The organism is Arthrobacter zhaoxinii, from assembly GCF_025244925.1.
Taxonomy (GTDB): Bacteria; Actinomycetota; Actinomycetes; order Actinomycetales; family Micrococcaceae; genus Arthrobacter_B; species Arthrobacter_B zhaoxinii.
In genome coordinates, this window is record NZ_CP104275.1 from 3,301,986 (window position 1) to 3,357,233 (window position 55,248).

A 55,248-nucleotide genomic window follows, 5' to 3' on the forward strand; every position below is an offset into this window, starting at 1 on the left:
GAGACCGTCGAAACGAAAATGGATCCGACTGCCATTCCCACCAGCGCGGCGCTGAGCAGGTAGCCCAACTGCGCTCCCGTCAGGCCCCATTCCTCGACGACATGGCTGGCGCTGAAGGCCATCACCAGGACGTCGAAGCCGTCGATCATATAAAGGGCGGTGCAGATGGCGATGATCGCCACCTGCCGCGGGCTCATCCGTGAATCTTCTATCCGGTCCTTGATTTGCACCAAACAAAGCTAGCTGAGAAATACGTCACAGAACATTCCGTGTCGCAGAATGGCGGCATCATGACGGACCGGCCGGTCGGTTTAACCGCGTGGGGCGCCCTCCGATTCCGTTTGTTCCGCGGGGAAACGCCGCACTAGGATAACCATTGGTCAAGACGGGGCCGCTTACCCAGCCGCACCTTCTTAACATTTCGAGGAACCTGTGCCGTCTTGCCACGTCTGCGACAGCGACACCTTGTCTCATACCAGCGCCCAGGGGATCCCGGTCCTGCTCCGTGCCCGCGCTGCCGGAGCATCCGCGTGATTCCGGAACAGGAAGAAACACCTCCGGTTCCACCCGCCGCCTCCGAACCCGCGTCCGCACCCGGATACCTTCCGCGCCTGCTTTCCGCGGCCGCCTATGTGTCGCTGCTTGCCTCCGACAGGGCACTGGAGCGGTTCGGCCTGAACCGGAACAGCTTCGGAGTGCTGGAGCGCCTTGCCTCGGAGGCAGCCACGGAAGGCGTGCTGGCCGAGGCGACCCGCCTGGCGCCGGCAGCCGTTCAGCGGAACCTGGCGGATCTGCGGTCCTCCGGATATGCACTGCGGGGCGAATCGGGGACGTGGTCGGTGACCGATGCCGGCCTCAGGGCCATTGAATGCGCCCATCTGGCCTCTGCGGAAGCGTCCCTGGATGCGGAAGACAGCCGGGAGCTGCGGCAGGCACTGCATTCCCTCATCGCCTCACTTCGACTCGAGCAGCCGGACGGTGAGTCCCGGCCCTGAGCTCAGGGACTCCCGTACCGGGTCACCGCATCCACAAGGTCTTCCCAGCCCTTCTCCAGTCGGTGCAGGCTCATTCCTTCTTCGCCGTGCAGGTGGAGAAGCAGGCCGGCGTCAAGGAAGGCCGTCAGCTGATAGGCGGCGAGTTCCGGATCCGGTACCGGTCCGGACAGCCGGAGCAGCCCTGCAAGGTGCCGGCGTGCGAGGCTCCGGGACGGGTGCTGATAGCGCGTCCCGGGGTCGACGTCGGCCGCCCGGGCCAGCTCGCCGGTGACCTTCAGCGCCACCAGCCGGGCCAGGCCGAAGGCATGAAGACGGTCCCTGGCCGGAGCCCCAGGTCCCAGCGGCGGCGGACCGAGCAGGAAAGCAGTCTGGAAACCTTGCTCGGCATGGTCCAGGAGCGCCTGCATGAGGCCCGCGCGGGAGCCGAAGCGGCGGAATACCGTCCCCTTGCCCACGCGGGCACGGCTGGCAAGATCATCCATCGTCAAGGCGTCGGCACCGTCGGCTGCAACGAGTTCCAACGCGGCTTCGAGCAGGCGGTTGCGGTTCCGGGCGGCATCCACCCGGATACCCGCCTGTGATGGTCCTCTCCCGCCCATGCGGGCCAGTGTAGTGCCCTCGGGAATAAAATCGGACTGTAGTCCGCTTAAGCCATGAAGAAGAATCCGTGCTCGTGTCCGTAACCCGGCACGGCCAAGACAGGAGTTCCAATTTTGAGCACCACCATCCTGACCCTCGTCGGCAGCCTTCGCGCCGGTTCCATCAACCGCCAGCTCGCTGAAGCCGCTGCCGCCGGCGCTCCGGAGGGCGTCGAGGTGAAGCTCTTCGAGGGGCTGGGCGAGATTCCGTTCTATAACGAGGATATTGATGTGGAAGGGTTCGTCCCCGAAGCCGCCCAGGCCCTGCGGAACGCAGCTGCTGCGTCCGACGGTCTGCTGCTGATCAGCCCCGAATACAACGGCACCATGCCGGCTGTCCTGAAGAACGCCATCGACTGGCTGTCCCGTCCCTTCGGCGCCGGTGCCATCTCCGGCATGCCAACTGCCGTCATCGGCTCTGCCTTCGGCCAGTACGGCGGTGTCTGGGCCCAGGACGACGCACGTAAGTCGGTCGGTATTGCCGGGGCCCGCGTCGTCGAGGAAGTGCGCCTGGCCATCGGAGGCTCCGTGACGCGCTACGACGGAATCCATCCGCAGGATGACCCGGATACCGTGGCCCAGCTTGGTGAGGCAGTCCGCGTTCTCGCGGATGCATCCGTCTCCGCAGCCTAGGCACGCACAGACATAAAGAGAGGGACGGACCGTCAGCGGTCCGTCCCTCTCCTTTGCAGCGGGTCGCCTAGAACCAGACCTCGTCGGCCCACGCCGCATCCCGGAGATATTCCCGGGCCGGGCCGACGTTCCACGCTTCTCCGTTGGACGCCAGGACCCCGCTGTTTTTCAGGTCGGCAAGGACGTCCTCCGAGCAGCCGAGGACCGACCCCAGCTCCTGGGAGTCCGCCACCACTACTTCTTCATGATCGGCCACCGGATGGGCCCCCTTCCCGTTTATGCGCGGTCAGCGCTTATCAAGCAGAACCGACTCGCGTTCCGGACTCCATGTGCGTGCGTACAGTCCCATGGCCGCTTCTTCGCGCAGGCTCAGGCCAAGGCGGTTCAGAAGCATGTGGGCCTGGTAGACCGTTAAGTGCTGGGCGCTTCGGCTCAGCCGGGCCTTGTCCGCCCGGTACAGGTACGTGTCGATTCCGCGGAACCAGCGGCGGCGCCAGTTCTCGACGGCGGATTCGGCTGCCGTCGCTGCCATGAGGCGGTGCGTCGGCATGACCTTTGCGCCAATCTGGACCGTCATGGCCTGCCGGACGCCGGCTGCACGAGGACCGAACCCTGCGGTGCAGCTGCGCAGGTGGCTGTCCCAGTAATAGTCCCAGGAGAGCCGGCGGCGGTCCGGCCAGGCTGACGCCCGCGGACCCTTCATCATGCTCCGGGCTGCGTCAAACAGCAGAAGCGAACCGAGTGCCCAGCGGTTCTGGACTTTGGGGAAGCGTGCGGTGGCCCAGCTGGCCAGATCCGAGGAGAGTTCAAAAACCTCCTCCGCGAGGGAGAGACCCTCCACACCGCCGTATTTGGCGAGGTCTGCTTCAACACGGGGGTCCTGCGGCTCGCTGCCCCCGGGGCTGAGCCTGTCCGTGGCCGGCTCGCTGAACTGTTGGCTTGTTTCCAGGTGGCCGATGACGCCGCTGGACTGTTCCTGCAGTGCAACCAGCAACGACTGCAGCCGGTCGAGGGTGTTCATATTGGCCAGTATGCGGAGCTTTACGTGTGCGTGGGCCGGTTCCGAGCAGCGGGTGAAATACCAGCGCTGCGCTCCAAGGACCTGGGCCTGAGCCGCCAGCGGGGTAACCAGTTCTCCGATGACGCCGTCCGCTACATCAAAGCCCCCGGTATGAATGGAGAGTGACCACCAATGAGTGCCGGGTTGCGTCCGTGAGGCTGGTCGAACTGCAGCTAGCTGGCTCATATGTGTCTTTCCCCTCGGGGTCTGGTTACCGCCGGCTGGCGGCCTGGAATTGTTCCAGTTACGGGTGGTTTGCCCTGTACGGGCCTTCGGTTAGAACCAGTCCCAGCTCTTCATGATCGCTATCCCCCTTGGGTCTTAGGCTGTTGCTCAGCCGGCGCCTTGATTGACTCCGAAAGCTTCCCCCGCCGTTGCACGGCCTGTAAATACCCTCCGCTGCCCGGTTCCTGACATGTCCGGATGTGGACCCGCAAAGTGTCACGTCCGGGCCGCAGGAGGCGCAGGGCGCAGGCTTTCGGCGACAGGCGCATCGGATTGCCGCCGATGTCATTAACCGGCCATGTCCTGCATTTCAAAGTGTGTTGCAGTCATAAAACACTTTCGCCACACCCGGACCGCAATCCGCGCCCACTGGGTAGGGTAGCTGTGGGGGCTCCTGCTAACGCTGTCGAGAAAGGATTCGCCGTGCTGTCTCAGGTTTCGCTCGACGTCTACCGCTTTGCCGTAAGCCGCCCGGGATGGACGGCCGAGGAGGCTTCCGAAGCCCTGGGGTACACCAGCCGGGCGATCGACACTGCCATCACCGAGCTGACGGCACGCTGCCTCCTGCTGAAGCAGGCCGCCGACTGCCCCAGCTACACGGCCGTGTCCCCCGACGTGGCCCTCGCCGAACTGGTTGATCCGGACGAACGGACCCTGTTGGAACTGCGCGGCAGGATCAATGCCCGCCGCAGGGAGATGGCCTCGCTGACGCCCGCCTACGTTGAGGCACGCAAGCGCCTTGCCGCCGATTCATCGGTCGAGGTGGTTGAGGATCAGGAGAAAGTCCAGCGGGTTCTGATTGAGTACGGCCGCAGCGCCACCGACCGAGTCCTGATTGCCCGTCCCGGGCAGGGCGCCAATGCCGACATTCATGAAGAAAGCGTGGAGAAGGACCTGGACCTGCTGCGCAGCGGAGTACAGCGGCAGACGCTCTACCACGCCAGCACCCGGGACCATGTGCCTACCCGCAAGGCGGTGGAAATCATTACCGAAGCCGGTGGGCAGTTCCGCACCCTTCCCTACATGCCCCTGCGGACGCTCATTTTCGATGACAAAGTGGCAGTGGTGGCCCGCGACCTGCATCCCGGCGATGTTGCCGGGCTGGTGGTGCGGGATCCCAATCTGATCCGGATTTTCGGCCTGCTCTTCGAGTTCGCGTGGGGACTGGCGGAACCGTTCCTGACGGACAATCCGGGCCGGGAGGACCTCACCAGCACGCAGCGGGCGGTATTCACGGCGCTGGCGTCCGGGTATTCGGATGAGGCCATTGCCCGCCGGGTGGGGATCAGCGTGCGCACCTGCCGCCGCCACATCGCCTGGATGCTGGAAGAGCTGGGTGCGGAGAGCCGCTTCCAGGCCGGGATCAAGGCGCACAAGGCCGGCTGGATCTAGGCCCCACGGCAACCCTGTGTACTAAACAGCCGTTGCCTGACGGTCAACAGACCGGGTTAGCATGGGAGGCATGACCCGCGAGGACTTCTCCGATGCCGTAGAACTGCCCGTCGACACCATGGCCGCCCTGGAGCGTGCCGCCGGCTCCCACCGCCACGAGGTGCTGTTCTCCAACCGCGCCTTCCACATCAAGCAGTCGGCCGTGCGCGATGTCTTCGACATTTCCATCCGCCCCGGCCTGATCTCCCTGGCCGGCGGCAGCCCCTACCTGCGCTCCCTCCCCCTGGAAGAGCTGGGCCGGACCGCCCAGCGGATCATTGCCGACCACGGGCTGGAGGCACTGCAGTACGGCGGCGGACAGGGCATGGAAGAACTGCGTAGGCAGGCCTGCGAGGTGATGGCGGCAGAGGGGATTCTCGACGCCGATCCGGCGGACATCGTCATCACCACCGGCTCACAGTCCGCACAGGACGTCGCGGCCAAGGTTTTCTGCGATCCCGGGGACGTTATCCTCTGCGAGGACCCCACCTACGTAGGGGCACTGAATGCCTTCGAAGCCTACGAGGTTGATGTACGCACCGTGCCGATGGACGACGCCGGCCTCGTTCCGGACGCGCTGGAGCAGCGGATCCGCGAGCTGCGGGCCGAGGGGAAGACCATCAAGCTGCTCTACACCATTCCCAGTTTCAACAACCCCAGCGGTGTCACCCTGACCGCCGAGCGCCGGCAGGCCGTAGTGGAGATCTGTCGGCGGAACAACATCCTGATCCTCGAGGACAATCCGTACGGCCTCCTCCGGTTCGACGGCGAACCGCTGGCTCCGATGCGCGCCGGAAACCCCCAGGACGTCCTGTATCTGGGCTCCTTCTCCAAGATTTTCGCTCCCGGGGTCCGGCTCGGCTGGGCTCTGGTCCCCCGCCACCTCTACCGGCGTTTCTACCTCGCCTGCGAGGCCGTTGTCCTCTGCCCCTCCCCCTTGACCCAGATGCTGGTCTCGGCGTACCTGCGGGAATACGACTGGATGGGCCACGTGCGCAGTTCCCGCAGCCTCTACGCCGAGCGCTGCTCCTCGATGCTGGCTGCGCTGGAGGAACAGATGCCCGAGGGTGTTTCGTGGACCCGTCCGGACGGCGGGTTCTTCATCTGGGTGACGCTGCCCGAGGGCGTGGACACCTATCCCCTGCTGTATGAAGCCATCGACGCCGGGACGGTCTTCATTCCCGGCGCGGCCTTCACACCCGGCGAGGGGCCCTCGAACAAGCTGCGCCTGGCCTTCAGCGCAGTTTCCACCGAGGACATTACCGAAGGCGTACGCCGCCTGGCGCCGATCCTGAGGGCCGCCGTCGACGCAGCAAAGGTCCGCTGAGGTTCCTTAGCCCAGCAGCAGTGCGGGTTCTTCCAGGATTGCGGCAACGTCGGCCATAAAGCGGGCCGAGAGGTCGCCGTCGACCACGCGGTGGTCGAAGGAGCCGCCCAGGGTGGTGATCCAGCGCGGCACCACCTCACCATCGACCACCCAGGGCTTCTGCTTGATGGTTCCGAACGCCACAATGGCCACTTCCCCCGGGTTGATGATCGGGGTGCCCGTATCGATGCCGAGGGACCCGATGTTGGTGACGGTCAGGGTGCCGCCCCGCATGTCGGCCGGCGGTGTCCTGCCTTCCCGGGCCGTTGCCGCAAGGGTGTTGAGCGCAATCGCGAGTTCCTTCAATGAAAGCTCCTGCGCCTCCTTGATATTGGGCACCATCAGCCCGCGCGGCGTGGCTGCTGCAATACCGAGGTTCATGAAGTGCTTGACCAGGATCTCGTCGCCCGCCCAGGTGGCGTTCACGGACGGGTTGCGTGCGGCAGCCCAGATGACGGCTTTCGCCAGGATCAGCAGCGGCGAGACCCGGATGCCCTCAAAGTCCTTCGACGCCTTCAACCGCCGAACGAACTCCATGGTCCGGGACGCATCCACGTCCACGAAGATGCTGACATGGGGTGCGCTGAACGCGCTTTCCACCATTGCCTTTGCCGTGGCACGCCGTACTCCCTTGACAGGAATGCGTTCAATCCGTGAGTCATCCGCGCCGGGACCCGGTGACCAGAACTCGCCGGCCGACTCCCGCTCTGCCTCACGCTGGGCCTGATAACTGATCAGGTCCTGTTTGGTGACCTCACCGCTGGCGCCCGTGGCGGTGACGTCCGCCAGATTGATGCCCAGGTCCTTTGCGGCCTTGCGAACCGGCGGCTTGGCCAGCACGCGCTGGATCAGCCGGTTGACCCGGTCCTGGACTGCTGCGGTGCCGGACGGCGTGGCTGTTTCGGACGGGGCGGGGATATGGGCCTTGGGTGCTGCCGGAGCAGCGGGGGCGGGGGCTGGATCCGCTGCCGGAACCGGCATGGCCTCCGTCGGAGCATCGGGCGTAGGCGTACCGGAAGCCGAGGGTCGGCGGGGGCGCCGGCGCACCGCGTCGGGCTTCGGGCCGGTACCCGTCAGGGAGGCACGCGGAGCTTCTGCCGCAGGCGCGGCGGCCTCGGCTGCAGGGGCGGGTGCCTGCGGTGCCGCCGGAACGGCTTCCGGTGCGGCTGCTTCGGTAGTTGTTTCCGGCGTCGTCGGCGTCGTGGATCCGGCACCGCTGTCGACCGTCACGCTGATGATGGGCGTGCCGACGTCGACCGTTTCGCCTTCCGCAACCATGAGGGAAGAAACCGTGCCGGCGTACGGTGAGGGCAGCTCCACCAGGGACTTGGCGGTTTCGATCTCCACAATCACGTCGTTGACGGCAACCGTGTCCCCCGGGGAGACCTTCCACTGCACGATATCGGCTTCGGTCAGGCCTTCACCCACGTCCGGCAGGCGGAATGTCTTTTCAGTCATGGCAACTCGTTCTCGATTATCGGCTGTGGGCGGGCGGACAGGCTCATTAGTACGCGAAGGACCGGTCCAGCGCCTCAAGGAGGCGGTCGATGTCCGGCAGGTAGTGCTCTTCGACCTTCGCCACCGGATACGGCATGTGGAATCCGCCGACGCGCAGTACCGGGGCTTCAAGGGACAGGAAGGCGCGTTCGGCCACCCGGGCGGCAATTTCGCCGCCGATTCCACCGAAGGTCGGTGCCTCGTGGGTGACGATCAGCCGTCCGGTTTTGCGCACGGACTCGGTCACCGTGTCGAAGTCGATGGGGGAAATGGACCGCAGATCCACCACCTCGACGGACCGTCCGTCTTCCTCCGCTGCGGCGGCGGCCGCCAGAGCGACGGGGACCAGCGGCCCGTACGCCACGATGGTGGCGTCGGTTCCTTCGCGGACAATGTGCGCCGAGAACGGGTCCGACGTGGGTGCGGCGGTGTCGACGTCGCCCTTGAGCCAGTAGCGGCGCTTGGGTTCAAAGACGATAACCGGGTCCTTGCAGGCCACGGCCTGCTGGATCATCCAGTACGCGTCCTGCGGGTTCGACGGCGTGATGATGCGCAGCCCTGCGGTATGGGCGAAGAGTGCTTCGGGTGATTCCGAGTGGTGCTCAATGGAGCCGATGCCGCCGCCGTAGGGGATGCGGATGACCACGGGTGCGCTGAGCGCACCTTCGCTGCGGGAGTGCATTTTCGCCAGCTGGGTGGTGATCTGGTTGAAGCCCGGGAAGACGAACCCGTCGAACTGGATTTCGCAGACGGGCAGGTAGCCGCGCAGGGCCAGGCCGATGGCCGTGCCGATAATTCCGGATTCGGCCAGCGGGGTGTCCATAACGCGGTCTGCACCGAAGTCCGCTTTCAGGCCTTCGGTGACGCGGTAGACGCCGCCGAGGGAACCGATGTCCTCGCCCATCAGCAGCGAGTTGGGGTGCGATTCGAGGGCTGCGCGCAGACCGGCGTTGATGGCCTTGGCCATGGTCATGGTGGTGCTCATGCGTTGTGCTCCCGGGAGGCGGGGTCGGTGGTGGCGGGGTTGGCGTCGTCGTCGGCGCCGGCAAATCCGGCTTCGTACCGGCGGTGCTCATCCAGTTCCTCGCGGATCAGCGGGTGGGCCTCGGCGTACACATCGGCGAAGGCGTCCTCGAAGCCCGGGGCTTCCATCTGCTGGACGTTTTCCCGGAGCCGGACCGCCATGGTGCGGCCTTCCTCGCGGAGCTCTTCGAAGAACGCGTCGTCGGCCAGCCCCTGGCTGCGCAGGTACTTTTCCATCCGCAGCAGCGGGTCCCGGTCCAGCCAGGCTTCCTCATCAGCGCTGAGGCGGTACTTGGTGGGGTCGTCCGCCGTCGTATGCGCGCTCATCCGGTAGGTGAAGGCCTCGATGAGGACAGGACCTCCGCCCGAGCGGGCGTGCTCCAGCGCCCAGCGGGTGACCGCATGGACGGCCAGGACGTCGTTGCCGTCCACCCGGACCCCGGGGAAGCCGTAGCCCTGCGCCCTGTTGGCCAGCGGGATCCGCGACTGGACTTCGGTCGGAACGGAAATGGCCCAGTGGTTGTTTTGGCAGAAGAAGACCACCGGTGCGTTGTAGGACGCGGCAAAGACCATGCCCTCGTGCACGTCGCCTTCGGAGCTCGCGCCGTCGCCGAAGTACGCGACCGTGGCGGCTTCGGGCAGCATGGGATCCACCAGCCGGTCGCGGGCCATTCCCATGGCGTAACCGACGGCGTGCGGCACCTGTGCAGCCAGTACAAGCGTGTAGAGGTGGAAGTTTGCCTCCCGGGGATCCCAGCCGCCGTGGGAGATGCCGCGGAAGCGCCGAAGCAGGTGGGCAAGTTCCAGGCCGCGGGTGTACGCGACGCCATGCTCCCGGTAGGTGGGGAAAACGTAGTCCTGAGGCATCAGGGCACGGCCGGAACCGATCTGCGCGCCTTCCTGGCCGGTGAGCGGAACCCACATCACGAGTTCGCCCTGCCGCTGAAGCGCAGTGGCCTCTTCGTCGAACCGGCGGACCAGGAACATGTCCCGGTAGAACCCGCGGAGTTCGTCGGGGGTCAGGTCCTGGACGTAGCTGCTGTAGGTGTCGTCCTGCAGGAGCTCCCCGTCGATGGTTAGCAGCTGAACCATATCCGGGACAGGGTTCTCCTCGGGAGCACCCATGAGGGATTGCTCGAGTCCGGCCGAGTCGAACTCACTGGCCGGCAAGTGTCCTACGTCCATGCCTACTCCTCGCCTGGACAGCCGAAAGCCGCACCGCGCTAGAAATATACCTCTCCGAGAATATATTCCCGGTGTTGCATATAAGTGGAAGTTACCTTCCAAAGCCTAACGACGGCGCGGCTTCAGCCCCTACCTAAGACACGCTAGGAAACGCGCGGGCCTTTTGTATAGGTCGCACATAAGGCGAGGAACCGCGTGTTTGCGTCTTCTTCGCCAATGGTCACTCTCACACCCTCATTGCCGAAGGCCCGCACAGCCAGGGCCTGCTGCTCCGCCAGAGCTGCAAATTCGGGGGTATTCCCGCCCAGGTCCAGCCAGACAAAGTTGCCCTGTGCCGACGGAATGGACCAGCCCAGGGCCTTCAGCCCTTCCACCACGCGGGTCCGTTCAGCAACCAGTCCTTGTATTCTTTCCACAACTTGGTCGTGGTGCCGCAGGGAGGCTACGGCAGCCTGTTCGGCAATCGTGGACACGGCGAACGGCACGGCTGCTACGCGGAGATGCTGGGTGATGGGAGCGTGCGACACGGAGTAGCCCACGCGCAGTCCGGCCAATCCTGCACCCTTGGAAAACGTCCGCAGCACCACCACGTTGGGGTGGCTGCGGTACATATCGATGCCGTTGACCGCGTCGTCGTCCCGCACGAAGTCCTCGTACGCTTCGTCGATCACCACGATCACGTTGGACGGAACCCGGCGGAGGAAATCCTCCACCTGGGCCGTGGTCAGTACCGGGCCGGTCGGGTTGTTGGGGGTGCACAGCAGAATCACCTTGGTCCGCTCGGTGACGGCTTCGGCCATGGCGTCCAGGTTGTGGGTGCCGTCGGCGTTCAGCGGCACCTGGACGCTTTCAGCACCGGCCAGGCCCACGCTGATGGGGTACGCCTCAAAGGAGCGCCATGGGTAGATGACCTCGTCTGCCGTGCCGTCCGGGTTTTGTCCGGCAAAGGTGGCGAGCAGCTGGTTCAGCGCTCCCAGGCTGCCGCCGCCCGTCACGATGTCTTCTGCGGGAACGTCCAGGAACGCGGAGAGCTCGTTGCGCAGCGCCGTAGAGAGCGGGTCGGGATAGCGGTTCACGGTTGCGGCGGTGCTTATCGCTTCCAGCACGGCGGGGAGCGGCGGGTACGGGTTCTCGTTGGAGGACAGCTTGTAGCTCTGGAGTCCTTCAACAGCCACCGGCGGCTTGCCTGCCGTGTATTGCGGCAGCTTCCCGATAACGGGCCGTGGGGTGATGCCGGGTACGGGAATTTCAGCTGCGTCGGTGTCATTCTCGGTAGTGGTCATGGCGTTAACAGTAATGGTCTCTTTTCTGCCAGCATGGGGGGCATGCTCTCTCTGTTGCTGCGGATTGTCCTGAACGCCGTTGCCCTCTGGGTGGCCGGGTGGCTTTTGCCAGGCCTGACGGTGAGTGCGCCCGCGGGGAGCATAAGCGGGGATCCGGCGATCGACACGGTGCTTGCGTATCTGTTTGTCGGCCTGATTTTCGGCGTGGTCAACGCTCTCGTCCGCCCTATAGCCCAGGGACTGACGCTGCCGTTGGCCATTCTGACGCTGGGGTTGTTCCGAGTGGTCATCAATGCCGCCATGCTTGAGCTCACCGCATGGCTCAGCAGCTACACCCCCATCCGGTTCGAGGTTGATTCCTTCTTCTGGACCGCCATTGCCGGTGCAGTTGTCATCAGCGTTGTGTCGCTGGTGTTGGATACGGTGACCGGGAGCCGCCGGCGGGAGCGGAACCGGAGCTAGCACCGTCGCGGCCCGGATGCGGAAGGCGTCTTACCTTCCAGCCCCCACGGGCGGGCGGTAGTCATCCTCTTGTTCCCGCACCGGCCCCGGCTGTACAACCCGCACAGGACGCTGCTGCCGCTCCGGGCGCTCCGGCAGTTTCTCCCGGGAGAGGCGGTAGAGGTGCCTCGTGGCCACGCTTCCGGCCGCAATAGCTGCGCCCAATGATTCCAAGGAGGCCTTCAGGGAGGCGTCGTCGCTGGCATCTGCGCGTGCGGCACCCTCCCGGTAATTGTCCAGCCGGTGCGCGGGCCCCAGACCGGCGTCCTCGCCCTCGGGTGTGGCCACGGGGTTGGTCAGTGTCATGGTGACCCGGTCCGGCGTATCGGGGTTCTGTCTTCCGTCGATTGCGGATACCCAGTCCTGCACATGCTCCAGGTGCAGTGCCGGCACTCCGGGAGGGAGATCGGTAGCGCCGGTCGGGCTGCCGGCCGTCAGCAGGAACGCCACGTCGTAGTCACTTTCGGCCGCCAGATTCCCGGCTACATGAGTGGCGTGGTCCCCGCCCTGGCTGTAGCCGGACAGAATGACCGCATCCCCCGCTTCGGCCCCGGCCCGCCGCAGCGCCTCCGCCACTCCTGCTGTGACATATCGGCTGTCTTCGACGGTGGGTTCCAGAACACCCAGGAAATCGAACACGTTCTCGCTTCCCTCCGAAATGCCGACACCCTGGGTCCCCGGGAGCGTGACAACGAACGCCGGCTTTCCGTCTGTCCCCACAGCCTCGATCACTTCAATTACTCCCGGGTCGTTTTCCCGCTTCAACACTTCCGACCGTCCGAGGACCCAGGCGGCGGTTCCTTCCACCTGAAGCTTTTCCGGCTCTCCGGGAAGGGTCGTTACCTCTACCGGGCGCAGCTTGCCCAAACCCGCCGCGGTTATCAGGCCCAGTACGGAGCGCATTGCTATCTCGGAGGTCGGATAGGCAAGGCCCTCTTCGGCCTGGCGGCGAGTAGGAAATCCTTCTGCCCGGGGGTACGGTCCGGGTGCAATCCAAGGATTCACGGGATAGGGGCCAACGGGAGGAAGCCGTGCCTCAACGCGCCCTTCGACTTCCGCGTAGGCTCGGGCGCTCCCGCGCACCCCGTCCGCAATTTCATCGACGGCGGCAGCCAACGTCCTGAGGATGTGCCCCGCTTCCATGATCCGCGACCTGATCCGGTCAGCCGACGCCGAACCGCCGCCGAACGCACCAACGGCCAGCCAAAGCTCCGTCACCCTCTCCTCGAGTTGCCGCACACGGCCCGTTGTCGATTCCAGCCTGCCCGCGACCCGGACCAGGTCCTCGTACTGGACCAGGAGCCCGGCGGCCCCTCCCCTCACCTCGTACATCCCCCGGTCTCCGGCCCCCTGCTCCGTCATGGTCAGCTCCCCGCCGCCAACATGAGCGGATCCTGCTGCAGCTCAACGGCAGCTGACCGCAGCTGCGACGAGACATCGAAAAACCGCTCCGCTGCAGTCAGGACTTTGCGCCGGAAAGCATTGGCGGCGCGTGACTCCCATTGGATCATTGCTGCCTCTGCGACCTCCCGTTCCAGCTCGTCGGTTTCTGCTGCAAACGCCAGAAGCAACCGTTCCGTCTCTTGCGCATACGCTGCCGCTGCCATTTGGTCCACCACTACCTCCCGTGGGTGACGAATCATCTACGCTGTGCTTCCCGGTCCTGTCCCCGCCCGGAGTAGGCCACGATCAGGAACCCCGGCGAACCGCCGGTGGGGACCGGATCAAGAACGATGCCGTGGCGTCAAGGTTCCCGGACGGCCGGCCGAAGGACGGGCATCACCTCCCCGCCGGTGGACACAGCCCGCACCCGCACCGCCCGAAGCTTGCCTGTGGAGGAAAACCCTGCTCCCGGGAGAACGCGGCGGAACAGCAGGACCTGCAAAACAGCCAGCCGGAAAGTCACACAGCGGCAGCACCCCGGCGGCATGAAAGAATTACTGCATGGCCGAATCCGAACCCCGTGTCTCCCTTGCCTCCGTGACTCCCGCTATCGCCCTGGGCCCGTTGGACGGCCGCTACCGCAGCGCCACCGCGCCGCTGGTGGACTACCTGTCCGAAGCCGCCCTGAACCGGGACCGGACGCATGTGGAGGTGGAATGGCTGATTCACCTGACCTCCAACGCCGTCCTGCCCGGCACTGCTCCGCTTACGGAAGACCAGCAGCACCAGCTGCGGGCCATCGTCTCGGGCTTCGACGGCGACTCCGTGGCCGAGCTGGGCGAAATTGAAAAGCGCACCGTGCACGACGTCAAGGCCGTCGAGTACTACATTGCCGATCGGCTTCCGGCCCTCGGTCTCGAGAACCTGAAGAGCCTCGTGCACTTCGGCTGCACGTCCGAAGACATCAACAACCTCTCCTACGCACTGGGCATCAAGGGCGCCGTCGAAAACGTCTGGCTGCCCGCCGCGCAGAAGCTGGTGGACCAGATCGCCGCCATGGCCGAGGACACCCGTGCTGTGCCCATGCTGTCCCGGACGCACGGCCAGCCCGCCACCCCCACCACGCTCGGCAAGGAACTGGCCGTCACCGTCCACCGGCTCTCGCGCCAGCTGCGCCGCATCCGCAGCACGGAGTTCCTCGGCAAGATCAACGGCGCCACCGGCACCTACGCAGCCCACTACGCAGCCGCCCCGCAAGCAGACTGGCAGCAGGTGGCGCGCAGCTTTGTCGAAGGCCTCGGCCTGGCCTGGAACCCGCTGACCACGCAGATTGAATCGCACGACTGGCAGGCCGAGCTTTACGCCGACATCGCCCGCTTCAACCGCATCCTGCACAACTTCTGCACGGATGTGTGGAGCTACATCTCCATTGGCTACTTCGCGCAGGTCCCGGTGGAGGGTGCCACCGGCTCCTCAACCATGCCGCACAAGGTCAACCCGATCCGCTTCGAGAATGCCGAAGCGAACCTGGAGATCTCCAACGGCCTGCTGGACACGCTGGCTTCCACTTTGGTCACCTCCCGCTGGCAGCGCGACCTCACCGACTCCTCCTCGCAGCGCAACATCGGCGTGGCCTTCGGACACTCGGTCCTCGCCATTTCCAACGTGGCCAAGGGACTCGAGCGCCTGCACGTGGCCGAGCAGGTCCTCGAGCAGGATCTGGATGCCAACTGGGAGGTGCTCGGTGAAGCCATCCAGATGGTGATGCGCGCCGAAGCCGTCGCCGGAACCGAAGGCATGGAAAACCCCTACGAACGGCTGAAGGACCTCACCCGCGGCCACCGCGTGGACGCCGAACGGATGAAGGAATTCATTGCCGGCCTCGGCCTTCCGGCAGACGCGGCAGCCCGTCTGCAGGCTCTCACCCCGGCGAAGTACACCGGCATCGCGGACACCCTGGTGGACCACCTCAAGTACGCTGCCGCTTAAAACCAAACGACGACGGCGGGAGCCGGGCATGCAGCCCGGCCTCCCGCCGTCGTCGTCTTCGCCTTGGTGCTGCCCGCCGAAGCGGACGCGGGACCGCTAGTCCGCTGCGGCGAGCTGGCCGCAGGCGCCGTCGATCTCCTTGCCGCGGGTGTCGCGGATGGTGGTGGGGATGCCGGCGTCGATCAGGTGGTTGATGAACTCCTGCATGACCTCCGGCTCCGGCGACGTCCAGATGGAACCGGGCGTGGGGTTCAGCGGAATGGGGTTCACGTGCACCCAGCCGCGGCCGCGGGCATTGAGCTTCTTGGCGAGCAGGTCCGCACGCCAGGCGTGGTCGTTCATGTCCTTGATCAGCGCGTACTCGATGGAGACGCGGCGGCCGGTGACGCGGTAGTAGTTGTACGCGGCGTCCAGCGCCTCGTCCACCTTCCACCGGCTGTTGACCGGGATCAGCTCGTCACGAAGTTCGTCGTCCGGGGCGTGCAGGCTCAGGGCGAAGGTGACCGGGATGTTTTCCTCGGCCAGCTTCTTGATGGCCGGCACCAGGCCCACGGTGGAAACGGTGATGTTGCGGGCGCTCATGCCCAGGCCTTCGGGAACCTCGGCGGCCATCCGGTGAACGGCATTCATCACGCGCTTGTAGTTGGCCAGCGGCTCGCCCATGCCCATAAAGACAATGTTGGTGACACGCTCGGCGTCGTGGCCGCCGTCGCGCCGCTTGCCGCCGAGGCCGCCCTCCTTGATCACCCGGTTGGCCTGGACAATCTGGTCCAGGATTTCCGCGGTGGACATGTTGCGGGTCAGGCCGGCCTGACCGGTGGCGCAGAACGGGCAGTTCATGCCGCAGCCGCACTGGCTGGACACGCACAGGGTGATCCGGCCGGGGTAGCGCATCAGCACGGACTCCACGAGGGAGCCGTCGAACAGCCGCCACAGGAACTTGATCGTGTCGCCATTGTCTGTGGTCAGGCGTTTGATCTCGGTGAGCAGCGTCGGGAACATCTCGCCCACAAGCTCGTCGCGGCGCTCCTTGGGGAGGTCGCTCATGGCTTCCGGATCGGTGGTGTAGTGCTGGAAGTAGTGCACCGACAGCTGCTTCGCGCGGAACGCGGGCAGGCCCATGGACTTGAGCTTCTCCTGGCGTTCGGCCAGCGACATATCGGCCAGATGGGCCGGCGGCTGGGACACGCGCGGCGACTTGAACTGCAGCAGCGGGCGGCCGTCGGGCTCCTTGGCCTGTTCCCAACCCTCCGTGGCGGGGCGGACCTGCGGTCCGGTGGCGGTGGGAACCGAGCGGACACGGCGCTGCTCGGACTTTTTGGCGGGGGAAGAATCGACAGTTGACATCGCTACTATTCTCGCACGATTCGCATATCCGGAACATTCCTTTTGCCGGGACGGCACACTGCCGAAACACGGGCGAAACCCCGCACTCCTAGCGTGGAAGCACCACCCCTGGCCGCTGGAGGCAGCATGTCGGATTTGCGACCCTTTTCCGGATTCCGTCCCTACTCAACCCCGCACCTGCGCATCCGCGAAGTGCCCTGGAGCAACCCCGTAGGCGCCGACCTGCGCGAAGCCCAGCAGGCCGAACTGGATGCCCGGTACGGCACCGCGGAACATGATCCCAACCCGCCGCGCGCCGCCGATGCGGCGGTCTTCCTCATCGCTTACGAGCGCAGCACCGGCCAGCCGCTGGGCTGCGGCGGGCTGCGGCGGCTGGATACGACGACGGCGGAGATCAAGCGCGTGTATGTCCTGCCCTATGCGCGCGGGTCAGGAGTGGCGACGGCGGTCCTCGGGGCGTTGGAGGCACGTGCGAAGCAGATGGGATTCGCTGCCCTGATGGCCGAAGCGGGCTCGGCCCAGCCGGACGGACACCGGTTCTACGAAAATGCCGGCTACCGGGTGGTGCCGAACTTCGGCCCCTACATCATGGCCGACGGGTCCACGTGCTACTCCAAAACCATCGGAGCTGCACTGGAGCACCGGCTTTAGCAGCCCGCCGGAAGCGGGCTGCTAAAGCCGGCGGACTGCCGCCTAGTAGTTAATCCGCGTGGCAGCCGCGGTCCAGGCATTGAACGGAGTCAGCGCGGGAGTGCCGTCAACGGTCTGCTGGGTGACCTGCATGGAGCGCTGCTCCAACGGTGTCTCGAAGTACTCGTAGAAGGCGGCGTCGTCGAACCCCGCGCTGGCGGCGTCGTGCCGGTCGGCAGCGAAGACCACCCGCTCCACACGCGCCCACAGCGAGGACGCCAGACACATGGGGCACGGTTCGCAGCTGGTGTAGAGGACGGCACCCGAGAGGTCGAAGGTGCCCAGGGCTGCGCAGGCGTTGCGGATGGCGGTGACTTCGGCGTGCGCGGTCGGATCGTTGTTCGCGGTCACGCGGTTCACGCCCTCAAATACGGCACCTTCCGCCGTGACGACGACGGCGCCGAACGGGCCGCCGTCCATGGCCACGTTCTCGGTGGCCAGGCGGATGGCCTGGGCCAGGTAAACATCGTCCGAAGTACTGCTCATTGGCTTCTCCCTTGGTGTGGTGCCAGGTAGATAACCGGAAGTGTCCGGCCCGCCTTCGCAGCTGTGAGATTAGCAGTTATTGCCGGGCGGACGCATAGAGGCAGGACACATTCCGCGGCGCTGCAGACACAGGCCGCAACCTTCCCGCTACCCGTTGTCAGCGGCGGCGGGCAGTGGGAACGTGAAGAAACAGTCCGATACCTACCCGTACGCATATTCCCCGCGGGCCCTCCGCCACGATGCGCGCCCGCGGACCTCCTGGAAGGACCCGTCATGGAACGCATGATTTTCCCCAACCTCCCCGTGGCCGACCTGCCCGCCGCGGAAAACTTCTACCTGGGTCTCGGTTTCACCAAGAACCCGCAGTTCAGCGACGATCGCACCACCGCCATTGTCGTCTCGGACAGCATTGTGGTGATGCTGCTCCAGCAGGACTATTACCAGGAGTTCCTGCCCAAGGGAGACACTCCGCACCTTGCTTCCGCCGGCAAGGAAGTGCTGAACGGCATCAGCTGCGACAGCAGGGAGGAAGTGGACCGTTTCCTGGCTGCCTGCACCTCCGGCGGCGGTGCCCTCTACGCTCCGGCAGAGGAACGTATGCCCGGAATGTACAGCGGCTCGGCCACCGACCCGGACGGACACGTCTGGGAGTTCATGTGGATGGATCCCGCGAATGTTGAGCCGCCCGAGCGGACCTTCGAGGTGTCCTCCAACGCCACGGTCCAGGAGCAGAACTCAGCGCTGTGACCGGGCCCCGGCGCGGCCAGGCCCGGCCACAGCGTGGCCCGCTTACTTGACTGCGCCCATGGACAGGCCGCGGACCAGTTGCTTTTGCGCCACCCAGCCCGCGATGACGACCGGCAGCGACGCCAGCACCGACGCCGCGGAGAGCTGCGCCAGGAACAGGCCTTCGCTGGTCATCTGCGACACCAGGAAGACCGGAACCGTAGCCGATTGGCCGGCGGTGAGGATCAGGGCGAAGAAGAACTCGTTCCAGGCGAAGATCACGCAGATCAAGGCGGTCGCTGCCAGCCCGGGAGCCACCATGGGCATCAGGACCCGCCACAGGGTCTTCATCAACCCGGCACCGTCCATCTGCGCCGCTTCCAGCACCTCCCCGGGCACCTCGAGGAAGAACGAGCGCATCATCCACACAGCGATGGGCAGGTTCATGGAGGTATAGAGGACCACCAGCGTCCACACATTGTCCAGTACCTTCAGCTGCCCGGCAATGACGTAAATCGGCATAATCACAGCCACGACAGGCAGCATGCGGGTGGAGATGAAGAAGAACAGCACGTCGGAGGTTTTCTTCACCGGGCGGATGCTCAGGGCATAGGAAGCCGGCACCGCAAGAAGAATCACCAGGATGGTGGAGACGCCGGTGGCTATCGCCGAATTGGCGAAGTAGCTTCCGGCACCGCTGCCCAGCACCGCACGGTATTGGTCCAGCGTGGGCGCGAAGAAGAACACCGGCGGATCGGATGCCGCGGCGGACTCCTGCTTAAAGGAGGTCAGCACCATCCAGAGCACCGGCGAGAAGAAGATCAGCGCCAATACCCAGGTGACCGTGGTGAGGATGGGCCCGGAGTTAAACCTTCGATCCGGTTTCCGGATGGTCTTTGGGGTCGAGGGAGTCTTCTTCCCGGCGGGAGTAGGTGCAGCAGTCTGGGTAGCCACGTCGTCAGTCCTTTACGTCGAAGCTCTTGAAGATCAGTCGCAGGGCCAGGGTGGCCACAATGATGGTGGCGATGACCACCACCACGCCCATCGCGGCTGCCTGGCCGATATCGAAGCCGAGGAAGGCCCGCTGATAGATGTAGAACGGGAGGTTGGCACTGGCCGTCCCGGGCCCGCCGGCGGTCATCAGGTAGATCTGGTCGAAGGTATTTACGACGTAGATGGCTCCGAGCAGGATCCCGAGCTCTATGTAGCGGCGCAGCTGCGGCAGCGTCACCGAGATAAAGGTCCGCCACCACCCCGCTCCGTCCACCTGGGCCGCTTCCAGCACGTCCTTGGACTGCGCCTGCAGTCCGGACAGGACCAGCAGCATCATGAACGGGGTCCATTGCCACACCAGCGCCATGAGGATGGACACGATGGGGTGCTGCGAGGTCCAGTCCACCGGAGGGATCCCCACCAGTCCGATGACCCAGTTCAACAGGCCGTAACTGGGGTTGAGGATGGAGATGGACCACAGCAGGGAGCTGGCCACGGGCATGATCAGGAACGGGGTGATCAGCAGGGTCCGCACCACTCCCCTGCCGGCGAAACTGCGGTCCAGCAGCAGGGCGAAAATGATGCCCAGCAGCATCGCGAAGAACACACAGGCCAGGGTGAACAGAACACTGTTCAGCGCCGCCCCGCGGAAGGTCGAGTCGGAAAAGATATCAACATAGTTTCCGAGCCCGACGAACTGGTTGCCCTCCGGCCGCAGCAGGTTCCAGTTCTGCAGCGAGTACCAGATGGTAAAGAGGAAAGGCACCTGCGTCACGATCAGAGTGAAGATCAGGGCCGGCAGCAGCGGCAGCCGCCGTCGCCAGCCCTCGGCAGAGGACATCCCCCCGCCCTGCCTTTCCGTAGCGGCCTTCCTGGCGCGGACCTGCTGCCGTTCTACCAAGGTGGACATTAACCGCCTCCGTCCTGGTAGCTTTCCGCCACCGTTTCGGCGTACCCCTGCGATTGCTCGAGGGCTTCCTGTACCGTCTGCTGCCCGGCGATGGCCGCCGAGATCTGCTGCGCCACACGGGTGCCCAGATCCTGGAACTCCGGGATGCCGACAAATTGGAGCCCGGTGTAGGGCACACCGTTCACCATGCTGCTTTCCTGGGACGCGCCGGCCATGGCATCCAGGGTCGGCTCGGCATAGGCCTCGGCAACCTCGGCGTATTCCGGGATCTCGTAGGTGGAAAGCCGACTGCCCGGCGGCACCCGTTCCCAGCCGATCTCCTCGCCCACCAGCTGGATGTATTCCTTATTGGTCATCCAGGAAACAAAGTCCCAGGCGGCGTCTTTAGACTCGCTGGTAGAGGGGATGGCCAGGGACCAGCTGTAGAGCCAGCCGGAGGACTCGGTTTCCTGGATGGGTGCCGGCGCGTACCCGCTTTTCCCGACGACGAGCGACGACGCCGGGTCCTCAATGGCGGAGACCATGGCCGTGGCGTCGTACCACATGGCCGTGTTGCCCTGGCTGTAAAGGGTCAGGCAGTCCCCGTAGCCGCTGGTGGCGGCGCCGGCCTGCCCGTAGTTCTGTACCAGGTCCACATAGTCGGTGACCGCCGCTTCCACTTCGGGTGCATCCAAGGTGGCATTCCAGTCCTCGTCGAACCAGCGGCCGCCGTAGGTATTGATCATGGTGCCCAGCGGTGCCATGACCTCGCCCCAGCCGGCCAGTCCGCGCAGGCAGACACCGGACATGTTGTTCTCCGGGTCATTGAGTGCTTCGGCGAATCCGCGGATGTCCTCCCAGGTGGGGTTTTCCGGCATGGTCAGACCGGCCTCGTCGAAGAGGTCCTGCCGGTAAACCAGGAAGGAGGATTCCCCGTAGAACGGAACGGAGTAAAGGTCCCCCTCGTAGCTCAGCGCCTCGCGGATGGTGGGGACGAAATCCTCGGGGTCATATCCCTCGGTGGAATCTGCGTATTCCTGAAGGTTGGTGATCCAGCCGTTTTCCGCCCACATCGGCGTTTCGTAATTGGAGATCATCACGACGTCGAATTCCCCGCCCTGGGTGGCGACGGAGGCCGTGATCTTGGCGCGGGCCTCGTTTTCGGGCAGTGATACAAAACTGACGTCCACGTCCGGATACTGGGCTTTGAATTCCTCCTGGAGAGTGATCGCGTCCTGCATCTGCGGATTGGAGACAATTGCTACGACAATTTCCTCTTTACCCTCCGCCTCCGTGCCTCCGCAGCCGGTCAGAACAAGGGCCGCGGCAGCCGCTGACGCCAAACCGGCATGTAGCCGCGATTGGCCAGGGCGGCGAGTCCGTCTGCTGTGTCGGAATCCCATCTGGTCACCTTTGCTCATTTGAGATACTGGTACCTCTCAGGTGAGCGTGAGACTACTTCTATCCACCGGTGCGGACAAGAAGTACCGCTGCGATACCTCTGGAAAACAGGTAAGCGGTCTATCAAAGGGCATTGTTGCCTGATTTCCCGGGATTTACAGCTGGAAGATACGCCGCCGGGGCTTCCTCAAAATCGGTAGGGGTTATTGCCCATCGGAGAACGTGCAGCGGGTTTCCATGACCACTTCCGCAGCTCCCTCGCCGGGTTCGGCGCTTATCCGGACCCCAATCGCGGAAACAGCCGCCAGTGAGGTGAGATGGGTGCCGCCGCAGGGAATGCTGACCGTGCCGTCCGGCAGCTCGCAGACCCACCGGCGCATGCCGGTAAGGAGTCCGGATTCCCGCTCGATGCGCACCTCGGCCCCGGATGCCACCCACTTGGCCAGTGTTGCGTTCACCCCTGCTTCCACGGCTGCCGGGTCCGCGAGCAGAGCATCCGGAAGGAAGCCCTTGCGGCGCAGGGACTTGCCCAACCGGTAAACATCCCGGGAGCCTCCGGGAAGGATGGTTGTCGTTTCAATCGCCAGGGCATCGAAATTCGGGCTGCCCGCGGCGTCGGCCTGCACGTCCTTTTTCCAGGCATCGGCCAGCTGCCGGTTCAGGGCCAGCGAGGCCAGATGGCAAGCGGTGTGCCCGGCCGAAAGCGCGGCCCGGTACTCACCGTCCACGCGGACCTCCACCCGCTCCCCGTCCGCAATGCCGGCGTCCCCGGGCACCACATGGACCACCAGGAACACCCAGCCCTCGGTGCCCTTGCGGACCGGAATTTCCGGGCCGAGGAACAGCGCGTCCCCGTCCGTGGCTCCTACTACGCAGTCGAGCACGGTCACCTTGCGGCCAGCCGCCGTCGTCAGTGTTGCCCGGTCCGGCCCCTGGTCCGGCCAACCGGCATCCACGGGATGCACGGGCGTGGCATCCAGCAGTACCGCCAACCGCCCGTCCGGGAGGGTTTCGACGTGCTGTACGGTTCCCGTTCCGGTCAACGCCCCGGCCGGATAAGTGACTGTGGTATCAGTTTTCGGCATGCTCACGCGGTCCAGCGTAGCGAATTCCGCCGCACTGAATGTGAGCACCGCCACTGGATTACACTGTGCGGCAGATCTGCGGTAAAGTCATAACCACGCCGCGGGGTGGAGCAGTTCGGTAGCTCGCTGGGCTCATAACCCAGAGGTCGCAAGTTCAAATCTTGCCCCCGCAACCAATAAGAAGATCCCGATCCGGAAACGGATCGGGATCTTTTTTGTCTTCCCGCCCTTAGCGCAGCAGCGGAACCTCAATCGCCAGTGGTTCAGCGGCGAAGAGTCCCGGTTGACGGCATCAATGGTTGTCTCCGCCACATCTGCTCCGGTAGGTTGCGAGAACAAACCGCGAGGGAGAGGTGTCCCACATCTCATGGAAGCCCGAATAACCCTGCAGGTGGACGGCGAGCCGCGCACCCTGACGGTGGATACCCGCACCACGGTCCTGGACGCGCTGCGCGACCGGTTGGACGTCACGAGTCCCAAGAAGGGCTGCGACCACGGCCAATGCGGTGCCTGCACAGTCCTCCTGGACGGGCGCCGCGCCAATTCCTGCCTCACCCTTGCCGTGGCCCACGACGGAGCCGAGGTCATCACGTCCGAGGGACTGGCCGGCGGCACGCCAGACGGCGAACTGCACCCGGTCCAGCGCGCCTTCCTGGAGCAGGACGCGTTCCAATGCGGTTACTGCACTCCCGGACAGATCTGTTCCGCCGCCGGCATCATCGAGGAAGCCGCCGCCGGGCACCCTTCCACGGCCACGGAAGATCTGCAGGCCGAGGGCGGCATAGACCTCAGCGATGCTGAAATCCGCGAGCGCATGAGCGGAAACCTGTGCCGCTGCGGGGCTTACGTAAATATTGTTGCCGCCGTCCGGCAGGCCGCCGAAGCAGCCGCGGCACGGCGGGGCGGAACGCCCGACCCGGAGGTTCCGGTAGTGGCGGACTCCCCCACCGCGGAATCCATGCCCGAGCACCCGGAGGAACGCGCATGATCCCGTTCGACTATCACCGCGCCGAGGACGTCGCGTCGGCTGTCGCCTTGGTGAGCAGCAACCCTGAGGCCGCTTTCCTGGCCGGGGGCACCAACCTGGTGGATCGGATGAAGCTCGGCGTCGCCCAACCCACCCTGCTGGTGGACATCTCCCGGCTGCCGCTGGACACGGTGGATGTGCAGGAGGACGGGCGGGTTCGGATCGGTACGAATGTGCGCAACGCGGACCTGGCGGCCAACACGGTCATCCGCAGCCGCTACCCCGCCCTGTCCCAGGCGCTGCTGGCCGGAGCCTCGGGCCAGTTGCGGAACCTGGCCACCACCGGCGGAAACCTGCTCCAGCGCACCCGCTGCGTGTACTTCCAGAACCCCACCACGCCCTGCAACAAGCGGGAGCCCGGCACCGGCTGCTCCGCCCTGGAGGGCTACACGCGGTACCACGCCATCCTCGGCGCCTCCGAGGACTGCGTCGCCACCCATCCGTCGGATATGGCGGTGGCGCTGGCCGCCCTGGATGCCGCCGTCGTCGTTAAGGGCCCCGCAGGCGAACGCGTACTCCCCGTGTCTGATTTGCACCGGCTGCCCGGTAACGAGCCGCAGAAGGACACGGTGCTTGACCACGGTGAGCTGATTACCGCCGTTGAACTCCCGCCGGCCCCGGCCCGGTCCGCGTACCGCAAGGTCCGCGACCGTGCGTCCTACGCTTTCGCCCTGGTTTCCGTGGCGGCGGCACTGGAGCTGGACGATGACGACACCGCCGTCCCGGTGATCCGGGATGTACGGATAGCGCTGGGCGGAGTGGCCCATAAACCCTGGCGGGCCCTCCAGGCCGAAGCGGTGCTCCGCGGGGCCGTAGCCACCGAGGCCAACTTCCGGGCCGCCGCGGATGCCGAGCTATTGCACGCCGAGACGCTCAACGGGAACGGTTTCAAGGTGCCCATGGTCCGGAACACCCTGGCCGCAGTGCTGCGGGACCTGACCGGCACCGCCGGGCCGGACGCCAGCGCGCCGGGGACAGACCATCCGGAAGGGCCCGCCGGCCCGGAGGACGCAGGCTGGGAGGACGTGAACTCATGAGCAAGCTGATGCCCGCGTCCGCCATCGGTACTCCGTTTGAACGGCTCGACGGCGAACTCAAGGTCCGGGGCACCGCCCCGTATGCCTACGAACAGCCGGTGGAGAACCCCGTCCACCTCTACCCCGTGCTTTCCACCGTTGCCCGCGGCCGGGTGGAGCGGGTGGAAACCGCGGAAGCGGAGGCCATCGACGGGGTGCTGACCATCCTTACGGCGGAGACCGCTCCCCGGCTGGCAGACAGCTCGGACCGGGAACTGGCGGTCCTGCAGGACGCCAGCGTGGGCTACCGGGGGCAGATAGTGGCCGCAGTACTGGCCGAAACGCCGGAAACCGCCCGGGAGGCAGCCGCTGCCGTGCAGGTGACTTACACGGAGGAGCCGTTCACCGCCCAGCTGCGCGCTGATGATCCTGCACTGTATGCCCCCGAGGAGCTGAACGCCGGCATCCCGACGGACAGCAGCCAGGGCGATTTTGACGGCGCCTTTGACACGGCCGCGCTGCGGATCAACGCGACGTATTCCACTCCGCCCGAACACAACAATCCGCTGGAGCCGCACGTCACGGTGGCGCAGTGGAACGGGACCGTCCTGACCCTCTGGGACTCGACGCAGGGGGTCCACGCGGTCAGGGACACGGTAGCGCAGGTGCTGGGCCTGGAAGAGGAGCAGGTCCGCGTCATCGCCCCGCACGTGGGCGGCGGCTTCGGGTCCAAAGGCATGCCGCACGTGCAGGTGGTGATGGCGGCCCTGGCCGCGCAGGTCACGGACGGACGGCCGGTGAAGTTCCCGGTCAGCCGGCAGCAGATGTACACGCTGACCAGCCACCGAACCCCTACCATCCAGCATGTCCGGCTGGGTGCGGCCGACGACGGCCGGCTCAGTGCCATGTCGCTGGACATCCTGGAACACACTTCCCGGATCAAGGAGTTCGCCGAGCAGACTCCGGCACCGTTCCGGATGATGTACGCCTCCCCTAACCGGCGGACCACCACGAGGCTGGCACCGCTGGATATTCCGGTGCCGTCCTGGATGCGTGCTCCCGGGGAATGCCCGGGCATGTTCGGACCCGAGGTGGCCATGGACGAGCTGGCGGCGGCGGCCGGCCTGGATCCGATCGAGCTGCGCCGGCGCAACGAACCGGAGGTTGACCCGGAAACCGGCAATCCGTTCTCCAGCCGGCATTTGCTGGAATGCTTCGACCTCGGTGCGGAGCGGTTTGGCTGGCAGAACCGGGTGGCCCGCCCACGCTCCGTTCAGGAGGACGGCTGGCTGGTGGGGATGGGAACCGCCAGCGCCGTGTATCCCTTTATGCGCCAGCCCGCGAACACGGCGCGGATCCGGTACGAGCAGGACGGCGTCTACTCGGTGCAGATCGGTGCCGCCGACATCGGCACGGGCAGCTGGACCGCCCTGACGCAGATCGCCGCCGATGCCCTGCGGGTGCCGGTGAACCGGATCCGGCTGGGCATCGGTGACACCCGGTTCCCGAAAGCCAGTGTGGCCGGCGGTTCCTCGGGGACGGCCAGCTGGGGCGGCACCATCATTGCCGCCGCCCGCGCCTTCCGGGAGGATCACGGCGAGCACCCCTCCCCCGGCGCCCAGACGGAAGCGCAGCCACCGGAAGACCCGGAGGCTGCGGACCTTGCCCTGTACTCCTTCGGTGCACACTTCGCCGAGGTCCGGATCCACGCGGACACCGGGGAGATCCGGGTCCCCCGGATGCTCGGGGTGTTTTCCGCGGGCCGGATCATCAACCCGCGCACGGCCCGGTCCCAGTTCCTCGGCGCCATGACCATGGGCCTGGGCATGGCACTGCACGAGCAGGGGGTGCTGGATCCGCGGTTCGGGATCTTCGTGAACTCCGACCTTGCGGAGTACCACATCCCCACCAACGCGGACGTGCTTGACATGGAGGCACTGTGGATCGAGGACCATGACGAGCATGCCGGACCGCTGGGCGCCCGCGGCATCGGAGAAATAGGGATTGTGGGCAGCGCCGCAGCCATTGCCAATGCCGCCTACAACGCCTCCGGCACCCGGATCCGGGACCTGCCGCTGACGGCGGACAAGTTCCTCACCTGACCCGGCGGCCCGCCTTAGCAAACTGACGCCTGCCGGGCCGGGAGCCGCAGGTAACGGCACAGGTATGTCAGACTGGCGCCATGGTGTTGCGCCCTCTCCCGAGCGTCCTGAACGGAAGGTTTGTCCGGCTTGAGCCGTTGACCGCGGACCTGCTCCCCGACCTGCACCGGGCCATCGCCGTACCCGAGGTGTTTGCCGGCGGATACGGCGGCGGACCGGCAGGACTCCACACGGACCTGGACGGTTTCACTGCGTGGGCACAGAAGTACTACCCGTGGACGGAGCTGCCGTTCGCTGTGCGGCTGTTGGACGGGAACAAGCCGGGCGCCGTGGTGGGGACCAGCAGCCTCGCGGATCTGGACCTTTCCGGCGAAGCGGCCCAGCTCGGCTGGACTGCGTATAGCCCTGCGGTGTGGGGCACCGCGGTCAACGCGGAAACGAAGCTACTCCTGCTCGGCTCCGCCTTCGGAGCCGGGTTCGGGCGGATCAGCATCCAGGCCGGCGCGCGTAACGAACGTTCGCGTGCTGCAATTAGCGGAATCGGTGCAGTTTTCGAGGGCATCCGGCGCCGGGACAAACGCCGCGCGGACGGCAGTTGGCGGGACACTGCGGTCTACTCGATCCTGTCCGGGGAATGGCCTGCCGTCCGTACCGGACTGGAACAGCGGCTGGCCCGGTGTGGCGCGGGTCGGCCGCAGATACCCCGGAGGTCGCTTCCAGGTTGACATGTGGCAGCACACCGTGTGCCTGCCCCCCATGCAGTGCCAGGACAAACTGCACCAGCAGGTCCTCGGCAAACAAAAGATCCTGATCCGGGACACCGGGTCGGGATCTTTCGTTATATGGACACCTATGCTGTCGGCATGGGACAGCAGAAAACCGGGCCCGGGTATTGGCGGGCTGCGCCGGGCAGGCTCGAGCTCTTTCTCCGGAATCCCGAGTTGCCCGCAGAGCCGTTCCGTCCCGGTGTCCTGTTGCCGGTGATCTGGGTATTCCTGCTGTTACTGGGCGGACTGGTCACCTACATTGCGCTTGCTGCGTGGATAGTCGGGGAACCCGTCCGACTCCACCGTAATGGCGTCAGCCAGGAGGTACCTGCAGTTTTTTTGTATATCCCCGGGGTCCTGACCCTGCTTGTGCCGTTCTGGCACCTGCGACGGGAACGAAAGGACTGGCAGCACCAGAGGGCATACATCACCGCCACCCCTTTGCGGGTGGAGTTTTTCGGACAAGGAAAAAAACTCTCGCTTCCGTGGGACGCGGTCCGGGGGTTCCGGGTGGTCGCCTCTGAGGGAAAGGACGTACTGCAGGCGGACCTTCTCCCCTGGCACCTGGACCAGGAGCCCGAGCTAGCTTTCCTCACCGGCACCTTGGCAATCACCGATGTGCCGTGTGTCGAGCCGCACAGCTCCGCCTACGCCCTCAACCACCTGCTGGGCACTCCGTCGCTGAGGCAGCAGTTGGGATCGCCCCGCTCGGAAGCCGACATCAACTCACTCCTGGCCGCCGCCCCCGGGTCAAAGAAACCCGCCTAAATCGGATCCCGGACTCCCGCCCTACCCGTCCTTGTCATGACGCAACGGTGATCTACCAGGTGGACCGGTGGCCGCTGTGGCGCGTAACGGTACGACGGAAGGAACAACAGCGCGGGTCGGCCGGGTGATCCGCACCCGCAGGGGTAGCATTCCGGGCAAAGCGGAAATCCGGCACAGCGGCCGGCAGGAAAAGGTGGAACCTCCATGGGCATGAACTACGGCGATTATCAGCTTGGCATCTACATGAACGGCGCCCGGGGTGTCCTGCCGGACCTGCCGATGGACTCCGCAGCCATGGAGGAACTGGCCAAAAGCCGGATGGACCCCCGAATCCTGGGGTACGTGGCAGGCGGTGCGGGCAACGAGTACACCCAGCGGGCCAACGTCGCCGCCTTTGAACGGCTGGGCATCATGCCGCGCATGCTGGTGGGAGCCGCGCAGCGCAGCATGGGCATCAACCTGTTCGGACACGCGCTGCCTTCTCCCCTGTTCTTCGCACCGGTGGGGGTGCTCGGCGCAGTGACCGACGACGGCGACCTGGCCACCGCTGCCTCGTCCGCGGAGCTGGGCATGCCGATGGTGGCATCCACCCTCTCGCAGGCTCCGCTGGAACAAGTCCGGACGGCAGCCGGTGAAACGCCGGGCTTCTTCCAGCTCTACCCGCCGGCGGACCGGGAGCTCGCCGAGTCCCTGGTGCACCGCGCGGAAGCGGCCGGCTACTCCGGCATCGTCATCACCTTGGACACCTGGGTGAACGGCTGGCGGCCCCGGGACCTCAGCGCCGCCTACCTGCCGATGCTCACCGGACAGTGCCTCGCCAATTACCTGTCCGACGACCGCTTCCGCAAGCTCCTCGCCGAGCAGGGCTCAACCGACCCTGCGGCTGCGGTGATGCTCTGGGCCTCGCTGTTCGGCAACCCCACCATGACCTGGGAGGACCTGGAGTGGTTCCGTTCGCTGACCTCCCTGCCGATTGTGCTCAAGGGAATCTGCTCCCCGGAGGACACGCGGCGGGCGCTCGACGGCGGCATGGACGGAATCTACTGCTCCAACCACGGCGGGCGGCAGGCGAACGGCGGAATCCCTGCGATCGACTGCCTGCCCGGCGTGGTCGAAGCCGCCGGCGGCGCACCCGTGCTCTTCGACTCGGGCGTGCGGTCCGGGGTGGATGCGCTGCGGGCGCTGGCACTGGGCGCGACGGCCGTGGGCATCGGCCGGCCCTATGTCTACGGTCTGGCGGCGGGCGGGCAGGCGGGAATCACCCATGTCATGCGCAGCCTGCTCGCGGAAGCGGACCTGACCATGGCGGTCAACGGCTACCCCGACCTGGATTCGCTGCGGGGCAGCCTGCACCGCCTCTAGGCGGCTGCCCGCTGGAGAGACTTAGCGGCGGGGCCCTACGCCTCGGGGAAGCCGTCCCTCGGCCACCAGCACGGGAGCAGGTAACGCAGCGAGGCCAGCCGGGCCTCGACGTCGTCGTCGTCGCTGGCCACCCACTGCTCGAACCAGGAGGCGTAGGCGCCGGCGAGGAAAGCGGCGGTCGCCTCCAGGTCCAGGGCCGGCGGCACCTTGTGCGCCTGCCAGACATGCAGTGCCAGGAGAATCCGCGCGTTTAGCTGGTCGGCAAGGATCGCGAGGAAGGTCTCGGTGTGGAACAGCGCCCGGTAGACCCGCTGTTCCGCCTTGATGTGCTGCAGGATCTGCCGGATGGACTCGACGTACAGATCCCCGATCTCCGCGATCGTCCGGCCAGTGCCGCGCTGGTCCAGTTCGATCGTGCCCAACCGGTCCACGACACCCGCGTACACGGACCCGGCGAAATCGAAAATGTTCCGGTGGTGGCCGTAGAAGGTGGTGCGGTGCACTCCGGCCTGCCGGCAGAGCGCGGCAACACTGATATCCGCCAATTCGTGGTCCCGCAGCAGTTCCCACAGGCCCGCCTCCAATGCGTCCCGGGTACGGGTCATCCTCGGCTCGTCGGAGGATGGGCGCCGTGGCGGCTTGGGGTGGTGCAGACCGGGCATGGAACTTATCTTCTCAGATACACGGAAGGGCCCCGCCGAAGCGAAGCCCTTCCGTGCCGCGACGCTGGGGGACGCCGCAAGCTTTTAGTTGTCGCAGGCCTGGTGGTTGGCCAGGCCGGCGGTCTCGCCGCCGTCGACGATGAATTCCGTACCGTTGGAGAAGCTGCAGCTCTCTCCAACAGGTTCGTTTCTATCCTGCCTTATTCAACACCTGTAGAAGAACTTTCCATTCCCAAAAGTTTCGAATGTGACCGAGCAGACAGTTACGCCCCCTCCCGTCCGTCCTAGTGCTTCCGACCCAGTCGAGGGGGAAGCGGAATGATCGGTGAGGTCCGACGCCGGTACCCGGCGTAATCGGGGTAGCGCGCCTGGGAAATGCTCTCGGTAAAGGCGGTGGAACCGGCGAAGAGCAGCGTCACCAGGACCGGCCCGGCGAGCGTCCAATGCAGCCAGGCACCCGAGGCGGTAACGGCGAACCCGTAGAAGAGCCACCACTGCGCCTGTTCAAAAAAGAAGTTCGGATGGCGCGAGTACCGGAACAACCCGGTCTGCAGGAAATCGACGGCGGGGGTCCGGCCGGCAGTCCGGAGGGCCTTTTTCCATTGCTGAAAATTCCACTGCTGCTGGTCCGCGAGCGTTTCCCCGGCCAACGCAGCCAGGAACAGGAGCGCCAGCAGCCAGTCCCAGCCGGTGAGCGGCCCGGGATGGTGATAGGCGGTCAGCACCGGAAGAGTCATCACCCAGATAATGAAGTTCTGGTAGACGCTGATGAACAGCAGGTTGAAGGCCTGGAACTGCCAGGACTTCAATCGGCGCCGGAGGATGCCCCAGCGGTAATCCTCGCCGCCGGGGGCGTACCCGCCCTTGCGGGCAAAGTTAAACGTCAGCCGGGCACCCCAGAGGGTGACCAGGACCGCCATCAGGGTTACCCGGGGGTCGCCGTCGGACGCCGCTGCGAAGACCCACAGGTAGGCCACGGGAGTTACGGACCAAATGCGGTCCGTCCAGGAGTATTCACGGGTGGCCAGCGACAGCACCCAGGTGCCGGCGCAGGTGGCGGCAAATATCTCCAAGCAGACGCGGACCGGGTCCATGCTTGGAGGATACGGTTGGTTTCCTGCCGGCGGGACCCCCGCAGAGCAGGAGGCGGTGTTGCGCCGCAGGTTGATCGGGGCCCTGCACCTGTCTATGGCTCGGGGCAATGCCCGGGCGCCGTTCCCCGCAGGCTTATGGTTGCAAAGGTACGCACACAGCATCCATGCACCCGAAAGGACGCCATGAGCGAGGAACGCCGCAGCGAAATCGGAGAATCCTCAGCACCGGTGGAGGATGAACTGAAGGAATCCTTCGACAACACGGTGACGGAAGGCGCAGAACGGCTGCACCGCACTTTCCGGACCATCCTGGTGACCGGGTTGTTCGGCGGCATGGAGGTTGGCCTGGGCGTGATGGCCTATCTGGCCGTGATGCATCAAACCGGGGACCATCTGCTGGCCGGCCTGGCCTTCAGCGTCGGCCTGATTGCCCTGTTCCTGGCCCACAGCGAACTGTTCACGGAGAACTTCCTGATGCCGGTTGCCGCCGTCGCCGCCAAGGAGGGAAGCGTTAAGTCGCTGGCCAAGCTGTGGGGCGGAACCCTGCTGGCCAACCTGGCAGGCGGCTGGATCTTCATGTGGATTGTGATGCAGGCCTTTCCGCAGTGGGCGCCCACCGTCGCCACATCGGCGTCGCACTTCACCGAGGCGCCCTTTTCGCTCCAGACCGTTGCACTGGCCGTCCTGGGCGGCAGCACCATCACTCTGATGAGCCGCATGCAGCAGGGAACCTCCTCGGACCCGGCCAAGATCGTGGCGACCGTAATCGGCGGTTTCCTGCTCGCCGGGCTGCAGCTCTTCCACTCGATCCTGGATTCCCTGCTGATCTTTGGCGCCATTGTTTCCGGCGCGGAAATCACGTACCTGGAATGGCTGGGCTGGTTCGGCTACACCCTGCTCTTCAATATGCTCGGCGGGCTGGTGCTTGTCACGGCACTGCGGCTGGTGCGCACCAAGGAACTGGTGGCACAGCGGCGCCGGGAGGCACCCGAGGACCCCGACGCCGCCCGCAGGGACGCCTGAGACGGACCCGATGCCGGTGGGATTGACCACCGCTGAGCGGTGCTGAGAAGGGGTACTTGCGCAGGGAGGATAAACTGGCTGAACAGCGCGGGACCGGAGGCCGGACAGTCATTGACGAATCCGTCAACCTCCTGAGCACTATCCGCTCCCCTCGCCTGGAAATTGACTCCTTCTCTATTGCCCGCCCGCCCGGCCGTCACCCTTCGCTCGTGACCGGCATGGACAGGTCCAAGCGGTCTTGGGAGCCCGCTTCTAAAAGCATGCTCGGAACCATTGAACAGAGGGACGTCATTTTGATTTTCACCGTCGGACAGACCCTGGTGTATCCGCACCACGGCGCCGTTACCGTGACAGATATTTCACCCATGACCGTCAAGGGGGTGGAGCGGGAAACCCTGACCTTCCGCGTCCATGCCACTGAGCTGACGATCAAGCTCCCGGCAGACAACGCCGAAGACGTGGGGGTACGCGCCGTCATCAACGACGACGGCGTCCAGGCCGTGTTTGCCGTGCTGCGCGGGCCGGTGGGGATGGAACCCGACAACTGGTCCCGCCGTTTCAAAGCCAACGAAGGCAAGATGTCCACCGGCGAGCTGCACCTGATTGCCGAAGTTGTCCGTGACCTGTGGTGCCGCGAGCGGACCCACCCGCTGTCCACCGGAGAGAAGCGGATGCTGCTGAAGGCCCGCCAGCTGCTCGTTTCCGAACTTGCACTGGCCCGTTCCTCTTCCCTGGAAGATGCAGGCGACCTGCTTGATTCCGTGCTGATGGAAACGGCCGGCGAGCCGGAACTCGCCACAAGCTAATCCCGCTGCCTCCCCGCGCTTCGGAGCACGCGGCCACAGCCGCCGGAAGTGCGGGGAGGCAAGGAAATCCCCGTTTTGGATCAACGCGGGGTGGCGTTGTATCAAGGAAAGTAGGACAGTTTCCGCCTTTAGCGGAAGCTCCCGCTGCGGATCCAGAGAACTTCGAGGGCCTTGATGCCTGGGCCCGGAAAGGCGCCCGTGAACTTTCCCTGTACGTGTTTTTGCCAGCCTGTGCCGGGCACCGGCCGGCTGGGGATCGAAATCTATGACCCGTTCTGCCTGGTGCGCCAGCACCGGGTCGCGGGGTCCACCAACCACGAGCCGACGTATAGATACGACCAGGGAAGCTGGTAGCCGGACCGGCCCGGAGACGCGCTTCCTGATAAGAACCTTGGAATCGCGCACAGGGGCTTCCTGTATTATTTCTTGGACTATGGATGACCCTCCCTCACATAAACCCATGCCCCTCCCCGTCCTGACCGACGTGCAGACTGTGTTCACCCCGGCTGCACCGGCAATCACGAGAGAGGGGCAGCCCCATGTATGAATGGCTCATGGTCGGCGTAGGTTTGCTCCTCACCGTCGGCACCGGACTGTTTGTCGCCTCCGAGTTTTCCCTCGTCAATCTGGACCGTGCGGAGCTCGAGGCCCGGCGCGACAAGGGCGAGAAACGCCTGACTCCAACGATCAACGCGCTGAAGATCACCTCCACGCACCTTTCCAGCGCGCAGCTCGGCATCACCCTGACCACGCTGCTGACCGGGTACACCTTTGAGCCGGCGATTAGTTCGCTGCTGCGCTCCCCGCTCACCACGCTGGGCCTTCCCGAGGGGATGGTGCCGGGAATCGGTGCCGTCATCGGCATTTTCCTCGCCACGGTGTTCTCGATGATCATCGGTGAGCTGGTACCCAAGAACTTTGCCATGGCCCTCCCCCTGGGCACGGCGAAGCTCGTGGTGCCTTTCCAGACCCTCTTCACCACGGTGTTCAAGCCCGTGATCCTGCTGTTCAACAACACGGCCAACGCAATCATCCGGTCCTTCGGGATCGAACCCAAGGAAGAACTCTCGGGCGCCCGCAGTGCCGAAGAGCTCAGCTCCCTGGTTCGCCGATCCGCACTGGAAGGCGTGCTGGACCTGGACCACGCCGTGCTGCTGAACCGGACCCTGCGCTTTGCCGAGCACTCCGCGGCGGACGTCATGACGCCCCGCGTGCGTATGCGGACTGTCCACGAGTCCGATACCGCCGAGCAGGTGGTGGCCGTTGCCACAGCAACCGGCTATTCCCGCTTCCCCGTGATCGGACGCGATTCGGATGACGTCCTGGGCGTGCTGCACCTCAAGCAGGCCTTCGCCGTCCCGCTGGCTGCACGCGCCTCCGTCACCGCCGCAGACCTCATGGTGGAACCGCTGCACGTACCCGAGTCCATGGGCGTTGACACCCTGCTGGGACTGCTGCGGGCCCAGGGCCTGCAGGTAGCCATCGTCTCCGACGAACACGGCGGCACTGCCGGAATCGTGACGCTCGAAGACCTTGTGGAGGAAATTGTCGGCGAACTCGAGGACGAACACGACCGCGCACGCGTCGGCGTCGTCCGCACGGGGCGCGCCATCACGTTCGACGCCGCGCTGCGGCCGGACGAACTCCTCGACCGCACCGGCGTCGAGGTTCCCGACGGCGAGGAATATGACACCATCGCCGGCTTTGTCACGGACGAACTGGACCGGCTGCCGGAGCTGGGCGACGAAGTGGAAATCGAGGGCGGCACCCTCCGCGTGGAGCGCGTGGTCCGAAACCACATCGAACGCCTGTGCTTCACCCCGTCGGGATCATCGGAAACCCCGGTGAGCGCCCATGACCGCATTGTCGACTCGCTGACCAAGGAACTGACCCATGAGTGAATACCTGCCCGGAATCATCTGGCTCGTAGTGCTGCTGGTGGTCAACGCGTTCTTTGTCGGCGCTGAATTCGCCGTCATCTCGGCCCGCCGGTCCCAGATTGAGCCCAAGGCCGAAGCCGGTAGCAAGGCCGCGAAAACCACGCTGTGGGCCATGGAGCACGCCACGCTGATGCTGGCGACCAGCCAGCTTGGCATCACTGTCTGTTCCCTGGTCATCCTGAACGTCTCGGAACCGGCCATCCACCACCTGCTGGAGATCCCGCTGGGCCTGACTCCGCTGTCTGCAGACGCCATCGGGATCATCGCGTTCGTAGTGGCCTTGCTGCTGGTGACGTTCCTGCACGTGGTGGTGGGGGAAATGGTGCCGAAGAACATCTCGTTCTCCGTGCCCACCCGCGCCGCACTGCTGCTGGCTCCGCCCCTGGTCATGGTGTCCCGCATTGTCCGTCCGGTCATCTGGGCCCTGAACGGCATAGCCAACGGTGTCCTGCGCCTGTTCAAGGTAGAGCCCAAGGACGAAGCCACCAGCGCCTACACCTTGGACGAGGTGGCCAACATCGTGGAGCAGTCCACCCGTGACGGGGTCCTCTCGGACAGCAGCGGCACCCTGACGGCCGCGTTCGAGTTCACGGAGAAGACCGTGGCCGACGTCGAGGTTCCCATCAGCCAGATGGTGCTGCTGCACGAAACCGCGGCCCCCGCGGACCTGCAGCAGGCCGTGGACGCCCACGGCTACTCGCGGTACATCCTTACCAACGACGACGGCGACCCCGACGGCTACCTTCACCTGAAGGACGTCATGGACCTGACTACGCCGGACGAGTTCGCCGCGCCGGTCCCGCCCAAGCGGATCCGCCGCCTGGCCTCGGCCTACCGGGGCAGCGACCTTGAGGACGCCCTGGCCACCATGCGCCGCACCGGTGCCCACGTGGCACGGGTCTTCGACGCCAAGGGCAACACCACGGGCGTGCTGTTCCTCGAGGACATCATCGAAGAGCTGGTGGGCGAAGTCCACGACGCCACCACCGTCTGACGCCTAGCGAAAGCGTTTCCACCAAGGCCGCCGCTGCTCCGGTTCCGGAGCGGCGGCGGCTTCATTTTCAGCTGCCGCCGCCTTCCGTTCCCGCCAGCGCTGCACTTCCACTTCAACGTCTCGGGTGCGCGTGACGACGGGCGGACCGCCTTCCAGCTGGCGGCGTGCATCAATGACCCGCGCATTGAAATCCTCCACGATCTCCCGGACCTGCTTTTCGGTCCACCGCGTGTCCAGCCGCGCGTCGAGTTCGGCGTCCTCGGTGCGGAGCAGGATGGCTCGAGGACCCAGGCCGGTGACGTTCTCGCGCTGCATCAGCCCCTTGATCCACCAGTCCGGATCATGGCCGTCGCCCAGGTTCGGCAAAGGTTTGCCGGCGTATTTCAAATTGTCGAAGTCGCCCCGTGCCATCGCGTCGCGGATCAGGTAGTCGGCCTTGGCGGCGTCGTCGACCTTCCGCCGCTTGTGCTGCAGCTCGTCCTCCGCCGCGGCCCGTTCCAGGTCCTCCTCGTCCAGCCCGCCCCCGGACGCGGCCGCCCTCAGCCGGGCTGCACGTTCCATCCTGCGCCGGTACTGCTCTACGCCTCTGCCGTCCATGGTCTCCTACCGCCTAAGCCGTCCCGTTATGGATTCCAACAGGCCGGCACCCCGCCGGTATTCCGGACTACTTCCGCAGCCGCCGCACCACCGCGCCGACGGCGGTGGCCGCCCCGGCACCGGCCAGCAGCCAGGGGCCGCCGACGATGATCGGATCGATCCACTGATGATTCACGTCCGCCCGCTTCCGGCCCACCCGGGAGGAGTACCCGTGGCGGGAAAACTCGCTCAGCACACCGGTCTCGGTGATGGGGTTGTCCGGGTGCAGGGTCGCAAAGGAGACCAGGTGGCTCTCCGCGGCGTCCACCCGGTCCGCGGCGAGCAGGATCAGCCAGTGCGCGGTGCGGGCTTCGCTGAACCGGCGGTAGGCGTAGCGGCGCATCACGCCGGACAGTCCCTTGGGCGGGCACGCGGTGCCGAACACGGGCGTGAGGAACTTGTGCTCAATGGACCGTTCGCGCGGATACTTTTCCTCCTGGCGCTCCGGGAATTCCCAGTGGGCACCGCTGCGGGTCGGGTCAAACTGCAGCTTGGGCACTGCGGGACGGTCCCGGGGATCAAGGTCGGCACCCCAGCCCGGAATCCGCGCACGCAGTTCCTCGCTCGTGGGGGTTCGGGACGGCTTTTGCGGGGTATAGGCCATTGCGGAATCCTTCCTTCAGGAACCGGGGATGATGACGGGCTTGATGCAGTTATCCAGCTTCGCGGAGAACATGTGATAGCCCTCGGCAATGTGTTCCAGCGGAATCCGGTGCGTGATGATCTCGTGGGGCTTGAGGTAGCCGGCCTTGATGTGCTCGAACAGGCGCGGCCACTGCCGCTTCATCGGGGTCTGGTTCATGTTCAGCGTCAGGCCCTTGTTCAGGGCGTCGCCGAACTTCACGGCGCTGTAAACCGGCCCGTAGGCACCCATCACGGAGATGGTTCCGGCCTTGCGCACCGAGTCGATGGCCCAGTTCAGCGCCACCGGGGATCCGCCCTGCAGCTTGAGCTTCGTCCCCGTGACGTGCTGGAGGAAACTACCGTCCGCCTCGGCGCCCACCGCATCGATTGCGACGTCGGCACCCAGGAAATCGGTGGTCTTCTTCATCTGGACCACAATGTCGTCATACTCGGTGAAGTTGTAGGTCTCGGCGTGGGCGAAGGTCCGCGCCTTTTCCAGCCGGTAGTCCAGGTGGTCAATGACGATGACCCGGCCGGCCCCCATCAGCCAGGCCGATTTTGCGGCATACAGCCCCACCGGTCCGGCGCCGAAGACAATCACGGTGTCGCCCTCCACGATGTCCCCCAGCTGGGCCCCGAAGTAGCCGGTGGCCAGCGCATCGGTGCACATGAGGGCGTCTTCCTCGTCCATCCAGTCGGGGATGATGGAGGGTCCGACGTCGGCGAACGGGACCCGCACGAATTCGGCCTGGCCGCCGTCGTACCCGCCGGTGGTATGTGAATACCCGTAGAGGCTGCCCACGGCCGTGGCGTTGGGGTTAACGTTGTGGCAGTTCGAGTAGAGCCCGCGTGCACAGAAGTAGCAGGACCCGCAGTAGATGTTGGCCGGGACCATCACCCGGTCGCCGGCCTTGAGGTTCTGCACGGAGGACCCTACCTCCTCGACAACGCCGATGAACTCATGGCCGAAGGTCATTCCGACCCGGGTGTCGGGCAGCAGGCCGTGGTACAGGTGCAGGTCGGAGCCGCAGATGGCCGCCCGGGTGACCCGAACAATGGCATCGTTGGGATGCTCAATGGGCGGCATGTCCTTTTCTTCGACCCGGACTTTGTAGGGTCCTCGGTACACCATCGCTCGCACTGGGCTGCCTCCTCGTCTGGAGTCGGATCCGGCCCCTTAACGATAAGCAGACTTACTAACTTTGCAAGCCCGTACCCGGTGCTGCCGCCGGAAGCGTCACACTGAAGACTGTTCCCTGCCCGGCCGTGCTGCTGAAGCTGATGCTTCCGCCGTGTTCTTCCACAATCCTGCGCGCGATCACCAGCCCCAGCCCTGCCCCCGGAATGGCGGCCGTGAGGGCCTGCCCTGACCGGAAGAACCGGGTGAAGACCTGCTCCTGCTCCTCAAGCGCCATGCCCATGCCGTTGTCTGCCACCTCGATCAGCACGGATTCATCCTGCCGCCAGGCCCGCACCCGCACCTTTCCGCCTTCGGGCGAGTACTTGACCGCGTTGGAGACCAGGTTTTCCAGCACCTCCCGGATCCGCCCGCCGTCCACCGTCGCCTTCAGATCCGCGGGCACCTCGACGTCGAACTCCACACCGTTCATCCGGGCACGGGGGCCGAAGGAATCCACGGCGGCGTTCACCACGGGGGCGAGGTCCGTCTCCCGCAGCTCCAACGCATCCTTGCCGGTGGCCACGGACAGCAGGTCGGTGACCAGCTGCAGCAGCCGTTCAGCGTTCCGGACGGCGGTCTGCAGGGCTGTCTCCACGGCGTCGGGCAGCTGCACCTCCTGCTCCAGTGCCATGTCGAGGTAGCCGAGGATGGAGGTGAGCGGGGTGCGCAGCTCGTGGGAGACATTCCCGACAAACTCACCCTGCGCCGCCAGCGCACGCACGAGCTGGGTAACGTCGCTAAAGGCCAGGACCGAACCCTTGAAGTTTTCCCCGTCCCGCATACTGCGCGCGCTGACGCTGACTGCCATTTGCCCCCGGCCGGTGCCGATCCAGACAATCTGTTCGGAAAAGGACTCGCCGGAGATCGCCCTGCGGATGGGACGCTGCTCGTCCGGAAGCGGAGTTTTCCGGTCCGGCCCGTAAACCGGCCACGTCCCGCCCCCGAAGGTGTGGGATTCCAGGGACTCACCGGAGGAGACGAGGGTCCGGCTGCTTTCCATCCGTGCGTTGGCAAGGATTTCCCGACCCGTGTCATCCACCACCAGCACGCCGACATCGACGGTGTCCAGGACCGTCTTGAACAGCGACTCCCGCTGCTGGGCCCGCAGCTCGGCAGCGCCGCGGGCAGCTTCCGCCTGCTGCAGCGCATCAGCGAGGCGGCGTTCATCCCGGCAGTCACGGGGCGCGGGAAAGACGGTGATCAGGTCAACGGTACTGCCGCGGGAGTCCATCCGGACCGCGGAAATCCAGGCCGGCAGCCTGGCATTGTCCGGCCCCCTGAAGTCCACCTCCAGATTCGCCGGCGATCCGGCAGGCAGGGCCGCGCCCCATCGCTCGTACTCGGGCAGATCCCCCGATGAAAGCAGGTCGGCAAAAGCAGTTCCGGCCAGCGAACTCCGGCTCCTGCCGGCCCACACTGCAAAAGTGGAGTTTGATTCCAGAATGACGCCGCGTCCGGAAACCAGGACATAGCCGGACGGGGAGCGGTGAAACAGGGTGGGCCAGTCCGGAATAGGCGTCCGTTCCCGGCCGATGCGCGGAAAACGGCGGGAAAACATTGGCATAACGGACCTTTGGGAAGAACAAATAGTCAGGGACTTTTCCGGGGACCCGCATTTGTTAATACAGATTGCGCATTGTGCCCGGCAAAGAATTTATCAGCCTGCTTGCAATAAGCCGCAATATGACGGGGCTCCCTGTGCTCCTCCGTGTGCACACCCGTCCGCACCGCCCGGCCCACACCCGCCGATGCATGCCGGTGCGCGACCTGGAGATACTACTACCAATCGGGCACTTCGGGCGGGGTTCCGAGCGTCTTGGCAGAGAGGAACTTCCGGTGGTGGACACGGCCGTCCAAGTGGGAAAGACTTCCATCCCGGGACGCGCTGCAAGAGGCGTTCCGGTGGGGTGGCCCAGCAGAAACAGCACCGAAAGGATGGCCATGACCCAGCCAGCCGTACTCCGCACCCCCGCCCGCCCGTCCCCCCGCCTCGCGTGGTGGAACCTGACCATTGATGCCGGTGGTTTTGAACTGGCCGACCGGATCATTGGTGAACTCGTGGCACCCCTTATTGCCCAGGCAAGGCTGTGTGGAACCCAGCGGTGGTTCTATACCCGCCGCATGCAGCCCTCGAATGCTCAGGTCCGGCTTCGCGTGCTCGCCCCGCCGGAGACCCTGGAGCGGCTCAAGTCCCTGCTGGGAGCCCTGCAGGAACAGTCCGGAGATCCGGTGCGCAGCCTCGCAGTGGAGCATGATTTCAGCGAGCCGGTGCTGGACCGGACCGTCGGCACGGACGCCCTGCTGCCGTCAGTCGAAGCCGATCTGGCCCGCTACGGCGGAGTTGACGGGCTTGCCCTCGCGGAAGAAGTCTTCGAGCTTTCATCCGATCTCTGCCTCTGGGCAACGGCACGGTTTGCGAAGGCGCAGAACCGGTCCGCCCTGGCTTCGCTCCTGCTCTTCGATTCCGCCTACGCGATGATGAAGGGACCCCGCGCGTCCACCTGGCCGGACCGTCGTCGGGTCTCCTGGGAGTACTACTGGGACAGCCATCTCCACAGCTGCACTGCAACAGACCCGCGGGCCGCCGGAGTGCAGAAGGCCACCGGGGCGCAGGCACAGGCCCAGTTGATGCCCGTCCACCGCCTGATGATGGCCACGGCGTCCGAATCCGCAGTCACGAACTGGCGCAGGCGCTGGCTGCGGACCATAGACACCTACCTGTACCGGGCGGACAAGGCCGGAGCCAGCCGCAGCGCCCAGCACCTCACCGTTTTCCAGGCGCACGGCCTGTTGAACCGGCTGGGATTCACCCTTCGCCAGGAGGCACTGATCGGGGTTTATGCGCGCACCTGGAGCCGGGAGAAGGAAGTGGAGCTGGCGGAGGCCACCTGAGCGTGGGACCGGGGCAGCGGCGGCGGGCCGGGGACGGGCGAGGATAGAATCGGCGTATGAGCCTAACCGCGGACCAACACTCCGTTGCAGCTGAATTGCAGCAGCTAATTCTGCAGACCGAGTCGGTGGAGCTCTTCCTCGAGGGCTTCGCCACGCGTGCGGCTGAACTTTTCAGCAGCGACGCCGAAGTCCTGGCCGGGGTGACGCTGCTTCGGAACAAACAGGGCACCACCGTGGCCAGCAGCAGCGAGGCGGCGCGGGCGCTGGACGAAGTCCAGTACGGCTTCGGAGACGGACCGTGCCTGCGGGCCTCACGGACGGGGCGGACCGTCATGGTGGAAGATGTGCGCACCGACCCGCGGTGGCCGGACTATACGGACGCCATCCGGGACCGCGGTTTCCATTCCATCCTCGGCGTCCCGCTTATCCTCGGTAACGACGGCGGTGCCGGACTGAACCTGTACGCCCGGGACGCGGGCCACTTCACGCCGCACATCGTCCAGTCTGCCGAAACGTTCGCCGCCGAGGCCGCAGTCACCCTGCAACTGGCCGTCCAGATCGCCCGGCACAAGAGCACAGCCGATCATCTCCGCGCGGCCATGGAAGCCAGGACCACCATCGACGTTGCCGTGGGCATTGTCATGGCGCAGAACAAATGCAGCCAGGAAGCGGCCTTCGAGATCCTGAGCGGTGCCTCCAGCAACCGGAACGTGAAACTCCGGGACGTAGCCGAGCGCGTGGTGCAGTCCGTAACCGCGCAGACTGTGAAAACGCACTTCGTCGACTAGGCGCCCCCGGGACGATGTCCGGTCAGGCTTTGTCCACCAGCGCGGCGACGGCCGCCCGGGCACCGCTGCGGTGCAGGGTTCCGAGGGCGGACAGGTACTCCTGTGCAAACCCCGGGTCGGAGGACAGGTTGGCAAAGAAGTGCTCCTGCGAAATAAAAGCCAGCGGATCCTCCCGGTTCCGGCCGGCCGCGGCCATCACCTCGTCACGCCGGTTATCGACCACCCGGATCTGTTCACCTGCTTCGTCCACGCCCTCGGCGTAGCGTGCCCACGAAGCGATGATGGCGGCTGACCTGGCGGTTTCGCCGCCGGCGGCCACATTCTCCCGGACCACCGGAACCAGCCATTTCGGAATCCGGTCGGAGCTTTCGGCGCACAGCCGGGCGAGGGTGTCCCGGACGTGTTCATTGCCGAAGCGCTCCAGCAGCCTTCTCTTGTAGGCGTCCAGATCGACACCCGGAACGGGGAGGAGGGTGGGGGTTGCTTCCCGGTCCATGTAGTCCAGGAGGAACTGTGCCATCTGCGGGTCCCGCGCGGCCTCGTGTACGTATCGGTAGCCCGCAAGATAGCCCAGGTAGGCCAGGGCCTGATGGCCGCAGTTCAGCAGACGCAGTTTCATGTATTCATACGGTTCGACGTCGGCCGCCATGTTCACGCCGGCGTCCTCCCAGGCCGGCCGGCCCTGGGGAAACGTGTCTTCCAGGGCCCACTGCTCGAAGTCCTCTGCGATAACCGGCCAGGCGTCCTCCACCCCGAATTCCTCCGACAGCAGGGCACGGTCGGCGTCGGTTGTCGCCGGGGTGATCCGGTCCACCATGGAGGAAGGGAACGAGACGGATTCCTGTACCCAGTCCCCCAGTTCGGGATCCAGCAGCCGAGCGAATTCGCCAAAGGCCTTGCGGGCCACCTCGCCGTTGCCCGGGACGTTGTCGCAGGACATCACCGCGAACGGTGCCACCCCTCGGTCGCGTCGGCGGCGCAGGGCCTCGGTCACCAGGCCGAAAACACTCACGGGAACCGCGCCGGGCTGCAGGTCCGCAGCGACGCCGGCGGACGCGGCGTCGAACTCGCCCGTGGTGTCGCTGATGTTGTAGCCGCCCTCGGTGATCGTCAGGGAGACAATGCGGGTGGCCGGGTCCGCCATTTTCTCGATAACGGCGTCGGGATCCTCGGGTGCGAACAGATATTCAACGATGGAGCCGATCACGCGGGCTTCGCGGACACCGTCAGGGTGCTTCAGCATCAGGGTGTACAGGCAGTCCTGGCTGTCCATCACGGTTTTCATGGCGGCGTCCTGCGGCAGAACGCCCACGCCGCAGATGGCCCAGTCGAGGGCCTTGCCCTCGTTCATCAGCCGGTCCAGGTACATGGCCTGGTGTGCCCGGTGGAACCCGCCCACGCCGAAGTGGACAATCCCGGTGGTCAGCCGGGAGCGGTCATATAGGGGCCGGGACAGGGAGGCCGGGAGATGGGGAAGGGACTCTTCATTGAGCTTGGTCATAACGCCGCCTTAGGCCAAAGGATTCCGCTAAAGCTACCAGATTCAGCCCCGGCCGCCCGGGTAAAGCGGTCCTGCGGCGTACTTGGCGTCGTCACTCGACGGCCTGGGCATCCAGTTCAATAAAGACCCAGTCCGGTTCGGCCAGGATGGGATCCATGACGGGGCCGCCGGCCTCGGCAATCCGGTCCTGGACCTTGGGCGGCAGGCCGTCCTGGCGGAGATTGTGCCTCAACCAGTCCTTGGCCGAACCGTCCAGGTACGGCCACCAGCGTTCGATTCGGATAGGTTCCACAGCAGCCCCCTTCAGCGTTGCGTAAATCCACGGTGACACCGGCACTGAGGGGGCGCAAGAGGGCACCGAAAGAGCTGCGGTGCTACCGGAAAGTAGCACCGCAGCCGAAAAAACTCAGTCCCGGACGCTGATCGATTCCAGCGCCTCACGGGCCTCTTCGGCCAGGGAAGCGGGGATGGGGGCACTCTTCGCTGCCTCTGCGGAGGTCTGCTGTCCCTCCTCGCTCACCACATACTGGCCGAAGGTCCGCACCCGCTCGACGAGGTCGGCGTCTTCGTAGGAGCTGCAGTAGATCTGGTAGGACACCAGCACCAGCGGGTAGGCCCCGGGCGCCGTGGTCCGTCGGTCCAGCTGCAGCGCAATGTCGTGTTCGCCGCGTCCGGGGACCCGCGTGGACTGTTCGACGGCGGTGCTTGCCGCTTCGGCGCTGATCGGCACGAATTCGGTCCCGACGAGCAGGTTGGCGGTGCCCATGGAATCGTCGATCACCGAGTCGTCGGCGTAGGTGACGGCCCCCTCGGTGCGTGTCACGGTGCTGACGACGCCGGAGCTCCCCTGTGCATTCTCGCCCTGCAGTCCTCCCGGCCAGGTTCCGGAGGGCTCGTCCGGCCAGGCCCCGGGCGCCACTTCGTGCAGATATTCGGTGAAGTTCTCGGTGGTGCCGGAGTCATCGGCACGGCTGACCGGGGTAATCCGGGTCTCGGGCAGCTGTGTTTCCGGGTTGAGCGCCGCGATGGCGGGATCGTTCCAGGTCTCGATCTCGCCGCGGAACATCCGCGCGATGGTGTCGGCGTCAAGGTTCAGCGATTCGATGCCGGGAAGGTTGAAGGCGACGGCTATGGGGGAAATGTAGGCGGGAATGTCCAGGGCGCCTTCCGGGCCGCAGACGGCCTTGGCGTCCTCCATTTCCTCTTCCTGCAGGTAGGCGTCGGAACCGGCGAAGTTCACCGCGCCGGCCAGCAGGGCGCTGCGCCCGGCGCCGGAGCCGTCCGGGGAATACTGCAGCTGGACCTTGGGATGCAGCGTTCCGAAGCCGGCAATCCAGGAATCCATTGCCGGTCCCTGGGCACTGGACCCGGCACCGGAAAGTACTCCGCTGAGGGTGGAGGTGCTGTTCTCGGCGGCCTCGCGCTGGGCGTCTCCGAGGGGATAGTCGGATCCGCAGGCGGTGAGGGCAAGTGTTGCCAGCACCACCGTGGCCAGGGAACGGGCGGGGCGGTTTGGGCGCACAGGGTGTCCTTCCAAGAAACGGCTACGGCGTCCATGCCGGGAGGTAGTCTGCAAAAAGGCAGCTCTTTCAAGGCTAGCTGGCAATCGGCCCCGCCTGCCAACTGAAAGCCGCCTTCCCCCTTGAGCGGCGGCGGTGCCAACTGACAGCATTGACGGCACTGCGGAGGTTACCGTTACGGCTGCGCCGGCGCCGGGACGGCTCCGCGTGCGCAAAGCCGAGGAGCTCCCGTGCTGATTGCCGCAGCCATCTTTGCCGTCGTCGCCGCAGCCGTGGCGTTCTACTTCTTTATGCTCGAATCCCTGCGCTGGGCGGAACCCGACACCGCCGAAGTGTTCGCTCTGCGGGGATCCAACCCCGCAGCCACTGCCCAGCTGGCCTACAACCTGGGGTTCTACAACCTGTTCCTGGCGGTGGGAGCTGCGCTGGGCGTGGTCCTGCTCTTCGCCGGAAACGCCGTGGCCGGGCTGACGCTGATGACCTTCACCACGGCCTGCATGCTGCTCGCCTCGGTGGTCCTGGTACTCAGCGACCGGAGAGTGGCCCGGCTGTCCCTGGTCCAGGGTGCTCCTGCCGCCCTTTCCCTCGTCCTTTCACTGCTCGGAACCTGAAGGACGGCAGTGATGCCGGGCGATCACCCGACGACGGCGGCCGGCACCGCGTACGCGGCCCGGGTCCAGAGGTGGAACAAGGCATAGGAGCGCCACGGACGCCACGGCTGTGAGAGCCGGGCTGCTTCCCGCCCGGTTCCCACGCCCAGGGCCCGTTTCAGCACCAGGTCATCGGCCGGATAGGCGTCGCGGTCCCCCAGCACCCGCACGGCCAGATAATCCGCGGTCCACGGGCCGATCCCCGGCAGGGCCAGCAGGCCGGCGCGCACGGCGTCAGGATCCGCTCCGGAATGCAGCGGCAGCCCGTCCGCCACGGCCCGGGCCAGGGCGGACAGGGTCCGGGCGCGGGCATGCGTGATCCGGACGGTGGACTGGATGTCGGCAGCCGGCACCGCGGCCAGGCGCTCCGCCGTCGGAAAGGCGGCTAATCCGCCGGGTCCGGGTTCCCCGAAGGCCGCAACCAGCCGGGAGCCGAAGGTCCGGGCGGCCGCCAGGGATACCTGCTGCCCGAGGACGGTCTGGACGCCGGTCTCAAAGCCGTCCGTGGACCCCGGCACCCGCAGGCCGGGGTGCCGCCGCACCAGGGGTTCCAGCAGCTCGAAGCCGGCGAGGAACGGATCCACCACGCCCGGGTCGGCGTCCAGGTCAAGCCAGGCCCGGACCGAGGCGACAAGCGACGGTTCCTGAGCGTCAGGCAGGGCGGGCAGCTCGAGGACCGCTCCGGCGTCGTCCATGTGCACCGTCACGGGGACCGGACCCGCGGAACCCGCGACCAGCCGCTCCACGGTGGCGCCGTCGTCGGTCCGGGTGACCCGTTCCAGGCCCGGTACCGCGTGCGCCTGCAGCGCGCTGGCGAGCGGTTCCCAGGCGAAGGGCCCGCGGTGCGGCAGTGAAAGCCGCCGACCCGCCGCTACTTCGGTCATGACAGTCCGGTCATGCGCAGCGTGATGTTGATCCGGCCCGCGGGCAGGCCGGACTCCGGATCGGCCGTACCCGCCAGGGTCCGCGGGACGCCGTGGTAGGCGAAGCGGGAGGGGCCGCCGAACACAAACAGGTCTCCGGATTCCAGTTCCAGGTCGGTGTAGGGGCGGGTTCTCGTCTCGGTGTTGCCGAACCGGAAAACGCAGGTATCCCCGATGCTGATGGACACCACCGGGGCGCTGGATTTCTCGTCCTTGTCCTGGTGCATGCCCATGTGGGCGCCCTCCGCGTAGTAGTTGATCAGCGCGGTGTCCGGGGTGTAGTTCTCCGGCCGGAAGTCCTCCCGGGCGTAACTGCCGTCGGGTTGCCGGTAGGCCTCGCGGAGGGCGTCGCGGCCCAGTTCGATCAGCCAGTCGGGCAGTTCGGCGACCCGGCCGCCGCCGACGTCGTCCGCCGTCCGCGTGTATTTATAGGGCTGCCAGTGCCACCCCAGGCACACGGTCTGCACGGACATGGTGTGCCCGCCGGGGAGGACGGCCGCGCGCATGGGCACCGGGCCGATGGCCCACTGCCGGCAGGCCTGCACGATCTGCCGCTGTTTCTCCGGCGGCAGCCAGCCCGGCACGTGGACGGCGCCGACGGCGGGTTCGGATCGTTCACGGGGGAAAAGGGAGTTGCTCATGCGGCGGCTTCCAGGTCGAGGAGGATTTTCTTGGCGGCCGGACCGCCGCGGTAACCGCCGGTGGTTCCGTCGGAGCGCAGGACCCGGTGGCAGGGGATCACCAGGGGCAGCGGATTGCGGCCGCAGGCGGTGCCCACGGCCCGGACGGCGCCGGGGTTTCCGGTCAGTGCGGCTATGCCTGCGTACGTGGAGGTGCGTCCGTAGCCGATCTGCTGCAGCGTCTGGACCACGGTCCGCCGGTATCCGGCGGTGAGCCGCAGGTCCAGGTCCAGGTCGAAACTGCGGCGGGTGCCGTCGAAGTACTCACGGAGCTGGGCCGCGGGACGGGCCAGGCGGCCCGGAGCCTCAAGGATCCGCGGGCTGATCCGGGTGCTGAGGTCCTGCAGCACGGTGTCCACCCCTTCACCTTCGAACGCCACCCGGACCAGGCCGGCGTCGGTGGCCGCGAGGATGAGCCGGCCCACGGGGCTGTCGATGACTGTGTAGGCGACGTCCAGCAGCCCGGCCGGCTCCGCGTCGGCGGCGAGGCGGGTGTGCAGGGCGGCCAGGACCGCGGCCTCGCGGGGGTCGGGCGCCAGGAGGCGGGTGCCGGAGGTGTCGGCGGCGGCGGTGTCGGTGCCGCCGGGTCCGGCGCCGGCGGAATCATAGGATGCCATTGCGGTCCTCCTCGTAGAGGGTGCGTAGTTTCTTGATGCCGTCGGCCGCGGACCGGCGGCAGGCGGCTTCGCTGCCGCCGAGCAGCTGGGCCACTTCGGCGTACGGAAGTCCGGCGAGGTGGTGGTAGGCCAGGGCCTCGCGCTGGCGGACCGACAGTGTTTTCAGGGCCGTCCACAATCCGTCGGTATCCGCCGGTGCTGCCGCCGGCGGAGGTTCCGGTATGTCGTTCACCGGCAGCGGGTTCCGGGCCGCGGAGCGGTGCTGGTCCACGGCCTTCCGCTTGGCAATGGTCACCAGCCAGGCCTGGACATTGGCGCCCTCGGGCAGGTCCGGGTAGGCGCCCAGGGCGGCGAGGAACGTTTCCGACCAGGCATCTTCGGCCGCGTCCGGCCCAAGAACGGCACGGCAGACGCGCAGCACGGCCGGGCCGTGCTCGCGGACAATCTGCTCAAAGGGTTTCACTTCCACATACGGTAGACGTTTTCCGCGCGCCGTTTGTGAGCCGCCGTGTTAAGAAAGTTTCTCCTGTTCGGCGGCGGTGGCTAGACTTCCCTCTACGTCGCACTGATCAAAGGAGATCACCCCCATGCACAACCTCGCCGGCATCCTGACCGACACGGTGGCACGCTTTCCGGAGCGGACAGCCCTCAAACTAGATGACACCGTTATCTCCTACGCCGCCCTCGATGCCATGAGCGCCAAGGTTGCCGGCCTCCTCGCGAGCCGGGGCGTGAAGCCCGGAGACCGCGTCGCACTCGTGATGCCGAACATCCCGCAGATGGCGTTCCTCTACTACGGCACCCTGCGCCACGGCGCCGTCGTCGTCCCCATGAACCCGCTGCTGAAGGCCCGCGAGGTGGCCTACCACCTGCAGGATTCGGGCGCCCGGATTGCCTTCGCCTGGGAGGGAGTGGCCGCCGAGGTCGCCGCCGGGGCGGAAGAAGCCGGCGGGGTCGAGGTGGTCTCCGTGGACTCGACTGCCTTCCTGCAGCTGCTGGCCGGTGCGGAGGCACACCCCGACGTAGCGGAGGTGGATGACCAGGACACCGCGGTGATCCTCTACACCTCCGGAACCACGGGACGGCCCAAGGGTGCCGCCCTCACCCACCGCAACCTGCTGACCAACGCCTATGTGGCGCAGTCCCTGCTCAACACCGTGGAGACGGATGTCCACTTCGGCGGACTGCCCTTCTTCCATGTGTTCGGCCAGACGGCAGCCCTGAACTCGTCAGTGCTGTCCGGGGCCTCCATCAGCCTGCTGCCGCGTTTCGATGCGGGCAAGGCCCTGGAGATCATCGAGCGTGACGGCGTCACCATCTTCGAGGGCGTGCCCACCATGTACGTGGGTATGCTGCGCCACCCGGCGGTCAAGAGCACCAACCTGTCATCCCTGCGCGGAGCCATCACCGGCGGTTCCGCCATGCCGCTGGAAATCCTGCACGAGTTCGAAGAGGTTTTCGGCATCGAGCTCCTGGAGGGCTACGGCCTTTCGGAGACTTCGCCGATCGTCTCCTTCAATGTTCCCGGCGGCGACCGCCGGCCCGGCTCCATCGGCAAAACCGTGGCGGGGACGGAGGTCCGGATGCTGGATCCGGACGGCAACGACGTGCCGGTGGGCGAGGTCGGGGAGCTCTCAGTCCGCGGCGACGGCGTGATGAAGGGCTACTGGAAGAACGACGACGCCACCGCCGCCGCCATTCCGGACGGCTGGTTCCGGACCGGAGACCTGGCCCGATTCGACGAGGACGGCAACATCTTCATCGTGGACCGGAAGAAGGACATCATTCTGCGCGGCGGCTACAACGTCTATCCCCGGGAGATCGAAGAGGTGCTCTACGAGCACCCGGCCGTGGCAGAAGCTGCTGTCATCGGCATTCCCGACCCGCTGCACGGCGAGGAGATCGTTGCGGTGGTGGGACTTCGTGAAGAGGCCGCGCCCGCCGACAACGCCGCCCGGGAAGAGCTGATCGCGGATATCCAGCAGTTCACCAAGGACCGGCTGGCCGCGTACAAGTATCCGCGCCGCATCGAGCTGACCGATGCCCTGCCGAAGGGGCCCACGGGCAAGATCCTGAAGCGGGAAATCAAGGTTCCCGCTCCCCTGGCGGCCGAAGCGCCCGGGGTCTAGGGTCCGCTGGGGCCCAGGGCACGGCCCCTGCGGGGCCTGGAACGGCGGCAACGAAATTCTCCGCTCGCAGAGCTCGCGAGAATATTAAAGCCGCCTTCCTCCAGGCCCCTCCGGCGCCGTTGGAGGGGCCGCGGGTTCATCGAGTCTGCACGATTTACCGTTCCCTGCATCGAGTCCGCAGGATTTACTGATTTCCGGTCGGAAAAAGGTAATTGCTGCAGACTCGATCTGCAGCGACCCTCGAACGGCTGAATGGACACCCGGAGCCTGGTGACGTGCCTTGTAGGGAACGTGTTCGCTAGGCGTAGGGTTCGACGTCGGCCGCTGCCTCCCCCGGCAGCCCGGCAGGATCATCGGAGCGGACCAGCACAACCCCGGCAACGATCAGGCACCCGCCCGCCAGCTGGACCGGGCGTGGCAGCTCCGAGAGCAGCAGCCACGCCCACAGGACCGCAAACAGCACCTCGGTCAGGGACACGAACGAGGCCACCCGCGAGCCGAGGGACCGCGCCGCGATGATGCCGGTGACGTAGGCCAGCACGGTGGACAACAGCACCAGGCCCGTCAGAGGGACCCACCACGCCGTCTGCCAGCCGCCCAGATCCACGTCGGCTGTGCTGAAGGCCAGGGGCAGGATGCCGGTCATCCCCAGCACGGCCATGGTGGCTCCGCCCACGAGCATTCCTCCCGTGGCCAGCACCAACGGCGGGAGGGAGTCATTCTGCTTGGCGGTGATGAAGAAATAACTGGCCAGGCAGACCGCAGCGGCGAGCCCCCACAGCACGCCCACCGGGTCGATGCGCGTGTTGCCGGCCAGGTCAAGGACCAGCACCAGCCCCGCGACGGCGGCCACCGTGCCGAGGACGGTGCGGAGCCCGGGCCGGCGGCGAGTGGCCAGCCAGATCCAGAGGACCATCAGCACCGGGGCAAGGAATTCCAGCAGCAGTGCCACTCCCACGGACAGGCGCTCCACCGCGTTGAAGTAAAAGAACTGGCACCCTGCCACCCCGACGAAACCGAAAAGCACAATGGTGCGCCAGTTCTCCCGAACCTGGCTCCAACGCCCATGCAGGGCAACCGCGGCCGGAACTGCCAGGACCAGGGCGGCACCGAGCATCCGAACGGCCACGGCTCCGGTACTGCTCCAACCGGTCTCCAGCAGCGACTTCGCAAAGGAGCCGGAGAGTCCGAACACCGCTGACGATGCCAGTGCCACCAGAATGCCGGCGGCCCCCGGGCGCAGCAGCGTACGGTCAGCGTTCGTCCGTGCCGGTGCCATCTATCTCCCTGGGTTTGTGGATGCCCGGGAGACCCGGTCCCGGGAGTACGACGGCGACGCTACCCGGAGCGCCGAACTGGTTCAAGGCAGCAGCAGCATTACTTGCTGCTGCCCCTTGCCATCCGTCTGGTCTGAAGCTATTCTTGCGACGGCTGCGGGTAGTGACAATTGTCACCATCATTCGCGCAGACCAATTTTAGTCTCGCTCCTCCGCATGTCCCAGTGCTGCTCACGCCCGCATGGACGCCGGAGGCCGACGTTTATGGGGGAATTTCATGCAGGATAGTCCACGTCCGCTCTACGCCCGGGCCAGCGCCCTGAGCGCAGCGGCCCTTTTGGCAGTGAGCGGCGCATTCATCGCCGGTCCGGCCATGGCCAATACCGGGGATACCCCGGCAACAACCGATGCTCCCGCCACTGCACCGCTGGAGACCGAAGCCGCGACTCCCGCCGAAACCGGTGAAGCATCTCTGGCTCCCGGCCTGGAAGAGGCGTTGCAGCGGGACCTCGGCATGACCGTTGAGGAATTCCTGGCTGCCGGCGAGCTCGGCAAGAAGGCTTCAGACGCCCTCGAGCAGCTCAAGGCCACCGAAGGCTTCATCAGCATCGAGGTCCTCGACGGCGGCCTGGTCATTACGGGTAGCGGCGAGGAACTCGAGAAGCTGGCTGTTGAACTCGAGGCCACTGTTGTTGAGCCCGTGGCTCCTGTGGTGGAGACGCCGGCAGAAACCTTCGACGAGGCCACCGAGACCCCCGAGGCTTCCCCGGCACCCCAGCCCACTGAAACCGAAGCTGCAGCTCCCGAGACAGATGTCAAGGAAGACACTGACCCTGAAGAAACAAAGCAGGCATCGGATCTTCGCAGCCTCCTGGCCGAGTACGCCGCGGCAACGGGCAGCACGGACAAACTGCAGTCAGTCAGCGGTAACCTCGCCGATGGGTTTGTTCTCAAGATGGGCGGCCCCGCAGAACCCCTCGGTTCGCCGACCGCCCGCAGCACGTCCGCGCCCATGACAGCGCAGGAGTTCGACGCGAAATACTCGAACGTCACGGTCAGCTACAACGCCCAGAGCGCGCAGAAGCTTGAAGACATTCCGAATGGTTCGGGCTACCTCTATTCGAAGGGCGGAAGTTCCTACGCCTGCTCCATCGGATTCAGCGGGTTCAATGCCGCCGGCGAGGATGCGGTCATCACTGCCGGGCACTGCCCGGACGGAGCACTGCCTGAAACCGTTCTCGAGCATCATGACTATGCCCTGGGGCTCTTCGGCGAAACCTTCGAATTCGGCGGCACCGAGACCGACCCCGGTACAGATATCGGCGTCATCGACGAGATCAACCCCGAATTGACCCTGCTGCCGGAAACCCTGCAGTGGAGAAGCGTTGAGGATCTCTCCGCCACCACGGTGAAGGTCACCGGATCCACCGCTCCCGTCGTGGGCGCACCGATCTGCAAGTCCGGACGGACGACCTTCTGGACCTGTGGCACCATCAGCGAGAGCGATCAGCTCCTCTACGTCGAGGGCTCTTGGGTTGAAGGCTTTGAGGCCAACATTGAGGCTGCACCCGGCGACTCCGGTGGATCCATGATCTCCGGCAACCTGGCCGTGGGCCTCATCAGCGCCGGCGTACCCGACTCCGGCGTGGTCCTGGGCGCGGACCTCGACCGTGCCATGTCCGTGATCCCCGGCTATACCATTGCCATCCACGTGGATGCTCCAGCGCTGACCAGCCCGGAGAACAACGGTACGGTTGAAACCGATGCCGCCATCACCGGTACCGCCCCCGCCGGCAGCACCGTCAACGTGACCATCGACGGCGAAGACGCCAAGGCAGAGACCGCGGCCGACGGTACCTGGACGGTCAAGGCACCGACCCTGATTCCTGCAGACGAAAAGATCACCATAACGGCGCAGGCCGTCAATGGTTTCAACAAGTCCACGGTCAGTGAATTCGAACTGACGGTCAAGGAAGCACCCCTGCCGGCTCCGGCCTTCACCACCCCCGGAACCGTGCTGCGTTCCATCGAGACCATTGAGGGTACCGGCGTTGCCGGCGCCACCGTGGCCCTGACCGTGCCGGGCGACGCCGAGGAAGAGGACGTAGCTGCTGCTGCTGTCCTCGAGACTGAGGTCGACGACGAGGGCAACTGGTCGGTAACCCTCGAGGAGCCGCTGACGTACGGCGTCTATGAGCTCTCCGCTACACAGGCCGGCATTGCAGGCAAGGAAGGCTCAGCGTCAGCGACGCTGACCCTCACGGTCGCCCCTGACGCACCCGTGATCTCGTCACCGACCGACGGCCAGGAATTCGTGGAAGGCTCCCTTCCCGAGGACATCACCGGAACCGGCACCGCCGGTTCCAAGGTGACCGTCGCCATCGATGACAAGGCACTCGAGGCCGTAGTCGTGGACGAAGACGGCACGTGGACCGTACCGATGGGCGACCTGAGCGCAGGCAGCCACGGCGTCAAGGCCTTCCAGGTCATCAACGAAGCCGCCTCGGCCGATGACTTCGCCAGCATCATGGTCACGGCAGCTCCGGTTGTCGTAGATCCCACACCGGCCGGCAACCCGAACCCGGGAACGGACAACGGCACGGGCGCCGGTAACGGAGCGGGTACCGGTAACGGAGCGGGTACCGGCGATCTGCCGGACACCGGCGCCGCCAACCTCGGCCTGCTGGCCGGAGGCGGAGCAGGCCTGCTCGCCGCCGGTGCTGCAGCACTGATGTACAACAAGCGCCGCCGGGTTGCTGTAGACGCCTAACCGGCCGAAGCACAACGGTAAATAACTAAAGCGGGTCCCTGCCAACGGCCGGGACCCGCTTTGGCTTAAGCTACAGTCACGCATCAGGAGGAATCATGATCCCGAACCGGACGCAGCACCCGCTCCACCAGCCTTCCGCCCGGCCCCTGGCCGGGATAGCCTTGGCCGTCGTCATCGCTGCAGCAGTCAGCGGGTGCGGCGCGCAACCGGGCGACGGCGGCACTGCCGCCCCGTCGCCCTCTGCCGCTGTTTCCACGGATACCGCCAGCCCCTCTCCCTCTCCCTCTGCCTCCTCCGGTACTGCCACCCCGGCTGCACCGGCAACGCCTGGATCGGACCCAGCCATGACCTCAGACGAATTCACCACCGGGCTCCTGCAGCTGCACGATCGGCTCAAACATGATCTCGGGGACCGTTACGCGGACGCATGGGTTGACGGCGGTGTACTCCACGTCGCGGTGACGGATCCGTCCGCCGAAGCAAAGGTGCGCGATGCCGGTGCTGTTCCCGTCACTGTGGCGTTCAACGCCGCCGAACTGCTGCAGGCCCGCACGCAGGTGCAGACCTGGATTGCCGGGAAGCCCGTTCCGCGAGTGGAAATGCACTCGATCAGTGCCAGCGGACGAACGGGTGCAGTAATCGTTACGGTCCCCGCGGAGCAGGTGCCCGCCCTG

The 55,248-nt window shown here is 65.9% G+C and carries 54 protein-coding genes and 1 tRNA gene (2 of these 55 running past the window's edge); 25 read left to right on the forward strand and 30 right to left on the reverse strand.

Annotated elements, in window-relative coordinates; translation table 11 throughout:
• A protein-coding gene (locus tag N2K95_RS15440; protein ID WP_260652270.1) for an MFS transporter crosses the window boundary here: on the reverse strand, window positions 1–197 show its beginning. It extends 1,111 nt beyond the left edge of the window; only the first 197 of its 1,308 coding nucleotides appear in the window; it begins with the start codon at window positions 195–197; its stop codon lies off the left edge, out of view.
• A gap of 333 nt (window positions 198–530) precedes the next feature.
• On the opposite strand from N2K95_RS15440, the gene N2K95_RS15445 reads away from it, so the two are divergent.
• Complete coding sequence (locus N2K95_RS15445) at window positions 531–995, forward strand: hypothetical protein (RefSeq protein WP_260652271.1); 465 nt, start codon at window positions 531–533, stop codon at window positions 993–995.
• Between the two features lie 2 nt (window positions 996–997).
• Here N2K95_RS15445 and N2K95_RS15450 read toward each other — a convergent pair whose 3' ends face one another.
• On the reverse strand, window positions 998–1,594 hold the full coding sequence (locus N2K95_RS15450) for a TetR/AcrR family transcriptional regulator (RefSeq protein ID WP_260652272.1): 597 nt from the start codon (window positions 1,592–1,594) through the stop codon (window positions 998–1,000).
• Window positions 1,595–1,705: 111 nt separating this feature from the next.
• On the opposite strand from N2K95_RS15450, the gene N2K95_RS15455 reads away from it, so the two are divergent.
• Window positions 1,706–2,266 carry an NAD(P)H-dependent oxidoreductase gene (locus N2K95_RS15455; protein ID WP_260653841.1) on the forward strand — a complete coding sequence of 187 codons (561 nt, stop codon included), beginning with the start codon at window positions 1,706–1,708 and terminating at the stop codon, window positions 2,264–2,266.
• 67 nt (window positions 2,267–2,333) lie between these two features.
• On the opposite strand, the gene N2K95_RS15460 is transcribed toward N2K95_RS15455, so the two are convergent.
• Both N2K95_RS15460 and N2K95_RS15465 read right to left on the reverse strand, forming a co-directional pair.
• A complete protein-coding gene (locus N2K95_RS15460; RefSeq protein WP_255791180.1) occupies window positions 2,334–2,522 on the reverse strand; it encodes a hypothetical protein in 189 nt (62 codons plus the stop codon).
• 30 nt (window positions 2,523–2,552) lie between these two features.
• Window positions 2,553–3,512, reverse strand: a complete 960-nt coding sequence (locus tag N2K95_RS15465) for a lantibiotic dehydratase C-terminal domain-containing protein (RefSeq protein ID WP_255791181.1) — start codon at window positions 3,510–3,512, stop codon at window positions 2,553–2,555.
• A gap of 462 nt (window positions 3,513–3,974) precedes the next feature.
• On the opposite strand from N2K95_RS15465, the gene N2K95_RS15470 reads away from it, so the two are divergent.
• On the forward strand, window positions 3,975–4,943 hold the full coding sequence (locus N2K95_RS15470; RefSeq protein WP_260652273.1) for a helix-turn-helix transcriptional regulator: 969 nt from the start codon (window positions 3,975–3,977) through the stop codon (window positions 4,941–4,943).
• A 70-nt stretch (window positions 4,944–5,013) separates the two neighbouring features.
• Window positions 5,014–6,309, forward strand: a complete 1,296-nt coding sequence (locus N2K95_RS15475; protein ID WP_260652274.1) for an aminotransferase-like domain-containing protein — start codon at window positions 5,014–5,016, stop codon at window positions 6,307–6,309.
• A 6-nt stretch (window positions 6,310–6,315) separates the two neighbouring features.
• Here the strand turns inward: N2K95_RS15475 and N2K95_RS15480 are convergent, their stop codons facing one another.
• From N2K95_RS15480 to N2K95_RS15495, 4 genes are all read right to left on the reverse strand, one after another.
• Complete coding sequence (locus N2K95_RS15480) at window positions 6,316–7,806, reverse strand: dihydrolipoamide acetyltransferase family protein (protein WP_260652275.1); 1,491 nt, start codon at window positions 7,804–7,806, stop codon at window positions 6,316–6,318.
• A gap of 46 nt (window positions 7,807–7,852) precedes the next feature.
• Complete coding sequence (locus tag N2K95_RS15485) at window positions 7,853–8,830, reverse strand: alpha-ketoacid dehydrogenase subunit beta (protein ID WP_230022795.1); 978 nt, start codon at window positions 8,828–8,830, stop codon at window positions 7,853–7,855.
• Window positions 8,827–10,053 carry a pyruvate dehydrogenase (acetyl-transferring) E1 component subunit alpha gene (gene pdhA / locus N2K95_RS15490; RefSeq protein ID WP_407080095.1) on the reverse strand — a complete coding sequence of 409 codons (1,227 nt, stop codon included), beginning with the start codon at window positions 10,051–10,053 and terminating at the stop codon, window positions 8,827–8,829. Before pdhA ends, N2K95_RS15485 begins: the two co-directional genes overlap by 4 nt.
• Window positions 10,054–10,196: 143 nt before the next feature.
• Entirely contained in the window at window positions 10,197–11,336 is a 1,140-nt protein-coding gene (locus N2K95_RS15495; protein WP_260652276.1) for a histidinol-phosphate transaminase, read from the reverse strand.
• A 42-nt stretch (window positions 11,337–11,378) separates the two neighbouring features.
• Between N2K95_RS15495 and N2K95_RS15500 the strand changes: the two genes are divergently transcribed.
• Entirely contained in the window at window positions 11,379–11,798 is a 420-nt protein-coding gene (locus N2K95_RS15500) for a phage holin family protein (protein ID WP_260652277.1), read from the forward strand.
• Between the two features lie 30 nt (window positions 11,799–11,828).
• Here the strand turns inward: N2K95_RS15500 and N2K95_RS15505 are convergent, their stop codons facing one another.
• Both N2K95_RS15505 and N2K95_RS15510 read right to left on the reverse strand, forming a co-directional pair.
• A complete protein-coding gene (locus N2K95_RS15505) occupies window positions 11,829–13,199 on the reverse strand; it encodes a WXG100 family type VII secretion target (protein WP_260653861.1) in 1,371 nt (456 codons plus the stop codon).
• A 2-nt stretch (window positions 13,200–13,201) separates the two neighbouring features.
• Entirely contained in the window at window positions 13,202–13,480 is a 279-nt protein-coding gene (locus N2K95_RS15510) for a hypothetical protein (RefSeq protein ID WP_260653862.1), read from the reverse strand.
• Between the two features lie 301 nt (window positions 13,481–13,781).
• On the opposite strand from N2K95_RS15510, the gene purB reads away from it, so the two are divergent.
• Entirely contained in the window at window positions 13,782–15,209 is a 1,428-nt protein-coding gene (purB, locus tag N2K95_RS15515) for an adenylosuccinate lyase (RefSeq protein WP_260652278.1), read from the forward strand.
• A 96-nt stretch (window positions 15,210–15,305) separates the two neighbouring features.
• Here the strand turns inward: purB and rlmN are convergent, their stop codons facing one another.
• Entirely contained in the window at window positions 15,306–16,556 is a 1,251-nt protein-coding gene (gene rlmN / locus N2K95_RS15520) for a 23S rRNA (adenine(2503)-C(2))-methyltransferase RlmN (protein ID WP_260652279.1), read from the reverse strand.
• 126 nt (window positions 16,557–16,682) lie between these two features.
• On the opposite strand from rlmN, the gene N2K95_RS15525 reads away from it, so the two are divergent.
• Window positions 16,683–17,207 carry a GNAT family N-acetyltransferase gene (locus tag N2K95_RS15525; RefSeq protein ID WP_260652280.1) on the forward strand — a complete coding sequence of 175 codons (525 nt, stop codon included), beginning with the start codon at window positions 16,683–16,685 and terminating at the stop codon, window positions 17,205–17,207.
• 42 nt (window positions 17,208–17,249) lie between these two features.
• Here the strand turns inward: N2K95_RS15525 and N2K95_RS15530 are convergent, their stop codons facing one another.
• Entirely contained in the window at window positions 17,250–17,732 is a 483-nt protein-coding gene (locus N2K95_RS15530; RefSeq protein ID WP_260652281.1) for a nucleoside deaminase, read from the reverse strand.
• A gap of 273 nt (window positions 17,733–18,005) precedes the next feature.
• Here N2K95_RS15530 and N2K95_RS15535 point away from each other — a divergent pair, with 273 nt between their 5' ends.
• Window positions 18,006–18,479 carry a VOC family protein gene (locus tag N2K95_RS15535; protein ID WP_260652282.1) on the forward strand — a complete coding sequence of 158 codons (474 nt, stop codon included), beginning with the start codon at window positions 18,006–18,008 and terminating at the stop codon, window positions 18,477–18,479.
• A gap of 42 nt (window positions 18,480–18,521) precedes the next feature.
• Here the strand turns inward: N2K95_RS15535 and N2K95_RS15540 are convergent, their stop codons facing one another.
• The 4 genes from N2K95_RS15540 to N2K95_RS15555 form a co-directional block, all read right to left on the reverse strand.
• Entirely contained in the window at window positions 18,522–19,349 is an 828-nt protein-coding gene (locus N2K95_RS15540) for a carbohydrate ABC transporter permease (RefSeq protein WP_260653843.1), read from the reverse strand.
• 67 nt (window positions 19,350–19,416) lie between these two features.
• Window positions 19,417–20,361 (reverse strand): carbohydrate ABC transporter permease, encoded by a 945-nt coding sequence (locus tag N2K95_RS15545; RefSeq protein WP_255791195.1) that lies wholly within the window; start codon window positions 20,359–20,361, stop codon window positions 19,417–19,419.
• Entirely contained in the window at window positions 20,361–21,683 is a 1,323-nt protein-coding gene (locus tag N2K95_RS15550; protein WP_260652283.1) for an ABC transporter substrate-binding protein, read from the reverse strand. The genes N2K95_RS15545 and N2K95_RS15550 overlap by 1 nt, the downstream gene beginning before the upstream one ends.
• A 261-nt stretch (window positions 21,684–21,944) precedes the next feature.
• Window positions 21,945–22,826, reverse strand: coding sequence for an alanyl-tRNA editing protein (locus N2K95_RS15555; protein ID WP_260653844.1), 882 nt, complete (start codon window positions 22,824–22,826; stop codon window positions 21,945–21,947).
• Between the two features lie 99 nt (window positions 22,827–22,925).
• On the opposite strand from N2K95_RS15555, the gene N2K95_RS15560 reads away from it, so the two are divergent.
• The 7 genes from N2K95_RS15560 to N2K95_RS15590 all read left to right on the forward strand — a co-directional run bounded on the left by N2K95_RS15560 (window position 22,926) and on the right by N2K95_RS15590 (window position 29,868).
• A tRNA-Met gene (locus N2K95_RS15560) sits at window positions 22,926–23,002 on the forward strand.
• Between the two features lie 191 nt (window positions 23,003–23,193).
• The gene (locus N2K95_RS15565) at window positions 23,194–23,814 is read left to right on the forward strand and encodes a (2Fe-2S)-binding protein (RefSeq protein WP_260652284.1); all 621 of its coding nucleotides are present in this window, start codon (window positions 23,194–23,196) and stop codon (window positions 23,812–23,814) included.
• Window positions 23,811–24,890: an FAD binding domain-containing protein gene (locus N2K95_RS15570; RefSeq protein WP_260652285.1), complete on the forward strand. Its 1,080-nt coding sequence runs from the start codon at window positions 23,811–23,813 to the stop codon at window positions 24,888–24,890. Before N2K95_RS15565 ends, N2K95_RS15570 begins: the two co-directional genes overlap by 4 nt.
• Window positions 24,887–26,971: a xanthine dehydrogenase family protein molybdopterin-binding subunit gene (locus tag N2K95_RS15575; RefSeq protein ID WP_260652286.1), complete on the forward strand. Its 2,085-nt coding sequence runs from the start codon at window positions 24,887–24,889 to the stop codon at window positions 26,969–26,971. The genes N2K95_RS15570 and N2K95_RS15575 overlap by 4 nt, the downstream gene beginning before the upstream one ends.
• Window positions 26,972–27,051: 80 nt before the next feature.
• On the forward strand, window positions 27,052–27,696 hold the full coding sequence (locus tag N2K95_RS15580) for a GNAT family N-acetyltransferase (RefSeq protein WP_260652287.1): 645 nt from the start codon (window positions 27,052–27,054) through the stop codon (window positions 27,694–27,696).
• Between the two features lie 552 nt (window positions 27,697–28,248).
• A complete protein-coding gene (locus N2K95_RS15585) occupies window positions 28,249–28,506 on the forward strand; it encodes a hypothetical protein (protein ID WP_260652288.1) in 258 nt (85 codons plus the stop codon).
• Window positions 28,507–28,710: 204 nt separating this feature from the next.
• Window positions 28,711–29,868, forward strand: coding sequence for an alpha-hydroxy-acid oxidizing protein (locus N2K95_RS15590; RefSeq protein WP_260652289.1), 1,158 nt, complete (start codon window positions 28,711–28,713; stop codon window positions 29,866–29,868).
• Between the two features lie 35 nt (window positions 29,869–29,903).
• Here the strand turns inward: N2K95_RS15590 and N2K95_RS15595 are convergent, their stop codons facing one another.
• Together N2K95_RS15595 and N2K95_RS15600 are read right to left on the reverse strand one after the other, a co-directional pair.
• Window positions 29,904–30,530, reverse strand: a complete 627-nt coding sequence (locus tag N2K95_RS15595; protein ID WP_260652290.1) for a TetR/AcrR family transcriptional regulator — start codon at window positions 30,528–30,530, stop codon at window positions 29,904–29,906.
• 284 nt (window positions 30,531–30,814) lie between these two features.
• Window positions 30,815–31,624, reverse strand: coding sequence for a DUF1295 domain-containing protein (locus N2K95_RS15600; protein ID WP_260652291.1), 810 nt, complete (start codon window positions 31,622–31,624; stop codon window positions 30,815–30,817).
• A 183-nt stretch (window positions 31,625–31,807) separates the two neighbouring features.
• Here N2K95_RS15600 and N2K95_RS15605 point away from each other — a divergent pair, with 183 nt between their 5' ends.
• The 4 genes from N2K95_RS15605 (at window position 31,808) to N2K95_RS15620 (ending at window position 36,387) form a co-directional block, all read left to right on the forward strand.
• Entirely contained in the window at window positions 31,808–32,647 is an 840-nt protein-coding gene (locus tag N2K95_RS15605; protein WP_260652292.1) for a formate/nitrite transporter family protein, read from the forward strand.
• A gap of 293 nt (window positions 32,648–32,940) precedes the next feature.
• The gene (locus N2K95_RS15610; RefSeq protein WP_255791520.1) at window positions 32,941–33,453 is read left to right on the forward strand and encodes a CarD family transcriptional regulator; all 513 of its coding nucleotides are present in this window, start codon (window positions 32,941–32,943) and stop codon (window positions 33,451–33,453) included.
• 539 nt (window positions 33,454–33,992) lie between these two features.
• Entirely contained in the window at window positions 33,993–35,354 is a 1,362-nt protein-coding gene (locus N2K95_RS15615) for a hemolysin family protein (protein WP_260652293.1), read from the forward strand.
• Window positions 35,347–36,387 carry a hemolysin family protein gene (locus tag N2K95_RS15620; RefSeq protein ID WP_260652294.1) on the forward strand — a complete coding sequence of 347 codons (1,041 nt, stop codon included), beginning with the start codon at window positions 35,347–35,349 and terminating at the stop codon, window positions 36,385–36,387. The genes N2K95_RS15615 and N2K95_RS15620 overlap by 8 nt, the downstream gene beginning before the upstream one ends.
• Window positions 36,388–36,390: 3 nt before the next feature.
• On the opposite strand, the gene N2K95_RS15625 is transcribed toward N2K95_RS15620, so the two are convergent.
• From N2K95_RS15625 to N2K95_RS15640, 4 genes are all read right to left on the reverse strand, one after another.
• The gene (locus N2K95_RS15625) at window positions 36,391–36,984 is read right to left on the reverse strand and encodes a DnaJ family domain-containing protein (protein ID WP_260652295.1); all 594 of its coding nucleotides are present in this window, start codon (window positions 36,982–36,984) and stop codon (window positions 36,391–36,393) included.
• Between the two features lie 67 nt (window positions 36,985–37,051).
• Window positions 37,052–37,627, reverse strand: coding sequence for a hypothetical protein (locus N2K95_RS15630; RefSeq protein WP_260652296.1), 576 nt, complete (start codon window positions 37,625–37,627; stop codon window positions 37,052–37,054).
• Window positions 37,628–37,642: 15 nt separating this feature from the next.
• The gene (locus N2K95_RS15635; RefSeq protein WP_260652297.1) at window positions 37,643–38,788 is read right to left on the reverse strand and encodes a zinc-dependent alcohol dehydrogenase; all 1,146 of its coding nucleotides are present in this window, start codon (window positions 38,786–38,788) and stop codon (window positions 37,643–37,645) included.
• A 55-nt stretch (window positions 38,789–38,843) separates the two neighbouring features.
• Complete coding sequence (locus N2K95_RS15640; protein ID WP_260652298.1) at window positions 38,844–40,391, reverse strand: sensor histidine kinase; 1,548 nt, start codon at window positions 40,389–40,391, stop codon at window positions 38,844–38,846.
• A 377-nt stretch (window positions 40,392–40,768) separates the two neighbouring features.
• Here N2K95_RS15640 and N2K95_RS15645 point away from each other — a divergent pair, with 377 nt between their 5' ends.
• Both N2K95_RS15645 and N2K95_RS15650 read left to right on the forward strand, forming a co-directional pair.
• Entirely contained in the window at window positions 40,769–41,719 is a 951-nt protein-coding gene (locus N2K95_RS15645; RefSeq protein ID WP_260652299.1) for a lantibiotic dehydratase C-terminal domain-containing protein, read from the forward strand.
• Between the two features lie 56 nt (window positions 41,720–41,775).
• Window positions 41,776–42,507 (forward strand): GAF and ANTAR domain-containing protein, encoded by a 732-nt coding sequence (locus N2K95_RS15650; RefSeq protein WP_260652300.1) that lies wholly within the window; start codon window positions 41,776–41,778, stop codon window positions 42,505–42,507.
• 22 nt (window positions 42,508–42,529) lie between these two features.
• Here the strand turns inward: N2K95_RS15650 and N2K95_RS15655 are convergent, their stop codons facing one another.
• From N2K95_RS15655 to pstS, 3 genes are all read right to left on the reverse strand, one after another.
• Window positions 42,530–44,008: a mannitol dehydrogenase family protein gene (locus N2K95_RS15655; protein ID WP_260652301.1), complete on the reverse strand. Its 1,479-nt coding sequence runs from the start codon at window positions 44,006–44,008 to the stop codon at window positions 42,530–42,532.
• Window positions 44,009–44,099: 91 nt separating this feature from the next.
• Window positions 44,100–44,300, reverse strand: a complete 201-nt coding sequence (locus N2K95_RS15660; protein ID WP_255791217.1) for a hypothetical protein — start codon at window positions 44,298–44,300, stop codon at window positions 44,100–44,102.
• Window positions 44,301–44,414: 114 nt separating this feature from the next.
• Entirely contained in the window at window positions 44,415–45,530 is a 1,116-nt protein-coding gene (gene pstS / locus N2K95_RS15665) for a phosphate ABC transporter substrate-binding protein PstS (protein WP_260652302.1), read from the reverse strand.
• 228 nt (window positions 45,531–45,758) lie between these two features.
• Here pstS and N2K95_RS15670 point away from each other — a divergent pair, with 228 nt between their 5' ends.
• Window positions 45,759–46,139: a DUF1304 domain-containing protein gene (locus N2K95_RS15670; protein ID WP_260652303.1), complete on the forward strand. Its 381-nt coding sequence runs from the start codon at window positions 45,759–45,761 to the stop codon at window positions 46,137–46,139.
• 23 nt (window positions 46,140–46,162) lie between these two features.
• Here N2K95_RS15670 and N2K95_RS15675 read toward each other — a convergent pair whose 3' ends face one another.
• The 4 genes from N2K95_RS15675 to N2K95_RS15690 are packed head-to-tail and all read right to left on the reverse strand — an operon-like array spanning window position 46,163 to window position 48,861.
• A complete protein-coding gene (locus N2K95_RS15675) occupies window positions 46,163–47,062 on the reverse strand; it encodes a DNA-3-methyladenine glycosylase family protein (RefSeq protein WP_260652304.1) in 900 nt (299 codons plus the stop codon).
• Complete coding sequence (locus tag N2K95_RS15680; RefSeq protein ID WP_260652305.1) at window positions 47,059–47,742, reverse strand: alpha-ketoglutarate-dependent dioxygenase AlkB family protein; 684 nt, start codon at window positions 47,740–47,742, stop codon at window positions 47,059–47,061. The genes N2K95_RS15675 and N2K95_RS15680 overlap by 4 nt, the downstream gene beginning before the upstream one ends.
• Window positions 47,739–48,398, reverse strand: a complete 660-nt coding sequence (locus tag N2K95_RS15685) for a methylated-DNA--[protein]-cysteine S-methyltransferase (RefSeq protein ID WP_260652306.1) — start codon at window positions 48,396–48,398, stop codon at window positions 47,739–47,741. The genes N2K95_RS15680 and N2K95_RS15685 overlap by 4 nt, the downstream gene beginning before the upstream one ends.
• A complete protein-coding gene (locus N2K95_RS15690; protein ID WP_407080096.1) occupies window positions 48,385–48,861 on the reverse strand; it encodes an RNA polymerase sigma factor in 477 nt (158 codons plus the stop codon). Before N2K95_RS15690 ends, N2K95_RS15685 begins: the two co-directional genes overlap by 14 nt.
• 124 nt (window positions 48,862–48,985) lie before the next feature.
• Here N2K95_RS15690 and N2K95_RS15695 point away from each other — a divergent pair, with 124 nt between their 5' ends.
• A complete protein-coding gene (locus tag N2K95_RS15695) occupies window positions 48,986–50,527 on the forward strand; it encodes a long-chain-fatty-acid--CoA ligase (RefSeq protein WP_260652307.1) in 1,542 nt (513 codons plus the stop codon).
• Window positions 50,528–50,825: 298 nt separating this feature from the next.
• On the opposite strand, the gene N2K95_RS15700 is transcribed toward N2K95_RS15695, so the two are convergent.
• Complete coding sequence (locus tag N2K95_RS15700) at window positions 50,826–51,806, reverse strand: EamA family transporter (protein ID WP_260652308.1); 981 nt, start codon at window positions 51,804–51,806, stop codon at window positions 50,826–50,828.
• Window positions 51,807–52,081: 275 nt separating this feature from the next.
• Between N2K95_RS15700 and N2K95_RS15705 the strand changes: the two genes are divergently transcribed.
• Window positions 52,082–54,574 (forward strand): LPXTG cell wall anchor domain-containing protein, encoded by a 2,493-nt coding sequence (locus N2K95_RS15705; RefSeq protein ID WP_260652309.1) that lies wholly within the window; start codon window positions 52,082–52,084, stop codon window positions 54,572–54,574.
• Between the two features lie 95 nt (window positions 54,575–54,669).
• Window positions 54,670–55,248, forward strand: partial view of a hypothetical protein gene (locus N2K95_RS15710; protein WP_260652310.1) — the 5' portion only. Its footprint extends 93 nt past the window's final position; 579 of the gene's 672 nt are visible here — the first part of the coding sequence; it begins with the start codon at window positions 54,670–54,672; its stop codon lies beyond the right edge, outside the window.

What these genes read in the sequence shown, in the direction of transcription:
- N2K95_RS15615 (WP_260652293.1), top strand. Translation starts at nt 33,993, where the DNA reads ATGTATGAATGGCTCATGGTCGGCGTAGGTTTGCTCCTCACCGTCGGC.
- N2K95_RS15625 (WP_260652295.1), bottom strand. Translation starts at nt 36,984, where the DNA reads ATGGACGGCAGAGGCGTAGAGCAGTACCGGCGCAGGATGGAACGTGCA.
- N2K95_RS15645 (WP_260652299.1), top strand. Translation starts at nt 40,769, where the DNA reads ATGACCCAGCCAGCCGTACTCCGCACCCCCGCCCGCCCGTCCCCCCGC.
- N2K95_RS15600 (WP_260652291.1), bottom strand. Translation starts at nt 31,624, where the DNA reads ATGGACCCGGTCCGCGTCTGCTTGGAGATATTTGCCGCCACCTGCGCC.
- N2K95_RS15580 (WP_260652287.1), top strand. Translation starts at nt 27,052, where the DNA reads ATGGTGTTGCGCCCTCTCCCGAGCGTCCTGAACGGAAGGTTTGTCCGG.
- rlmN (WP_260652279.1), bottom strand. Translation starts at nt 16,556, where the DNA reads ATGTCAACTGTCGATTCTTCCCCCGCCAAAAAGTCCGAGCAGCGCCGT.
- N2K95_RS15655 (WP_260652301.1), bottom strand. Translation starts at nt 44,008, where the DNA reads ATGACCAAGCTCAATGAAGAGTCCCTTCCCCATCTCCCGGCCTCCCTG.
- N2K95_RS15685 (WP_260652306.1), bottom strand. Translation starts at nt 48,398, where the DNA reads ATGGCATCCTATGATTCCGCCGGCGCCGGACCCGGCGGCACCGACACC.
- N2K95_RS15640 (WP_260652298.1), bottom strand. Translation starts at nt 40,391, where the DNA reads ATGCCAATGTTTTCCCGCCGTTTTCCGCGCATCGGCCGGGAACGGACG.
- N2K95_RS15590 (WP_260652289.1), top strand. Translation starts at nt 28,711, where the DNA reads ATGGGCATGAACTACGGCGATTATCAGCTTGGCATCTACATGAACGGC.
- N2K95_RS15500 (WP_260652277.1), top strand. Translation starts at nt 11,379, where the DNA reads ATGCTCTCTCTGTTGCTGCGGATTGTCCTGAACGCCGTTGCCCTCTGG.
- N2K95_RS15505 (WP_260653861.1), bottom strand. Translation starts at nt 13,199, where the DNA reads ATGACGGAGCAGGGGGCCGGAGACCGGGGGATGTACGAGGTGAGGGGA.
- N2K95_RS15605 (WP_260652292.1), top strand. Translation starts at nt 31,808, where the DNA reads ATGAGCGAGGAACGCCGCAGCGAAATCGGAGAATCCTCAGCACCGGTG.
- N2K95_RS15475 (WP_260652274.1), top strand. Translation starts at nt 5,014, where the DNA reads ATGACCCGCGAGGACTTCTCCGATGCCGTAGAACTGCCCGTCGACACC.
- N2K95_RS15465 (WP_255791181.1), bottom strand. Translation starts at nt 3,512, where the DNA reads ATGAGCCAGCTAGCTGCAGTTCGACCAGCCTCACGGACGCAACCCGGC.
- N2K95_RS15700 (WP_260652308.1), bottom strand. Translation starts at nt 51,806, where the DNA reads ATGGCACCGGCACGGACGAACGCTGACCGTACGCTGCTGCGCCCGGGG.
- N2K95_RS15450 (WP_260652272.1), bottom strand. Translation starts at nt 1,594, where the DNA reads ATGGGCGGGAGAGGACCATCACAGGCGGGTATCCGGGTGGATGCCGCC.
- N2K95_RS15545 (WP_255791195.1), bottom strand. Translation starts at nt 20,361, where the DNA reads ATGTCCACCTTGGTAGAACGGCAGCAGGTCCGCGCCAGGAAGGCCGCT.
- N2K95_RS15495 (WP_260652276.1), bottom strand. Translation starts at nt 11,336, where the DNA reads ATGACCACTACCGAGAATGACACCGACGCAGCTGAAATTCCCGTACCC.
- N2K95_RS15705 (WP_260652309.1), top strand. Translation starts at nt 52,082, where the DNA reads ATGCAGGATAGTCCACGTCCGCTCTACGCCCGGGCCAGCGCCCTGAGC.
- purB (WP_260652278.1), top strand. Translation starts at nt 13,782, where the DNA reads ATGGCCGAATCCGAACCCCGTGTCTCCCTTGCCTCCGTGACTCCCGCT.
- N2K95_RS15675 (WP_260652304.1), bottom strand. Translation starts at nt 47,062, where the DNA reads ATGACCGAAGTAGCGGCGGGTCGGCGGCTTTCACTGCCGCACCGCGGG.
- N2K95_RS15695 (WP_260652307.1), top strand. Translation starts at nt 48,986, where the DNA reads ATGCACAACCTCGCCGGCATCCTGACCGACACGGTGGCACGCTTTCCG.
- N2K95_RS15680 (WP_260652305.1), bottom strand. Translation starts at nt 47,742, where the DNA reads ATGAGCAACTCCCTTTTCCCCCGTGAACGATCCGAACCCGCCGTCGGC.
- N2K95_RS15480 (WP_260652275.1), bottom strand. Translation starts at nt 7,806, where the DNA reads ATGACTGAAAAGACATTCCGCCTGCCGGACGTGGGTGAAGGCCTGACC.
- N2K95_RS15535 (WP_260652282.1), top strand. Translation starts at nt 18,006, where the DNA reads ATGGAACGCATGATTTTCCCCAACCTCCCCGTGGCCGACCTGCCCGCC.
- N2K95_RS15565 (WP_260652284.1), top strand. Translation starts at nt 23,194, where the DNA reads ATGGAAGCCCGAATAACCCTGCAGGTGGACGGCGAGCCGCGCACCCTG.
- N2K95_RS15485 (WP_230022795.1), bottom strand. Translation starts at nt 8,830, where the DNA reads ATGAGCACCACCATGACCATGGCCAAGGCCATCAACGCCGGTCTGCGC.
- N2K95_RS15555 (WP_260653844.1), bottom strand. Translation starts at nt 22,826, where the DNA reads ATGCCGAAAACTGATACCACAGTCACTTATCCGGCCGGGGCGTTGACC.
- N2K95_RS15595 (WP_260652290.1), bottom strand. Translation starts at nt 30,530, where the DNA reads ATGCCCGGTCTGCACCACCCCAAGCCGCCACGGCGCCCATCCTCCGAC.
- N2K95_RS15530 (WP_260652281.1), bottom strand. Translation starts at nt 17,732, where the DNA reads ATGAGCAGTACTTCGGACGATGTTTACCTGGCCCAGGCCATCCGCCTG.
- pdhA (WP_407080095.1), bottom strand. Translation starts at nt 10,053, where the DNA reads ATGGACGTAGGACACTTGCCGGCCAGTGAGTTCGACTCGGCCGGACTC.
- N2K95_RS15525 (WP_260652280.1), top strand. Translation starts at nt 16,683, where the DNA reads ATGTCGGATTTGCGACCCTTTTCCGGATTCCGTCCCTACTCAACCCCG.
- N2K95_RS15510 (WP_260653862.1), bottom strand. Translation starts at nt 13,480, where the DNA reads ATGATTCGTCACCCACGGGAGGTAGTGGTGGACCAAATGGCAGCGGCA.
- N2K95_RS15570 (WP_260652285.1), top strand. Translation starts at nt 23,811, where the DNA reads ATGATCCCGTTCGACTATCACCGCGCCGAGGACGTCGCGTCGGCTGTC.
- N2K95_RS15650 (WP_260652300.1), top strand. Translation starts at nt 41,776, where the DNA reads ATGAGCCTAACCGCGGACCAACACTCCGTTGCAGCTGAATTGCAGCAG.
- N2K95_RS15575 (WP_260652286.1), top strand. Translation starts at nt 24,887, where the DNA reads ATGAGCAAGCTGATGCCCGCGTCCGCCATCGGTACTCCGTTTGAACGG.
- N2K95_RS15630 (WP_260652296.1), bottom strand. Translation starts at nt 37,627, where the DNA reads ATGGCCTATACCCCGCAAAAGCCGTCCCGAACCCCCACGAGCGAGGAA.
- N2K95_RS15620 (WP_260652294.1), top strand. Translation starts at nt 35,347, where the DNA reads ATGAGTGAATACCTGCCCGGAATCATCTGGCTCGTAGTGCTGCTGGTG.